58 protein-coding genes and 1 tRNA gene (1 of these 59 running past the window's edge) are annotated in these 54794 nt (G+C 51.0%); 33 read left to right on the top strand and 26 right to left on the bottom strand.

Annotated features, from left to right (window positions below; genetic code table 11):
- Positions 1 to 387, bottom strand: partial view of a DUF515 domain-containing protein gene (locus MV421_RS10530; RefSeq protein WP_297417737.1) — the 5' end (the start) only. It extends 1068 nt beyond the left edge of the window; the window shows 387 of its 1455 coding nt (coding positions 1-387); the start codon lies at positions 385 to 387; its stop codon lies beyond the left edge, outside the window.
- Positions 388 to 658: 271 nt separating this feature from the next.
- On the opposite strand from MV421_RS10530, the gene MV421_RS10535 reads away from it, so the two are divergent.
- The 7 genes from MV421_RS10535 to MV421_RS10565 all read left to right on the top strand — a co-directional run bounded on the left by MV421_RS10535 (position 659) and on the right by MV421_RS10565 (position 7237).
- Complete coding sequence (locus tag MV421_RS10535) at positions 659 to 1732, top strand: GTPase (RefSeq protein WP_297417734.1); 1074 nt, start codon at positions 659 to 661, stop codon at positions 1730 to 1732.
- 5 nt (positions 1733 to 1737) lie between these two features.
- A complete protein-coding gene (gene trm14, locus MV421_RS10540) occupies positions 1738 to 2835 on the top strand; it encodes a tRNA (guanine(6)-N2)-methyltransferase (protein ID WP_297417926.1) in 1098 nt (365 codons plus the stop codon).
- A 125-nt stretch (positions 2836 to 2960) separates the two neighbouring features.
- Positions 2961 to 4082, top strand: a complete 1122-nt coding sequence (pstS, locus tag MV421_RS10545) for a phosphate ABC transporter substrate-binding protein PstS (RefSeq protein WP_297518346.1) — start codon at positions 2961 to 2963, stop codon at positions 4080 to 4082.
- A 49-nt stretch (positions 4083 to 4131) separates the two neighbouring features.
- Positions 4132 to 5052, top strand: a complete 921-nt coding sequence (pstC, locus tag MV421_RS10550) for a phosphate ABC transporter permease subunit PstC (RefSeq protein ID WP_297417920.1) — start codon at positions 4132 to 4134, stop codon at positions 5050 to 5052.
- On the top strand, positions 5039 to 5875 hold the full coding sequence (gene pstA / locus MV421_RS10555) for a phosphate ABC transporter permease PstA (protein ID WP_297417731.1): 837 nt from the start codon (positions 5039 to 5041) through the stop codon (positions 5873 to 5875). The genes pstC and pstA overlap by 14 nt, the downstream gene beginning before the upstream one ends.
- Entirely contained in the window at positions 5872 to 6633 is a 762-nt protein-coding gene (locus tag MV421_RS10560) for a phosphate ABC transporter ATP-binding protein (RefSeq protein ID WP_297417728.1), read from the top strand. The genes pstA and MV421_RS10560 overlap by 4 nt, the downstream gene beginning before the upstream one ends.
- Before the next feature lie 4 nt (positions 6634 to 6637).
- Positions 6638 to 7237, top strand: a complete 600-nt coding sequence (locus tag MV421_RS10565; RefSeq protein ID WP_297417726.1) for a phosphate uptake regulator PhoU — start codon at positions 6638 to 6640, stop codon at positions 7235 to 7237.
- 79 nt (positions 7238 to 7316) lie between these two features.
- Here MV421_RS10565 and MV421_RS10570 read toward each other — a convergent pair whose 3' ends face one another.
- The 4 genes from MV421_RS10570 to MV421_RS10585 form a co-directional block, all read right to left on the bottom strand.
- A complete protein-coding gene (locus tag MV421_RS10570) occupies positions 7317 to 8468 on the bottom strand; it encodes a tryptophan--tRNA ligase (protein WP_297417724.1) in 1152 nt (383 codons plus the stop codon).
- 132 nt (positions 8469 to 8600) lie between these two features.
- The gene (locus MV421_RS10575; protein ID WP_297417721.1) at positions 8601 to 9419 is read right to left on the bottom strand and encodes a hypothetical protein; all 819 of its coding nucleotides are present in this window, start codon (positions 9417 to 9419) and stop codon (positions 8601 to 8603) included.
- Between the two features lie 15 nt (positions 9420 to 9434).
- A complete protein-coding gene (locus MV421_RS10580; RefSeq protein ID WP_297417718.1) occupies positions 9435 to 10202 on the bottom strand; it encodes a hypothetical protein in 768 nt (255 codons plus the stop codon).
- Between the two features lie 118 nt (positions 10203 to 10320).
- Entirely contained in the window at positions 10321 to 11730 is a 1410-nt protein-coding gene (locus tag MV421_RS10585) for a CoA-binding protein (protein ID WP_297417917.1), read from the bottom strand.
- Positions 11731 to 11949: 219 nt separating this feature from the next.
- Between MV421_RS10585 and MV421_RS10590 the strand changes: the two genes are divergently transcribed.
- From MV421_RS10590 to MV421_RS10600, 3 genes are read left to right on the top strand one after another with little or no spacing between them, the layout of a single operon-like run.
- Positions 11950 to 12525 carry a winged helix-turn-helix domain-containing protein gene (locus tag MV421_RS10590; protein WP_297417715.1) on the top strand — a complete coding sequence of 192 codons (576 nt, stop codon included), beginning with the start codon at positions 11950 to 11952 and terminating at the stop codon, positions 12523 to 12525.
- Between the two features lie 12 nt (positions 12526 to 12537).
- Positions 12538 to 12840, top strand: a complete 303-nt coding sequence (locus tag MV421_RS10595) for a DUF211 domain-containing protein (protein WP_297417712.1) — start codon at positions 12538 to 12540, stop codon at positions 12838 to 12840.
- A 2-nt stretch (positions 12841 to 12842) separates the two neighbouring features.
- Complete coding sequence (locus MV421_RS10600) at positions 12843 to 13400, top strand: transcriptional regulator (RefSeq protein ID WP_297417709.1); 558 nt, start codon at positions 12843 to 12845, stop codon at positions 13398 to 13400.
- A gap of 20 nt (positions 13401 to 13420) precedes the next feature.
- Here the strand turns inward: MV421_RS10600 and MV421_RS10605 are convergent, their stop codons facing one another.
- The 7 genes from MV421_RS10605 to MV421_RS10635 form a co-directional block, all read right to left on the bottom strand.
- Complete coding sequence (locus MV421_RS10605) at positions 13421 to 14863, bottom strand: NAD(P)H-hydrate dehydratase (RefSeq protein WP_297518349.1); 1443 nt, start codon at positions 14861 to 14863, stop codon at positions 13421 to 13423.
- 287 nt (positions 14864 to 15150) lie between these two features.
- Positions 15151 to 15603 carry a hypothetical protein gene (locus MV421_RS10610; RefSeq protein ID WP_297417706.1) on the bottom strand — a complete coding sequence of 151 codons (453 nt, stop codon included), beginning with the start codon at positions 15601 to 15603 and terminating at the stop codon, positions 15151 to 15153.
- A 67-nt stretch (positions 15604 to 15670) separates the two neighbouring features.
- Positions 15671 to 16231, bottom strand: a complete 561-nt coding sequence (locus MV421_RS10615) for a [protein ADP-ribosylglutamate] hydrolase (protein ID WP_297417911.1) — start codon at positions 16229 to 16231, stop codon at positions 15671 to 15673.
- On the bottom strand, positions 16231 to 17190 hold the full coding sequence (locus tag MV421_RS10620) for a DUF835 domain-containing protein (protein WP_297417703.1): 960 nt from the start codon (positions 17188 to 17190) through the stop codon (positions 16231 to 16233). Before MV421_RS10620 ends, MV421_RS10615 begins: the two co-directional genes overlap by 1 nt.
- A complete protein-coding gene (locus MV421_RS10625) occupies positions 17187 to 18461 on the bottom strand; it encodes an amidohydrolase family protein (RefSeq protein WP_297417908.1) in 1275 nt (424 codons plus the stop codon). The genes MV421_RS10620 and MV421_RS10625 overlap by 4 nt, the downstream gene beginning before the upstream one ends.
- Before the next feature lie 63 nt (positions 18462 to 18524).
- Positions 18525 to 19298 carry an S-methyl-5'-thioadenosine phosphorylase gene (locus tag MV421_RS10630; protein ID WP_297417905.1) on the bottom strand — a complete coding sequence of 258 codons (774 nt, stop codon included), beginning with the start codon at positions 19296 to 19298 and terminating at the stop codon, positions 18525 to 18527.
- A gap of 198 nt (positions 19299 to 19496) precedes the next feature.
- A complete protein-coding gene (locus tag MV421_RS10635) occupies positions 19497 to 19631 on the bottom strand; it encodes a hypothetical protein (RefSeq protein WP_297503386.1) in 135 nt (44 codons plus the stop codon).
- Positions 19632 to 19860: 229 nt separating this feature from the next.
- Here MV421_RS10635 and MV421_RS10640 point away from each other — a divergent pair, with 229 nt between their 5' ends.
- Entirely contained in the window at positions 19861 to 20589 is a 729-nt protein-coding gene (locus MV421_RS10640) for a proteasome assembly chaperone family protein (RefSeq protein WP_297416922.1), read from the top strand.
- A gap of 9 nt (positions 20590 to 20598) precedes the next feature.
- Positions 20599 to 20982 (top strand): DUF473 family protein, encoded by a 384-nt coding sequence (locus tag MV421_RS10645; RefSeq protein WP_297416919.1) that lies wholly within the window; start codon positions 20599 to 20601, stop codon positions 20980 to 20982.
- On the opposite strand, the gene nucS is transcribed toward MV421_RS10645, so the two are convergent.
- Positions 20979 to 21728: an endonuclease NucS gene (nucS, locus tag MV421_RS10650; protein WP_297416916.1), complete on the bottom strand. Its 750-nt coding sequence runs from the start codon at positions 21726 to 21728 to the stop codon at positions 20979 to 20981. The genes MV421_RS10645 and nucS overlap by 4 nt on opposite strands.
- 36 nt (positions 21729 to 21764) lie before the next feature.
- Positions 21765 to 24275, bottom strand: coding sequence for a DNA repair and recombination protein RadA (gene radA, locus MV421_RS10655; protein ID WP_297503418.1), 2511 nt, complete (start codon positions 24273 to 24275; stop codon positions 21765 to 21767).
- A 1074-nt stretch (positions 24276 to 25349) separates the two neighbouring features.
- Between radA and MV421_RS10660 the strand changes: the two genes are divergently transcribed.
- The 5 genes from MV421_RS10660 to MV421_RS10680 all read left to right on the top strand — a co-directional run bounded on the left by MV421_RS10660 (position 25350) and on the right by MV421_RS10680 (position 33655).
- Positions 25350 to 25979, top strand: coding sequence for a DNA-binding protein (locus tag MV421_RS10660; RefSeq protein ID WP_366938808.1), 630 nt, complete (start codon positions 25350 to 25352; stop codon positions 25977 to 25979).
- A 132-nt stretch (positions 25980 to 26111) separates the two neighbouring features.
- The gene (locus MV421_RS10665; RefSeq protein WP_297416911.1) at positions 26112 to 26255 is read left to right on the top strand and encodes a hypothetical protein; all 144 of its coding nucleotides are present in this window, start codon (positions 26112 to 26114) and stop codon (positions 26253 to 26255) included.
- 5 nt (positions 26256 to 26260) lie between these two features.
- Entirely contained in the window at positions 26261 to 27508 is a 1248-nt protein-coding gene (locus MV421_RS10670; RefSeq protein WP_297416931.1) for an ORC1-type DNA replication protein, read from the top strand.
- Positions 27508 to 29715, top strand: a complete 2208-nt coding sequence (locus tag MV421_RS10675; RefSeq protein ID WP_297416908.1) for a DNA-directed DNA polymerase II small subunit — start codon at positions 27508 to 27510, stop codon at positions 29713 to 29715. Before MV421_RS10670 ends, MV421_RS10675 begins: the two co-directional genes overlap by 1 nt.
- A gap of 1 nt (position 29716) precedes the next feature.
- Positions 29717 to 33655 carry a DNA-directed DNA polymerase II large subunit gene (locus MV421_RS10680; RefSeq protein WP_297518326.1) on the top strand — a complete coding sequence of 1313 codons (3939 nt, stop codon included), beginning with the start codon at positions 29717 to 29719 and terminating at the stop codon, positions 33653 to 33655.
- Between the two features lie 95 nt (positions 33656 to 33750).
- Here MV421_RS10680 and MV421_RS10685 read toward each other — a convergent pair whose 3' ends face one another.
- The 3 genes from MV421_RS10685 to MV421_RS10695 are packed head-to-tail and all read right to left on the bottom strand — an operon-like array spanning position 33751 to position 35245.
- Complete coding sequence (locus MV421_RS10685) at positions 33751 to 34230, bottom strand: hypothetical protein (RefSeq protein WP_297416901.1); 480 nt, start codon at positions 34228 to 34230, stop codon at positions 33751 to 33753.
- A gap of 10 nt (positions 34231 to 34240) precedes the next feature.
- Entirely contained in the window at positions 34241 to 34582 is a 342-nt protein-coding gene (locus MV421_RS10690; protein WP_297503388.1) for a hypothetical protein, read from the bottom strand.
- Between the two features lie 3 nt (positions 34583 to 34585).
- Positions 34586 to 35245 (bottom strand): hypothetical protein, encoded by a 660-nt coding sequence (locus MV421_RS10695; protein WP_297503390.1) that lies wholly within the window; start codon positions 35243 to 35245, stop codon positions 34586 to 34588.
- A 305-nt stretch (positions 35246 to 35550) separates the two neighbouring features.
- Here MV421_RS10695 and MV421_RS10700 point away from each other — a divergent pair, with 305 nt between their 5' ends.
- On the top strand, positions 35551 to 36237 hold the full coding sequence (locus tag MV421_RS10700) for a hypothetical protein (protein WP_297416893.1): 687 nt from the start codon (positions 35551 to 35553) through the stop codon (positions 36235 to 36237).
- A 181-nt stretch (positions 36238 to 36418) separates the two neighbouring features.
- On the opposite strand, the gene MV421_RS10705 is transcribed toward MV421_RS10700, so the two are convergent.
- Positions 36419 to 36769, bottom strand: a complete 351-nt coding sequence (locus MV421_RS10705) for a hypothetical protein (RefSeq protein WP_297416890.1) — start codon at positions 36767 to 36769, stop codon at positions 36419 to 36421.
- Positions 36770 to 36935: 166 nt separating this feature from the next.
- Here MV421_RS10705 and MV421_RS10710 point away from each other — a divergent pair, with 166 nt between their 5' ends.
- A complete protein-coding gene (locus MV421_RS10710) occupies positions 36936 to 37373 on the top strand; it encodes an EVE domain-containing protein (RefSeq protein WP_297416887.1) in 438 nt (145 codons plus the stop codon).
- Between the two features lie 173 nt (positions 37374 to 37546).
- Here the strand turns inward: MV421_RS10710 and MV421_RS10715 are convergent.
- Positions 37547 to 37622, bottom strand: a tRNA-Gln gene (locus MV421_RS10715).
- Positions 37623 to 37777: 155 nt separating this feature from the next.
- Between MV421_RS10715 and MV421_RS10720 the strand changes: the two genes are divergently transcribed.
- Positions 37778 to 38557: an SDR family NAD(P)-dependent oxidoreductase gene (locus MV421_RS10720; protein ID WP_297518327.1), complete on the top strand. Its 780-nt coding sequence runs from the start codon at positions 37778 to 37780 to the stop codon at positions 38555 to 38557.
- A gap of 72 nt (positions 38558 to 38629) precedes the next feature.
- On the opposite strand, the gene tpiA is transcribed toward MV421_RS10720, so the two are convergent.
- Positions 38630 to 39310 carry a triose-phosphate isomerase gene (tpiA, locus tag MV421_RS10725; RefSeq protein ID WP_297416928.1) on the bottom strand — a complete coding sequence of 227 codons (681 nt, stop codon included), beginning with the start codon at positions 39308 to 39310 and terminating at the stop codon, positions 38630 to 38632.
- A gap of 22 nt (positions 39311 to 39332) precedes the next feature.
- Positions 39333 to 39839, bottom strand: coding sequence for a phosphopantetheine adenylyltransferase (coaD, locus tag MV421_RS10730; protein ID WP_297416881.1), 507 nt, complete (start codon positions 39837 to 39839; stop codon positions 39333 to 39335).
- 68 nt (positions 39840 to 39907) lie between these two features.
- Between coaD and MV421_RS10735 the strand changes: the two genes are divergently transcribed.
- The 3 genes from MV421_RS10735 (at position 39908) to MV421_RS10745 (ending at position 43130) form a co-directional block, all read left to right on the top strand.
- Positions 39908 to 41230, top strand: a complete 1323-nt coding sequence (locus MV421_RS10735) for a CoA-binding protein (protein ID WP_297503394.1) — start codon at positions 39908 to 39910, stop codon at positions 41228 to 41230.
- Between the two features lie 134 nt (positions 41231 to 41364).
- Positions 41365 to 42342: a bifunctional N(6)-L-threonylcarbamoyladenine synthase/serine/threonine protein kinase gene (locus MV421_RS10740; protein WP_297416875.1), complete on the top strand. Its 978-nt coding sequence runs from the start codon at positions 41365 to 41367 to the stop codon at positions 42340 to 42342.
- On the top strand, positions 42333 to 43130 hold the full coding sequence (locus tag MV421_RS10745) for a DUF835 domain-containing protein (RefSeq protein ID WP_297518330.1): 798 nt from the start codon (positions 42333 to 42335) through the stop codon (positions 43128 to 43130). Before MV421_RS10740 ends, MV421_RS10745 begins: the two co-directional genes overlap by 10 nt.
- Here the strand turns inward: MV421_RS10745 and MV421_RS10750 are convergent.
- The 5 genes from MV421_RS10750 to MV421_RS10770 all read right to left on the bottom strand — a co-directional run bounded on the left by MV421_RS10750 (position 43127) and on the right by MV421_RS10770 (position 47772).
- Positions 43127 to 43963 (bottom strand): NAD(+) kinase, encoded by an 837-nt coding sequence (locus tag MV421_RS10750; RefSeq protein WP_297416869.1) that lies wholly within the window; start codon positions 43961 to 43963, stop codon positions 43127 to 43129. The two genes, MV421_RS10745 and MV421_RS10750, sit on opposite strands and share 4 nt — an antisense overlap.
- 116 nt (positions 43964 to 44079) lie before the next feature.
- Positions 44080 to 45138 (bottom strand): lysylphosphatidylglycerol synthase transmembrane domain-containing protein, encoded by a 1059-nt coding sequence (locus tag MV421_RS10755; RefSeq protein ID WP_297416866.1) that lies wholly within the window; start codon positions 45136 to 45138, stop codon positions 44080 to 44082.
- Positions 45138 to 46292, bottom strand: coding sequence for an RsmB/NOP family class I SAM-dependent RNA methyltransferase (locus MV421_RS10760; protein WP_297416864.1), 1155 nt, complete (start codon positions 46290 to 46292; stop codon positions 45138 to 45140). The genes MV421_RS10755 and MV421_RS10760 overlap by 1 nt, the downstream gene beginning before the upstream one ends.
- Before the next feature lie 10 nt (positions 46293 to 46302).
- Positions 46303 to 46818: a DUF3201 domain-containing protein gene (locus MV421_RS10765; RefSeq protein ID WP_297416925.1), complete on the bottom strand. Its 516-nt coding sequence runs from the start codon at positions 46816 to 46818 to the stop codon at positions 46303 to 46305.
- 42 nt (positions 46819 to 46860) lie between these two features.
- Positions 46861 to 47772 (bottom strand): LEA type 2 family protein, encoded by a 912-nt coding sequence (locus MV421_RS10770; RefSeq protein WP_297416861.1) that lies wholly within the window; start codon positions 47770 to 47772, stop codon positions 46861 to 46863.
- 93 nt (positions 47773 to 47865) lie between these two features.
- Between MV421_RS10770 and MV421_RS10775 the strand changes: the two genes are divergently transcribed.
- From MV421_RS10775 to MV421_RS10820, 10 genes are all read left to right on the top strand, one after another.
- A complete protein-coding gene (locus MV421_RS10775; RefSeq protein ID WP_297416858.1) occupies positions 47866 to 48381 on the top strand; it encodes a CDP-2,3-bis-(O-geranylgeranyl)-sn-glycerol synthase in 516 nt (171 codons plus the stop codon).
- A gap of 82 nt (positions 48382 to 48463) precedes the next feature.
- Complete coding sequence (locus MV421_RS10780; protein ID WP_297416855.1) at positions 48464 to 49648, top strand: hypothetical protein; 1185 nt, start codon at positions 48464 to 48466, stop codon at positions 49646 to 49648.
- Entirely contained in the window at positions 49609 to 50886 is a 1278-nt protein-coding gene (locus tag MV421_RS10785; RefSeq protein ID WP_297518333.1) for a hypothetical protein, read from the top strand. The genes MV421_RS10780 and MV421_RS10785 overlap by 40 nt, the downstream gene beginning before the upstream one ends.
- Before the next feature lie 27 nt (positions 50887 to 50913).
- On the top strand, positions 50914 to 51405 hold the full coding sequence (locus MV421_RS10790) for a hypothetical protein (RefSeq protein WP_297503401.1): 492 nt from the start codon (positions 50914 to 50916) through the stop codon (positions 51403 to 51405).
- A gap of 147 nt (positions 51406 to 51552) precedes the next feature.
- The gene (locus MV421_RS10795) at positions 51553 to 51783 is read left to right on the top strand and encodes a hypothetical protein (protein ID WP_297518336.1); all 231 of its coding nucleotides are present in this window, start codon (positions 51553 to 51555) and stop codon (positions 51781 to 51783) included.
- Between the two features lie 13 nt (positions 51784 to 51796).
- Positions 51797 to 52618: a hypothetical protein gene (locus MV421_RS10800; protein WP_297503405.1), complete on the top strand. Its 822-nt coding sequence runs from the start codon at positions 51797 to 51799 to the stop codon at positions 52616 to 52618.
- A gap of 6 nt (positions 52619 to 52624) precedes the next feature.
- A complete protein-coding gene (locus MV421_RS10805; RefSeq protein ID WP_297503407.1) occupies positions 52625 to 52987 on the top strand; it encodes a hypothetical protein in 363 nt (120 codons plus the stop codon).
- 34 nt (positions 52988 to 53021) lie between these two features.
- Positions 53022 to 53588 (top strand): hypothetical protein, encoded by a 567-nt coding sequence (locus MV421_RS10810; protein WP_297503409.1) that lies wholly within the window; start codon positions 53022 to 53024, stop codon positions 53586 to 53588.
- 5 nt (positions 53589 to 53593) lie between these two features.
- Entirely contained in the window at positions 53594 to 54175 is a 582-nt protein-coding gene (locus MV421_RS10815) for a hypothetical protein (protein ID WP_297503412.1), read from the top strand.
- A gap of 282 nt (positions 54176 to 54457) precedes the next feature.
- Positions 54458 to 54794, top strand: a 337-nt coding sequence (locus MV421_RS10820; RefSeq protein WP_297518339.1) for a hypothetical protein, incomplete at its 3' end; no start/stop codon positions are given.

Below are 54794 nucleotides of genomic sequence, written 5' to 3' on the forward strand. Positions count from 1 at the left end.
CTGGTTGACGAGCTTCGTCCTTATCACTATAACATCCTTAGTACAGTTTGTGTTATTGAAAACGGAGGACTTGAAATAGGTGTTAACCTCCGCGAGTTTCTTGGCGCGGGCCTTGCTTATCTCGCTTGCAGTGCGGTTCTGAAGGTACATGTAAGCACCAGCGGAGACTGCGAGGATTATTATTAATATTATAGCCGCCCCAAGGATAACCCTCTTCTTCCGCTCCTTGGCGCGTATACTCCCTATGGAACGGGGTCTTCTGGGGGGTTTCTTAGCTGGAGCGGGTTTTGGGGCAATGGGCGGCTCAGGTTCCGCACTGGCTTTACCAAGCTCTCTCAGGCGGCGAATCTTCGCCTCGATATCCTCAGACACGTTGAGCACCACCATCAAAGTTATCGTAAGTTATTCCTCATGCTTGATAGCTTTTTGAACTCCAATCTTTATTTAGATTTCGGTAAAATTGTGGAGAGATTGAAAGTCAAAGTCGTTGAAATACGCGGGAAATGCCCCCGTTTTCGAACTCGAGAGTAGAATAGTAATCAAGGACTAATAATAGCTGACTATGATAACTAATAAAGAGACAGATGTGATATGCATCCATCTTTGCCCCCTTATACGGATGGAGAAATGGTCATATTTGAGATAACGGTGAGGAGAAATGAAGGCGAGAAAAGCTTGGGGGATAACGAGAGAAGCAGTTGAGGAAGGGGACATGGTGGTTGAAGTGATTGACGCCAGAGATCCCCTGGGAACTAGGAACAGGAAGCTTGAGAGGCTTGTCCAAGAGGAAGGGAAACCACTCCTAATAGTAATGAACAAAGCAGATTTGGTTCCAAAGGAGTGGGTCGAGGAGTACAAGAAAAAGAGTGAGATTCCAGTGGTCTTCATCTCCGCCAAGAACAGGAAAGGGACCGGAATCCTGCGAAGAGAGATAAAAAGGCTCGCAAAACCGCTCCTCGAAGAGAAAGAGAGGGTGGAGGTTGCCATAATAGGCTATCCCAACGTTGGAAAGAGCACAATAATCAACACACTCAAGGGAAAAAAGGCAGTTAGAACGGCTCCTATACCCGGTTATACCAAGGGAAAACAACTCATAAGGTTAAGTAAAAGAATATGGCTCCTCGACAGCCCGGGAGTGATCCCAATAGACGACTTCGACGAGTTGGTCATAAAGGGGGGCTTTCCGGCGGACAAGATAGAGGAACCGGTTAAACCCGCTTTAAAGCTAATCTCACGCATTTTGAAAACGAGGAAAGAAGCGATAACCGAGAGGTTTGGAATAGAGGAGTTCGGAAGTGAAGAGGAAATACTAAGGAAGCTCGGCGAGAGACGCGGATTAATAAATGCTGGCAGAGAGGTGGATTTGGAGGAAACCGCTCGTTGGCTCCTCCGCGAGTGGCAGACCGGTCGCTTTACGCTCTTTGGAACGGAGGGGAAGAAAAAGGACAGATTCATCTGGGACTTTGAGGATATCCTAAAAGGTGTTGAGAAGGACATGCTCCTCGATCCGAGGGGAATCCTGTGGAAGTACGGGGATGAATTGAAAAATAGGCTGGACGGCAGAAAGCGCGTCGGGATTATGGAGATAGAAACCCTCACCGTTGGAATAGCGACCGGCTTCAAGAAGTGCGATGGTGGGATAAAACTTTTAGAAGAACTCACCGGGAAGAGCGTCATAGCGAGCGAGTGCTTTGGAAAGAAATGGAAGGGTGTAGTAGCGGTGATGGAGTGAGAACCATGAGGCTCCTTCTAACCACATCTCAGGGAATTGAGGATTTGGCGAGTGCTGAGATACGTTCACTGCTGGACAGAATCGGAATTCCGTTTCAGGTGGAGGAAAGGCCGTTGGGCGTTGAGGGGAGGGTTCTTGCCGAGGTTGGAGAAGCTTTCTACACTGACGAAAAGGGCAGGAGACGGAGGATGAGCATTCCAACCTACCTAAACGAACGTTCAAGGCTCCTCCACAGGGTCATCCTAGAGATAGCAAGCGAGCGCTTTGAAGACATCGGGAACGAGGAGCCGGAGGCAGCCCTCAAAAGGATAGGGGACTTCGTTTCAGGCCTTCCACTGGAAATGCACGTCAAAGTAAGTGAGAGCTTTGCCGTGAGGAGCTTTAGGAAGGGGGAGCATAAAATAACGAGCGTTGATGTAGCAAAAACCGTTGGAAAGGCAATCTTTGACCGCCTTTCCTGCTTCGGCACGCCGAAGGTCAACCTTGACCATCCAGCGGTGATCTTCAGGGCCGAACTGATAGGTGATATCTTCTTCCTCGGGATTGACACTACCGGCGACAGTTCCCTCCACAAGAGACCGTGGAGAGTTTATGACCATCCAGCACACCTCAAGGCCAGCATAGCGAATGCCCTCATAGAGCTGGCCAATCCCGATGGAGGTCCTTTCATTGACCCCTTCTGCGGAAGTGGGACGATTCCAATCGAGCTCGCCCTGAGGGGCTATCCCGGGAGGGTAATCTGCCTTGAGAAATATGGGAAGCATCTCCGCGGGGCGGAGATGAACGCCCTCGCGGCAGGGGTGCACGAGGGGATTGAGTTTATCCTCGGCGACGCGACGAGGCTGAGCGAATACGTTGATAGAGTTGACTTTGCCGTCAGCAATCTTCCCTACGGCCTGAAGATAGGGAGGAAGAGCATGATGCCAAAGTTGTACTCGGAGTTCTTCATGGAGCTGGCAAAAGTCCTTGAAAAGCGCGGTGTCTTCATAACGACAGAGAAGAGGGCAATAGAAACGGCCCTAGAGGAAAACGGCTTCAAAATCAAGCACCACAGGCTCATAGGACACGGCGGGTTGATGGTTCATACATACGTGATTGGGTAGACAACTCTATAGAAACTATAAAAAACATACAGATATTTAGAGTTATATAGAAGCATGATCTAAACTATATTCTATTGCGACAAAATTTATAATTAAGCCGAGGAAGATGCCCACCGGTGGGGCCTATGAAACGGATTATAGCCTTGTCCGCGATTTTCCTACTGGTCGCTACCGTGGCGGCCAGCGGATGCATAGGGCAGAGTAGCACTGCACTCACTTCAAGCAGATCAACTCAAACTATATCCCTCCGCACAACAGGTGCCACATTTCCCATGTACCAAATTCAGAAATGGATTAAGACTTATCAGAGCTCCCATCCCAACATCAAAATTGAATATCAAGGGGGGGGAAGTGGATACGGTCAGGAAACGTTTCTAAAAGGGCTTACCGACATCGGCCGAAGCGACCCTGCTGTCAGCGCCGATATGTGGAAAAAATTCTTATCAACCGGGGATCAGCCCCTCCAGTTCCCGGAAATAGTCGGTGCTGTTGTTGTAGTGTACAACGTGCCTGGAATTGGAACAGGGTTAAGGTTAAGCCGGGCCGTTCTTGCCAAAATATTCCTCGGAGAAATTCAATACTGGGATGACCCGTCCATAAAGAGCCTCAACCCGAACCTAAAGCTCCCCCATAAGAGGATAATAGTCATTCACAGAAGTGATGCCAGCGGGACAACGAAGATATTCACCACATACCTCAGCCTCATAAGTAGCGAATGGGCCAAGAAAGTTGGAGCAGGTCTGGTAGTAAACTGGCCGGTTGACAGGCTCGGAAGGGGATTGGCCGGGAAGGGCAACCCCGGGGTTGTGGCCATACTTAAAAACACCCCGTACAGCATAGCGTACACGGAACTCTCCTATGCTATAAAAGACAACCTGACGGTTGCGGCCCTACAAAACAAGGCGGGAAACTTCGTTCTGCCAACGAACACAACCATAAAATCTGCAGTTTTAGCGATTAAATCTTACATCCCCTCACCAACCGAGGGCTATAAAGAAAACCTCACGCAACTCCTGGATGCACCGGGGAAGAACTCCTACCCGATAGTCGCCTTTACTCACCTCCTCGTGTGGGAAAACAAAGATGGGAAGCACTACAGCAAGGAGAAGGCTGAGGCGATAAAAGCATTTCTAAAGTGGATACTCACCGAAGGACAGAAGCCCCAGAACCTCGCGCCCGGCTACGTCGGCCTACCGAAGGAGGTGGCAGAGATCGGCCTTAAAGCCGTTGACATGATCAAAACTTGAGTTGTCCCTTTTTTATTCTAGAAAATCGGGAAGTGATAGCATGGAAGTAATGAGGAAACTGGATGTGTTTGACATAGTATCCTTCCCCGTAATCCTAGTAATATTCCTGCTCTTTGCTGGAATGCTCTTTGTGTTTTTCAAAAACGCCCTTCCTGCACTGGAACATTTTGGAATAGATTTGTACATCAAGAACATCTGGCAAGCCGCCTCAGTTCCGCAGAAGGAGGTATACGGTATAGCCGCAGCCCTCTGGGGAAGCTTTTACACGTCCCTCATTGCGATCCTGATTTCCCTTCCCATATCAGCCGCGTTTTCTGTCTTTATCGTTGATTACGCTCCCAGGGGACTGAAAAACACCCTCGCGATACTCTCCGACGTGATGGCTGGCCTGCCCACCATAATATACGGTATATGGGGGGCCTTTATCCTAGTGCCGTTCCTGAGGCACTGGGTCATGGAACCCCTCTACAGGTATTTTTCATTTATACCCTTCATCCACTATCCTCCCGTTGGGGGGTACAGTTACTTCTCTGCTGGAGTTCTTCTGGCAATAATGATCACCCCCTTTGTCTCAGCAATTATACGCGAGGCATATCAGATGATCCCATTTACATACAGGGAAGCGGCATACGCCGTTGGGGCCACCAAGTTTGAGGCCACGCGGATACTCCTCGGCTACATCAAGCCAGCGATGGTCTCCGGGATAATCCTGGGGTTTGGAAGGGCAGTTGGGGAGACTATAGCGGTGAGTCTCGTCATAGGCAACACGTTCAACCTGACCTACAAACTCTTCGCACCGGGGTATACCATCTCCTCACTCATAGCCAATCAATTTGGCAACGCTTTTCTCTACACCTACATGACGTCCACCCTGTTTGCCGCTGGCCTAGCGCTCTTCGCCATAGGGCTTACTGTCAACATAATAGGGATTCACATGCTCAGGAGGTGGGAGAAGAATGTTCAGGTTTAATCCCAACCGAAAAGCGGTGGAAAAAGGTTTTCTGTTTACCATCGGCCTCCTTACAGTGGTCGCCGTGCTCCCCCTCTTTTACATACTATACACCGTAACCCTGAAGGGACTGCCGGTGATCCTAAAAAGGGGAACCATATTTTTTACGGGGACGTTCTCGGAGGGGGGTATAGGCCCTGCCATAGCAGGAACCTTCCTTCTGACGTTCCTGTCGAGCTTAATCGGGGTGCCCCTCGCACTGATGGTGGGTATGTACTCCTATGAAAATCCGAGAAGTGTGTTAGGGCGGTGGACTAAGGCCCTTCTCGAAATAATGATGGAGTTTCCCACGATACTGGTGGGAATTTTTGTCATGGCAGTTCTTGTCATTCCTATGGGGACATACTCGGCCATGGCAGGTGCCTTTGCCCTAGTCATAATCCTCCTCCCCTATGTTGCTGTCTACACCCACGAGGCCATGAGGGGGATACCCTTCACATACAAAGAGGCAGGCTACGCCCTCGGCCTTACAAGAATCAAAGTGTTATTCAGAATACTCGCCCCGATGGCAAAGCGGGGGGTGCTGACAGGAGTCCTAATAGGCATTGCAAAGGCCGCGGGAGAGACCGCTCCATTGCTGTTCACTGCAGGGGGGCTCTACGAGAGCTACCCAACATCGATAACCAAACCTGTGGGCACTATCCCCCTCTTAATATATCAACTAATCCAGAGTCCAAGCCCCCAAGATCACGCGACCGCATGGGGTGCCTCCCTTGTCCTAATGGTGATTTTCATCGCCGTTTTCATCCCCCTAAGGATGAGCCTTAAGGAGGTGAAACTGTGAACTTCGCAATAGAAACTGTTGACCTGAATGTTTACTACGGCAAGAACCACGTAATAAAAGATGTCAACCTGCAGATTCCGGAGAAGGGCATTTTCGCCCTTATGGGACCCAGTGGCTGTGGAAAGAGCACGATGCTGAGGACTTTCAACAGGATCCTTGAGTTAAAAGAGGATACCCGGGTTGAGGGGGAGGTTCGTCTCTTTGGAAAAAACGTATACTCCCCAGAGGTTGACCCTATCGAGGTCAGAAGACAGGTGGGTATGGTCTTCCAGTATCCCAACCCCTTTCCCCACATGACGATATACGAAAACGTCGCCATCGGGCTGAAGCTCAACGGGCTTGTAAAGTCAAAAGAAGACTTGGACGAAAGGGTTGAGTGGGCACTCAAAAAAGCGGCTCTATGGGACGAGGTTAAGGATCGCCTGAACGACTACCCCCGCAACCTGAGCGGTGGTCAGAAGCAGAGGCTTGTGATAGCGAGGGCCCTGGCGATGAAGCCAAAAATACTCCTGATGGACGAACCTACTGCCAACATTGACCCAGTCGGGACGGCCAAAATAGAGGAGCTTCTCTTAGAGCTCAAGGAGGATTACACAATAGTTTTAGTTACCCATCTGCCTGCCCAAGCCGCTAGAGCCAGCGATTATGTTGGTTTCCTGTATCTGGGTGAGCTAATAGAAGCGGGCCCAACGAGAAAGGTGTTTGAAAGCCCGGAGCATGAACTAACCGAGAAATACATCACGGGTGCCCTGGGGTGATAGGATGAGAAAACTCCTCGACATGGGAATTGAACAGCTTAAAAAACTCATAAGGGAAATGGGAAATGATGCCCTATCCTCCCTCCAACGGGCGAGTAAAAGCCTTAATGGAGGGGTTGAATCAATAGCGGATATATCAAGTGAACTCCACATCCTCCATGGAGATGTGCTGAACATCGCAACAGAGCTACTCGTCCGCTACTCACCGGTGGCAGGCGACCTGCGCTTCATCCAGAGCGCCATAGACGTCTCCTACGACCTTTACCGGATCTCCCGATACGCTATGGAGATAGAGAGAACGGCCAAAGTTGTAGGGCCTTTTGAGATGACGCCACTCCTGAGCAGGGGCTTTAATCTGACACTAGAAGCACTCAAAACCGCAGTAGAGGCCTTCGAGAACCTCGACGAGGTAGCCACAGGAAGGCTCCTTGAGCTTGACAGGGAGATAGACGATCTTTACATACACTCCTTACAAGGGATAAAGAACCCAGAAACGTGCTCACCGGTGGAGGCACTCATCATGAGGCACCTAGAAAGGATAAGTGACCATGCGAAGGACATAGGAGCACAGGTTATTTACATTAAAGAGGGGAAAAGGGTTTAGTGGAATTTCCAGCCATGAACCCCAGGATAAGGCCGTTTTGGACGCCTCCTCGTTAGGGATGCAATAAAAAGAAAGGGAACTAATGCAACACCTCAGGAACCGCCCTGTCCCACTGCTCTCTGGCGAGTTCACCCGTGTACTTGAACTCCTCGACCTTCTTTTCCGCCTTCTTGCGCTTCTTCTGGTGCTCCCTGAGGAATTCCTGAACCTTCCTGATGAGGTAGCGCTTGCACTCCCCGCAGGTCAGCTCTCCAGCTTTGCACGCCCTATAGCGCTCCATCAGCTTCTCGTCGTCCGGTTCAAAGAATACCTCAAGCCATTTGAAGACGACGCACCTGTCGGGGTTTCCGCCCTTTTCACGTTGCTCCTTAAGCGTTGGCTGGCCACCGGTTAGAGCGAACCTCCATATCTTCTTGCCAGCCTCCTCCGGGTCGTCGGTGAGGTAGACGGCCGTTTCAGGCTTGCTCGCACTCATCTTGCCGCCGAGGCCGGTCAATCCAGGAACAAACTTGGAATGTATAGCGGCGGTCTTGTAGTAGCCAAGACTCTCAGCGAAGTCCCTCTGGAGCCTCCAGTAGGGATCCTGGTCAATCGCCGCCGGAATCAGACAGCGCTTCTTCTCGAAGAAAGTTGGTGCTGCCTGTATGGCCGGGTAGAAAATCATACCAATCTTGCTCTGGTCGGTGAAACCGAAAACAGCTTTGGCCATTGAGAAGTTTATCTTCTTGGCTATTGGAATGGCCATCTCGTAGATCTTCGTGAACTCGCTGTTCTGGAAGATGAAGGTCCTGTCCGGGTCGAAGCCAACGGCGATGATGTCGAGGATGTTATCGTAGGCCCACCTCTTCGTGTCATTAAAGGTGAGCTTCTCTTTGAAAAAGAACTTCTCATCATCGGTTATCTGGATGTAGAGGTTTACACCAAACTTCTCTTGGAGCCACTTGGTCGCGTAGAACGGGATTATGTGGCCAATGTGCATAGGCCCGCTCGGACCCCTCCCGGTGTAGAGGAAGAAGCCTCTCCCATTCTCGTAGTCGGCAAGGATTTTGTCGTAGTCCCTATGGGAGAAGAAAAAGCGCCTCCTGAAGTATATCGGAAGTTCGCTCTTGGTAAGTTCTACCGTCTTCTCAATAAGCTCGTCCGTCAGCGGGCTGGTTCCAAACTGTTCTATCAGCTTCGCGTAGTCCACAACGCCTTCAACGTCCCAGGGGGTAACCTTAAAGTCATCCATTCAAACACCTCCATTTCCACTGGAAACGAAACTCCAGACTAAGGCGGTCGAGAAGAGGGGTTCACCAGGGCCAAAAGCGACCACCGTGCATGGGGTAGAAAGGGAAGGAAGGAGATTTAAAGTTTTTGGATACTATCCATTGTTTTTCATTGTCAGTTTTTTGTATTTCACCACTATGGTATCTCGGCTTGCCCCTTCAATTATTATTTCCTTTGGAAGCCCCCTCGAGTTAACCCAAATTTTGTAATGTGGCAAAGTGCGTGTTTTGGGTGTTAAAACCCGGAGGTCTCCCCTTTTGGAGATATTGAACTGTTCAAGATTGAGAATCACTAACGCGAATGGATCAATGGCATCTGTGTTCGTCCAAGTTACGTTGAATGTAAAAGTACCATTGGTAGTTATGACTTTCTCGATGTTACCGTTAATAACAATTTTCTGAATGAATTTGCCATTTGGCCAATAGTCCGCCCTGCTTATATAATCCGGTTTGGTGAAGTTAACATAGCTCTTAAAAGTATGGTTACCAATTATAACGACCTCTTGAGCTTTAAAGGACGTTATCGATTGCCAGTTAATATCCTGTGCTTGAGTCAAGACATATACGCCGATTAGAATGCCTAAAAAACTAACAAGGGTCAGGATAATTAGATTTCGCCTTTTCACTCCCCGTAAACCAACCAAATACAAATAAGTGACGGCATAAACAACCAGAGAAGATATGTACGCAGGATTTAACCCCCACAGTATAAACACCACGGCAAAGGAAAGCAGCACACCACAGCAAATCCACATGGAATACACCATTGAGGTAAGTCCAATAAACAGTATCAGCGCGATCTGAATGGCACCTATAATATCGTGAAAAACTAAAAAATAGAGTAAAAAGCCGAATACAGGTCCAATTGCGGATAAGATCATTGCCAGCCTGCGGTTTTGGACTATAGTCCCCATATGGAATCACACCCCTCAACACTTGCCTAGGGCATGGCATGCAGTCTTGCTCATATCATAACACGAGTATGCACTGCCCAGAATGACTGCTGTTTCACATATTATAAAGCACAGACCAACGGCAAGTGGACCCAGCACCGAGAACATTGGGCATCCAGTCCAACAGCCCATGCTTCCAGCAAATGCCATGGCACTCCCGCAGACAAAGGTTCCCAGAGCTATACATCTGGCACATGATAACCAGCCGAACAGTCCGAGTACCTTGATGTGCTCACCGTCCTTTATTACTTTGAGTGTTTTAACGGCTGTTCCATTGGTTATGTATATCATTGCTGAGTTGTTTTTGAGAATCACGATGGCCGAGGAGCTACCTCTTTCACTGTTGATATGATAATACCTTCCAATTACCTTTCCCTGGCCGTTAGTGATGGACACAACCAGCGCTCTGGCAGAAAAATTGTTCGCTTTCACAAGAACATCTTTTGCCGTACTGTACTGCGGTACGAGAGTCACGCCGTGGAGCTGACGCCTCAGAAGCCGTGAATCGTCACCATTAAAAGCCAAAGCAGCCTCAAAAGCGGCCACGGGACCTCTCAGTACGGCGGCCTGCCTGCTGTGTATTCCCCCTTCCAATGCAGCACAGGGGGACTTTATCTCCACGGAGGTAGTGGTACCGTTCTGAACTTCAACTGCAGCATTCAACGGGGCGCTAAAAACCAACCCAACAACAAGGATAAAAAACCCAAACGCCAGGAACTTCTTAAACTGAGGTTTTTCTATCATTTTCTCACCCTAAAACAAAAATATCGCTATGCTCAACATAGCCTGTTAAATAAATGGAGTGATATCATCTAAGTGGAGAAACAAAGAGTAAAGATACTATTCGAACTAAAAGTGACTATCAGAGCTTCCCGTTCTCCTTCAACCACTCGCCATACTTAACGAGGGCGTAGACGGCATCAACCGCATCCTCGGTGGTCTCGTAGACCGGGATGCCCCTCTGTTCGATGTTCCTCGCCATCTTGTGCGGGTAGTCTCCACCCGGTGCGATGAAAACTATCGGCTTGCCGTAGGCCTTCATCCTCTCCATGGCACTGACGATTCCCTCATCTATGGCAGGACTCTGGAAGAGCGTTATAACGACGAGAAGGTCGACGTTCGGATCCTCAAGGGCGTAACGCATTGCTATCTCATACCTGCTTGAGGGGGCGTCACCTATGACGTCAATCGGGTTCTTGTAGCTCATGTGGCGCGGGAGCTTGCCCTCCTCGATGTCCTTCCTAAAGCGCCCGTTGGTCTCGTCGCTGAGGCTGGCCAGCTTCATTCCGCGCTCAAGTAAGCCGTCACTCATCATGACGCCGGCGCCGCCACCGTTCGTGACTATGGCAACGCGGTCACCCTTTGCAGGATTCTGCATCGCCAAAGCTTTGGCGTAGTTGAAGAGCTGGCGCATAGTTTTGGCCTCTAAAACGCCGGCCTGCTCAAACGCCGCCTGATATATCTTGTATGCACCGGCGAGGGAACCAGTGTGTGAAGCGGCGGCCTTTGCTCCCGCCTCCGTCCTGCCGCTCTTGAGTACCACGACGGGCTTCTTCAGAGTGACCTCTTTGGCGGCCTTGAAGAACTTCCGCCCGTCCTTAACTCCCTCAATATAGCCGGTTATGACGCCGGTCTTCGGATCGTCACCCAGGTAGGCCATGAAGTCGCTCTCGTCGAGGTCGGCCATGTTGCCGAGGCTGATAAACTTGCTCATTCCAATCTTCTCGCGCGCTGCCCAGTCAAGGATTGCCGCTCCGAAGGCACCGCTCTGGCTCATGAATGCAACCTTTCCAAAGGGCGGTCTGGCCTGCCTCTCCGGTGGGTTGAAGTTGCAGTCAAAGCCGTTCTCAAGGTTTGTGACACCGAGGCAGTTCGGGCCGACAACCCGTATGCCCCACTTCTTGGCCCTCTTAACAAGTTCATCCTCGAGGTCGGTCCTTCCTGCCTCCTTGAAGCCGGCGCTTATGACAACCGCGGCCTTAACACTCTTCTTACCGCAGTCGTCTATAACGTCGGGGACGAACCTGGCAGGAACCGCTACGACGGCAACATCTATCTCATCTTGGATATCATGGATGCTCTTGTAAACGGGAAACCTCTTTCCATTGACCTCTATATCACCGCCCCTGACATTGACGGCGTAGACCTTTCCGTCGTAACGGAGCGTTATGGAGTGCATTATGGCGTTTCCAACCTTTCCAGGCACGTTTGATGCACCTATAACAGCCACACTCTTTGGGTAAAACAAGAAGTCAAGATTTGGAGTCTCCATGGCAACCACCTCCGAAGGTTTTTCGGGAGCGCTTATTTAAGCCTTCCTCCCCCTAGCGGGCAACATCGGAAATGGATATTGTATCGTCCACGGGGAAATCGTTTGGAACACTACCTTTACATATATAAACCTACCGGGGTTCGCGAGACGCACCAGGGCAAAAGAGTTAAATTCCCGAACGTTCAAAGAATGGTTAAAACGTTAAAATGGGTGAGTGCCATGTCAAAGGTTAAGGTCGTCACCGACCCCGAAGTTATAAAACTGATGCTCGAGGACACGCGGAGGAAAATACTCAGCCTGCTCCGCAACAGGGAGATGACCATCTCCCAGCTCAGCGAAATCCTTGGGAAGACGCCCCAGACAATATACCACCACATCGAGAAGCTCAAGGAAGCGGGTTTAGTCGAGGTCAAGAGGACGGAGATGAAGGGCAACCTCGTGGAGAAGTACTACGGTAGGACGGCGGATGCATTCTACATCAACCTCTACCTCGGGGACGAGGAGCTTCGCTACTTCGCCCGCTCAAGGTTGAAGACAAAGCTGGAGATATTCAAAGCCCTCGGCTACGAGTTCAACGACGAAGAGCTACTAAACGTCATGGACGAACTTCTAAAGAAGGAGTATGAATGTAAAACGAACATCTCAGAGGAGATAGAAGCTAAGGAAGAGGAACTCAAGGACTTCTCCAACGAGGACATAATCCACGCGATAGAGTGGCTCGCTATGGCCAGGATGGGCCGCGACGGGGAGACAATGGAACTGCTGAAGAAACTGGGAGAGGTACTGAAGAAGTGAGCCGGTGGGAGCATGGCAAGGGGTATAAGGCTTCTCGTTCTGGACGTTCTGAAACCGCACCAGCCAATAGTGACGGAGCTGGCCCTGGGACTGAGCGAGCTCGGCGGGGTTGATGGAGTTAACATAACCCTCGTGGAGATAGACAAGGAGACCGAAAACGTCAAGATAACAGTGATGGGCGATGACTTGGACTACGATGAGATAACCCGGACAATAGAAGAGTTTGGCGGCGTGGTGCACAGTATAGATATGGTCGCGGCCGGAAAGAAAATTGTGGAAGAAGGTGAAACACCGCAGGACAAGCTGGAGGAGTAGGTGTGAAGGAAGTTATTATAATCACAAAACCAGAAACCGTCAAAGTTCTCTCAGAGGAAACACGCTTTAAAATTCTCCAGTTCCTGCGAGAGAGGCCCATGAGCATCAACGAGCTGAGTGAGAGACTGGAGAGAGACAGGACGACGGTTTACAGGCACATCAAGGTCCTCCAGAAAGTGGGGCTCGTTGAGGAATTTGAGAGTCATGGAAACGAGAAGGTCTACTCAAGGAGCGCCCGCCTCTTCCTCATAAAGGCCGACCCCGACGAGAGCATAGAGCAGTTTCGACAGGCATACATTCAGGTGGAGGCCGAGAAGCTCGTGGACATACTTGAGAAAGCGGGGTTCAAGATAAAAGATCGTTCTGAGCTGATAAAACTAGCAAGGGAGGTCCTCGACGAGATCGAGGTACGCTCCCAACCGGTTCTTAAGAGAATATCTCAGGCGGATATAGAACTCACAGAGATCGAGCTGTTCCACCTCCTCAACATGCTGGTCTTCATTCAAAGTCCAGAACTTCAAGAAAAGGCCAAAAAGGCCAGGGAACTGATGAAGCTCTGAGAGGGAAAATCAAATGAACCTCAAAACTCATCCACCCATTTCACAGCCTCCTGGACTTTTTTAGCCACCTCAAGCGCGGTAAAGTTCTCTCCCAGCTCTTCCTTTGCCATGTCACCGGCGAGGCCGTTCAGGAACGCACCAACCGAAGCGGCCCTCAGCGGCTCATTGCCGAGGGCGAGGAGAGCGCCGACGAGGCCTGCCAGAACGTCTCCAGTTCCGCCGGTTGTCATGCCCCTGTTTCCGGTTTTATTGTACTTCCAGGTTTTCTCGTCGCTGATGATGTCGTATGCTCCCTTAAGCAGGACAACACCCCCAACCTCACTGGCCTTTTCCTCAACAACCTTAACCATGTCCACGAACGAACCTTCGGGCTTCACGCCAAAGAGAAGCTTGAATTCACCGGTGTGCGGCGTCAGGACGAAGGTCTTACCCTTGAGAACGCTTAAGTCCTCAGCGAGGGCCTTCAGCCCGTCCGCATCAATCACCATCGGCTTCTCACATCTCTTGATAAGCTCCCGTACAAAGACCTTTGTTTCCTCTGTGAGGCCTATTCCTGGACCAATAACGACCGCATTGACCTTCTCGGCGAGTTCGATTAGATTACCAGCGTGCTCCGGCTTGAAATTCCTCCCCTCGACCGGACGGAGAATTAAATCGGGGTCGCCTATTCTCCTCGCCGAATATTCGGGCATCGTGAGGTAAACCAAGTCAACCAGGTACGAAGCGGCCTTCGATGCTAAATAGGGTGCCCCAAAGTAGTCCTCGCTTCCGCCTATTACGAGCAGCTTTCCGTTCTGCCCCTTGTGCTCGCCCGTCTTTCTCAGTGCGAACTTTGCATCACCCGGCCCGACGAGGTGGTGAAGCTCCCTTGGATAGCCTATCTTGGTTATTACCCTTTCGAAGTCCCCGTAGTCCTCCTTGTCCCACTGGAACGTCACCGCGAAGTCGGCCCTAACGCGGATTTTTGAAGGATAGCCACTCGGAAGGTCGATGCTGACGATTTTAACCCTCCCAGAGTACTCGTTTATCTTTTCAATCGCCGAGCGTATCGGTTCGCGGGGTTCTCCCCTCGTTCCGGCCCCGAGGAGGGCGTCGACTATAACGTCGTAACCGCTCAGGTCAAGGGGCTTTATCTGTGAGGAGTCCTTAAGAACAGTTATTTTCACAAAGTCCAGCCCCTTCAGTGTCTCCCAGTTGTGCCTCGCCTCCTCACTCCTTATCTTCGTCCCGTCGCCAACGAGGAAGAGGGTAACCTTGTTGTCAAAGCTGAGATGCCTCGCGGCAACAAAGCCGTCGCCACCGTTGTTGCCCGTTCCTGAGAAGACTGCTATCCTGAGGCCTTTTCCGAATTTTTCTTCTATCGTCCGTGCAATGCCCGCTCCGGCGTTCTCCATGAGCTGAAGTGGAGAAATCCCAAGCCATTTGGCATTGATATCCCAGATGTAAACATCCTCTATGCGCATGAGCACCACCGGTTGAAATTCCAGTGGAAAGGATAAAAGACTATCCTTCTCCGCGGGAGGAGTATTAGAGAAACACGATGAAAGGGCCTAGAAGAAGACAACGCTGGCCTCTTCCAGCCTTAAAGGCAAGGCTTTCAGAAGAAAAATGTAAGCATATCAACGGCTGTAGAATACTAACATCCGCGGGCAAGGTACGTTCAAATATGATCCTTATAAGCGACCGTCCGAGTGGCGCAAAGCCCTAGAATAAGAGGACAATCGAGGAAGCGATCTTCTTTACGAATTCCTCAGGCTCTCTCCAAGAGATGACATAGCTCTCCTCTTTCAGTTTTTACGACCAAAAATGCCATAATCACTAGAGAGCCATACCATAGCAAAGCCCAAAGCAGAAAAGATAAGAGAGTGGAAAAATCTGCCTCCCAGATGGCGGAGGGAAACTCAAGGAAGAGGGCTAAAACAACGTAGGCCTTCAGGAGGATCTTTGAAAAGGGTCTACCCGCAAACAGTCCGAGGGCGAGCTCAAAGATGACCATAAGGGCCACATAACCAATCCAGAGGGCCATGGGTAATCTTCCGAAGACCCAGAAGTTGTACATTACTGTAAGGGAAAGGGGATACGAAAAGGCAAAAAGCCTCAGGAAGAACCTCAGAAAGAGCAGAAGCCGAAGGGAGTACCTCCTACCCCCTAGGGGAAGAGGCCTACCGTTCTCTGCATGTTCATCTGCCATTCCCCAAGCCATGGACGGCACCGAACGGGGTCTAAATACCTATGAGGTTTGATTGTAAACATTATAAGGCTTTTGGCAGTTAGAGGTTAGGGCCGCGAAGCGCCTTTAGCGCTCTCCCATAATCCCTTTCCGAGTACAGCACGAGGTAAACCCGCTCAACGCTCTTCGCTTTCCCTGAGAACTCCCCAACGACCTCCTCGAAAGTTTTAACGACCGCCTCAAGAGGACAGCCGTAGATGCCGGCGCTTACCGCAGGAAAGGCTATGCTCCTAACACCAAGCTCCTCTGCTTTCCACAGCGCCCCCAGAATGGCTTTTTTCAGCTTTTCCTTCTTGTCCCCGTCCCAAACTCCACCGCAGCAAGGTCCAACCGTGTGGATGACGTAGCGGATTCCGTATCTCTCAAGCCTCAGTGCGGGAGTTACAACGACCTCGCCGTGGTTGATGGAGGTTTTTCCAAGCTGTTCGCGCATGGCTTTCTTGCTTATCCTGATGTACTCCATTGCATCTCCAGCCGCAGCCTTGGCTATCGCATAGGCAACACCGCCGCCGTGCTCCAAATAGCGGTTTGCAGCGTTCACTATCGCCTCAGCCGGGAATCTCGTTATATCTCCTTTAACAACCTCGAACTCCACAGGGATCACCCCATGAGCCTCTTCAATAGAGTGCGCTCCTTCCCATCCAAGAAGGAATCATCACCAACCAGAATAACAGTGCCGCCGTGGAGGTGGGCGTAGTCGCGGAGAGTGGTGAGAAACTTCAGAACGGGGATGAAGCCGTTCTCTAACATGAGGTATTCGAGGCCGTCTATAACGACCACAGGCCTTACGCCTTTCTCCTCCGCCCGGGCCATGAACTTGACGGCCATGTCAAGCATCCTAGCGAGGTTCGTGGGACTAACAGACCTCTCTCCGGAAACTTTGGTTATCCAGAAGCGGTTGGGGCCGTCACCGCGGGAGCGGGAGAAGACCAGGGCGCCGTCGAGAACCCCCTCTGGGACGGAAGACATCATCAGGAGACCGGTCTTCACATCCAGGCGGGAATCAGTGAACTCGAAGTCCTCAAATAAGGACGCACCCATGAAAACATCGAGGACAACGTAGGCCATCAAGAACGCCCCCAAAGCCGCCGAGAGTTCGGCGTAGACGCTGGAAAAGAGAAACCCCCACACGGTCGCCGTACTGGAGAAAATCAACTCTGTGAGGCCCACACGGCGGAGGTCATTGCTTTTGACAAACATGAGGTAGAACCCAGCCCCAGCAATGCTCCCGACGAGGATGAAGAGGGTCACGGTCGGATGTCCCGGAAAGAGGAATATGAGGCCCGCGAGGGGAACGAGGGCCAGGTAGCGGAACTCCCTGGCGTTTGGCAGGGGTTTGAAAAGCTCGTCGGCGGCCTCGATGTTGGCCAGCCACAGAAAGGCTGCTGAGAATGCAAGGGATGCAGAATAAACACTGGCGTCCCTCACGAAGAAGGGGACCGCGAGGGCGAAGAGGGCGAGGGAGTAGTAGGCCAAGGAGCGGCGGTTGGTGAAGTGATACCTGTAGAAGAGAAGAACATAGGCAACGAGCAGGGCCACCCCAAAGGCGAACTCAATCATGCCAGCTCACCGATGACCCTTTCCGCATCGCTGAGAATTTTCTCCTCGTCCAGTGTCAGTACTTCCCCGTCGAGCATTAAAACCCTTCCGTCCACTATCGTAGTCTCGACGTCGTTTCCGTTGGCGGAATAGACAAGGTGGCTTATCACGTTGTTCACCGGCCTGAGGTGTGGCCTGGTGAAGTTGATTACCGCCAGATCGGCCAGATAACCCTCCCTTATTACTCCAGCCTCGATTCCGAGTGCCTTCGCACCGTTGGCAGTCGCCATCCTAAAGACGGTTTTGGCATCGGCAACGGTCGGATCGAGGTTGTGAACCTTGTGAAGAAGCGCTGCCAACTTCATCTCCTCAAGCATGTCTAGGTTGTTGTTGCTTGCCGCTCCGTCGGTACCGAGGGCGACGTTGACACCAGCGTTGAGCAACTTTTGAATGGGCATGACACCGCTCGCCAGCTTCATGTTACTCCCTGGGTTGTGGACGACGGTAACCCCGTCCCTCGCGAGTATCTGGATGTCTCTGCTGTCGAGCCAGACACCGTGGGCGATGATGACGTCCCTTCCAAAAAAGCCGATTTCGTCGAGCAGAACAACGGGACTTTTGCCATAGCGCTCGGTTATCTGGCCTATCTCCGCCATCGTCTCACTTACGTGGATGGTTATCATCTTGCCGTGTTCGCTCGCGAGCCTTCTGACCTCTCCCAGCAGTGCTATCGAGCAGGTGTAGGGCGCGTGCGGTCCGAAGACAAAGTTAACCCTGTCAGAGTTGAGCCTCTCCATGAACTCCATCGTGCGAAGGGCTTCCTTGATTTCCTTCTCGGTTCTCTCCGGGTCGCCGAGGTCTATCATGCCATAGGAGAGGTAACCGCGGAGACCGCTCTCGAGCGTCACCTCAGCTACGGCATCCATGTTGAAGTACATGTCGAGGAAGGTTCCGGTTCCCGACGTTATCATCTCAAGCGCGCCGAGATATGCCCCGACTTTCGTGTATTCCCGCGTCAGCTTTGCCTCGCGTGGCCAGATGTAGTTCTGGAGCCAGTCCATAAGAGGCAGGTCATCGGCCAAACCCCTGAAAAGGCCCATCGGCGAGTGGGTGTGGAGGTTAATGAAGGCAGGAGAAACGATTCTTCCTTTGGCGTCTATGACGGTATCGGTGCTTTCGTTTATGCCCTTCGCGACCTTTGCTATCCTGTTTCCCTCGATTAAAACGTCGGCCTCAACGACCTCAAAGTTCCTCCCGTAGATGACCTTACCATTCTTGATGAGAATGCTCATGAGCATCACCCCTTTTGAAGAGGTGTGTTTCCAGTGGAAGTTAAAAAGGTTGGGGAGAAGAGGTCAGACGAACATGCTCTTCAGCACATCAGCGCAACCGCAGTGCCTCTCCTCTGGGATTTTTGGAACGGCCTTCTTAAGAAGCTCCTGGACCTTGGCGTTGTTCTCGGCCATGACCCTGATGACCTCCTGCGCATCCACGGGCTTGTCGGCCCAGACGTCGTAGTCGGTGACGGTTGCGAGGTTCGCGTAGCACATTCCGAGCTCGCGCGCGAGATTTATCTCCGGGACGAGCGTCATCCCAATGATATGGGCATATTGCTTGAACATCATCGACTCGGCGCGAGTTGAGAAGCGCGGGCCTTCAATGCAGACGTAGGTGCCCTTCTCGTGGACGGGGAAGCCGAGTTCTTTAGCCGTCTCGTAAAATATCCTCCTCAGCTCGGGGCAGAAGGGGTCAGCCATCGAGACGTGGGCCACCTTAGGTCCGTTGTAGAAGGTGTAGTCGCGCTTTTTGGTAAAGTCTATGAACTGATCCGTTATGACTATGTCCCCCGGTTTATACCCCTCCCTGAGGGAGCCAACGGCGGTAACGCCTATAACGCGCTCGATGCCAAGCTCGTGAAGCGCCCAAATGTTCGCCCGGTATGGAACCTCATGCGGCGGGAATTCATGGTGCTTGCCGTGCCGTGGGATGAATGCGACCTCAACACCCTCAATCTCCCCGATTTGCACCGGAGCCGACGGCCTGCCGTAGGGGGTGTGCATTTTTACCGTCTCTTTTGGCTCAAAGACACCATAGACGCCGGAGCCGCCGATGATACCGATTTTCACCATAGACATCACCCCCTGACCTCCTCTCCGCCGTGAATGGCGAGGGTTCGGCTTAATCCCTCGCTAATGGCGGTTCGGTTTACGGGCCCATCACCTACTCCCGTTGCCGGTTTCGGCTCAGCCCGAAGGCCGGGTCTTCGGCCCGTTACCCCTACCGCTGAACGGTTTGGGGTTATCGCTCCAAAGGCCACTAATCGAGTTTCAGACTGCCTCAACGGGCAGTCTTTCGAAGACGCTTAACAGCGTCAAACCCCCCAATGCTGGAGGGTAACGTGAAACCCCTCGTCTCATCGGGTTGTCCTTGAGTGGCCTCTCCGAGGCCTTATCACACTCCAAAGTTTAAAAGGGTTTTGACTGCTTAAAGACCGAATCCTAGATTACTACATCCCCAACCCTAAAGGACGAGGCTTTCGAGAAGAAAAACTCAAAAATATCGCCCGAGTTATTTAAGGGTTGCTACCGCTTTAAGATTGTGTGCGTAGGCGGTCTCTCCAGTGGAGATAAACCTCCAGAGTTTCCGAAAATTTAATAACCATTTGGAATTAAACATAGGTGGGGTGAGAGAATGGAGAACGGAAAGCCGGTCAGCATAGTCCTGCCAGATATTGAGAATCCTTTACTGATAGAGGGATATCCTGGAGTTGGATTGGTCGGCCATATAGCGGCGAACTTTCTCGTCAGGGAGCTTGGAATGGAGATGGTAGGCTACGTCGAAAGCCCCTTCATCCCCCCGATGGCGCTCATCCTTGATGGAAAGCCAAACCCACCACTGCGCTTCTATGGAAAGGACAACGTAATCATCGCAGTTGCGGACGTATACGTGGCTCCAACGCTCGTCAACGAGATAGTGAGGGAGCTGACAACTTACCTGAAGAAGAGAAACGCGGAGAAGGTGATATCCCTAGGAGGCATTGGTATTGGGTTCTTTAAGGAGCAGATGGACGTTTGGGGTGTTGGAGCGCGGGAGGAACTCAACAAAGAGCTAGAAGGAAACGGGGTCAAGCTCCTCCAGTACGGCTCGATAATGGGAATGAGCGGCAGGCTTCTCCTTGAGGCGAGTAGGAACAAGCTGGATGCCTACGTCATTCTTGGGGAAACTTTTGGAGACAGACCGGATCCAAAGGCCGCCGCCAACGTCATCGAGGCGCTCAAGAGGCTCGTTCCGCTGGAGGTCTCAACAGAGCCGCTTCTGCAGGAGGCAAAAGCGATAGAGGAGCAGCTCAGGAAAATGCACGAACAGATGGAGCAGGCCAGGAAAAAGGCTCAACAGCATTACGAAAGTATCTACCTGTGAGGTGAGACTATGGAAGCGATGGTCTTAGCCGGCATCTCGCGGCGTGTGCTGGATGAACTGATGAGGAATCCCCACAGGACGATAGAACTGAGAAGCGCCAAGAACGTTCTGGCAGTGGAAGAGGCGTTGGAAAAGACAATGAAGCTCTTTTTGACCCACGATCCTCTCACGGATATTGACATTGGAACGGAGGGCATCTTAGCGGAACTCCTAAGCATGGAGGAACTTGAGACTAGAATACCCTGGGAGGAGAGCGACGAGAGGGAAGTAACGGTCTGCAGAGCTAGGGTAAAGCTGGTCGGCCTCGGGAGGGTTGTCGAAATCGAGAGAAAGCACCACATGATGACCGTGAGCATTCGCGAACTGATGCCCCACGAGATGGGAATGAGTTAAACGAGCGTCGTCTGCCTGCCTTGGAACTTTCCTGAACGTTTTGGAGGCTCAACACGCCGAAATTCAAGCCCCTCAACTTCAAGGAGCTTTTTCGCTCCTGAGGTGAGGGAAGGAGCAACGAGAATTCCCCTCACGTTCGGGTGCTCTTTTTTAAGGGTCTCAACATAGCGCTTAAGCTGGCTGACAGCATGGAGTTCGGCCCTCCGCCGCTTCAGTTCCAAGACGACTAAGTTCCCGCCGGAATCCCTGCCCAGGATGTCAACTATACCGTGTCCTATGTCCTTCTCACGAAAGAGGGGCTTGAATCCGGGTTCTATGAGTTCAGGGTTCTCAAATATCATCCCGGCCATCTCGGCCTCACTCCCTGTCAAGGCCAGTTCCTCGTAGTCCTCAGCTTTGAAGAGGGAAACCAGGTAAACTTCCTCAAGCTCGACCTCAAGAACCTCCTTCGGCTTTCTCCTGACGGAGCGGAGAACTGGGGGGTCACGCTCTTCAAGGGAAACGAGGCTCCCGGGCGGCTGCCAGTTTACTGGCTCCCTCTTTCGGTTCTGATGGATGAGGAATGCCCCGTCGGGCTTGACGATTATGACCCTGTCGCCGGAACCAAGCTCGCTCTTTGCCCTACCGTCGTAGTAGACCCTGCAACGCGCGAAAATAGTTAAGAGGGCCTCGTTTGATAGTGCAGAATCAATGAGATGCTTGAGTTCCTCCCGTGACGGATTGATAGTTGCCCGAACCTTTGACATGAAACCGAGTAAAAAAAGAAGGGTTAAAAAGCTAACTCAGTCCTCGGCACCCTTCTCGGTTATTCTGAATATCGCCTCACCCTCTGGCAGGTGCGGGCTGTCTATCAACCTTGCCACCCTCTTCCCGGCTTTCCCCTTACGGAGATAGATTCTGAGCGTGGCACTGTGCGCTAAGATGTGCCCTCCAACGGGCCTCGTCGGGTCGCCAAAGAACGCATCGGGTTTGGCCTGAACCTGGTTGGTGACGAAGACCGCTATGTCATAGAGGTCCGCAAGGCGGTGCAAGTCGGAGAGGTGCTTTGCCAGCTTCTGCTGCCTCTCCGCTAGCGTTCCCCTGCCAACGTACTCGCTCCTGAAGTGGGCCATGAGAGAGTCAACTATGAGGAGCTTAACCGGCCTGTCGGTCTCGGCCTTCTTTTTGATGATCTCCTCGGCTCTCTCTATGAGTAACATCTGGTGGTTGCTGTTGAAGGCCCTCGCGACGTATATGTTCTTAAGGACTTCGTCGGGGTCAAGGCCACGATTTTCTGCGATCTGCCTTATCCTCTCAGGCCTGAAGGTATTCTCGGTGTCTATCCAAATGATGGAACCGTTAAGGCCGCCATCCTCGCGCGGCAGCTGGGTCATGACGGCCAGAGTGTGAGCGAGTTGGGTGTTGTGAAGCACTAGACCATTGGGTGCGATGAAGTTGTGTGTCCATGGTATAACTAGGTCATAAACCCAATCCTTGTACTCAACTGGCTCACTGGAGCGAACCTCATAGAACTCCAGCTTCCTCACAAGACTTATCGTGTCAATGGCGAGGGTGGCCACCTGCCTAAAGCGACCAATCTCCGCGAGGATCGCCGAGACCACCCGTTCTCTAAGGTCTTTCCTCCTCGGAAGCCCCCTTGTGCGGTAGTTGGACACCTGCCCCGCAGTGAACCCATATTTAATGAGGGACGTCCAAGCAAACGGAAGGTCGGGCTTTTCTCCGGATAAAACTGCCTTCTCCGCTTCATTGAGTCTCTCCAAGGCTTCCTTAAAGTAATCTTCAATGCGCGAAAGTGTCTCCTCCGTGAACCAGACTTCCCGGTTCCTCGTTAGTATGTGATAAGCGGTCTCATGATCCCTCTTTGGAAGGCGGAACTTGGAGTAGAGCTTTCCAAGGAACTTGGCAAGTGCCGGGGGATACCTCCCAACACCGCCACCGTTCATGTTCACTGACTTGAGGAGGGTTCTTCTGAGAACGGCTTCGAAGTCCTTCCTACCTTCCCCCGTGATGTAAATGCGGTGATAAACCTCATCCTCAATGTTTTTAGTGGAAACATTTGGAGTTATTCCAAGTTTCTTAAGGAGGAAAACCAGACCCTCGGATAGGTCAGCGCTCTTTGTAGTCATTTCCACTAGTGACTCCCGAACGTAGCCGTTCCCATCCACGTAACCAGCCAGAAACGCCACTATTGCTGAATCGTCGGCGTTCATTATCTCCTCTGGCACGGCCTTGGTTGATGCGCTTGAGCTGGCCAGGGGGCCAAGCCACTCTGCAGTCTTTTTTCTGAGCAGTATCCTATAAAGGCTACGCCTCACTTCAACGGTCGGTCTGTAGCCGTCATGCTCCTCGATAAAGTTTACCACGAAGTCCTTAATCTCCTCTGAACCCGTGGTTATCGAGAGCGGGTTCGACGTGCCTTCTGCTACAAAGAGTCCCAGGAAGTACGCCCGAGCTTCCCCAACGGGAATTCTGTTCGCTGGAACGCGCTTAACACCAACCACTATGTCTCCAACGTTTAACCGAGCCGCTGGGATCCACTGGAGGCCGTCCCTGAAGACAAGAACCGGGTGGGGGAACGTGGTTCGAAGTGAGTAACCTTTGGATAGAGTTATCTCCGCAAGCTTCTCGACGCGCTCGCGGTAGAGGTAGGAAGCCTTTGTCCTTATTATTTCGCCAGATTTAGGATCAAAAGTGTATACCGAGACGGTCTCCAGGGGGACCGCATAGCCACCATCGAAGGGAATCTCTCCAGAGGTCTCGGCATATTTCCGATACATCCCCTCAATGGTTTCAAAGTGGACCAGTGTGTCGTTCTCGTAGTAAACCTTTGTGTCCTTGGCAAAGCACTTTCCACTCCCAAACTCTCCAAAGACCTCAGTTATAGCCTGAGTCTCGACGCCGCCGCCTATGAGTTTATCAAGGCTCTTGCTTCCAGTTGAGATCTTACCGACGGCGCTCCTCTTTTCCATATACTCATCGGCACGCATGAAGGTCCCTATGTTCGCCGCTTCCCTTGCTGCCTGAATTATCTTGAGCGCGGCACCCTCACTTATCCCAGCTATCTCCTTAAGCTCCATCGGAGAGGCAACTGCTATGGCCTCGATGCTGTCGTAGCCAGCCTCGCGGAGCTTCTCGGCAGTTGCAGGACCAACGCCCGGCAGATCCTCAAGGGTTTTTATATCCTTCTCCTTCTTTTTTGAGGTTGAGCTTGAAGGAGGCTTCTCAACGACTTCCAGTTCCTCGAACTCCTCGAGTTCTTTTATTTCATCCTCCGCCATCTTTTTCTTCGGCATGAGCATCACCCTAAGTCTCTACCTTTTATAGGGGTAAAAAGTGCAAGGGTTATATACTTTTCTTCCCATATCCGTGGGACACCAGTACACAAACATGCGCACAATGTCCCGATAAAAACCTAACATCTCCTTGAAAATTCTAAGAAAACAAATAAACCCCTTAGTTTCCAGTGGAAACCGCAGGCTTAACCATCATGATAAGCTTCGAGTTTTATGGGATAACATCCCGGAGGGCAGGGGCAAGGCAGCCCATTGAGGTAGTTGCCGGGGGAAAGAAACCGCATTCGTTCTGACACTGTTACCCCGTAGAAGCCTGCATCACTTTGGCCACCTCACCTTTGATTTTTTACCCAAACAGACATCTATAGCATATAACTTAAAAAGTTACCACCCTTGCACTTTAGAGTCCACCAATGAAGAAATTTTTCCAGTGGAAACAGAGGCCCTTTTCGATGAATATCTGAAAGACCCCCCAGAGTTCTATTTCCACTGGAGCTGGGTTTGGGTAAAGGATGGATCTGAGTAGGGGTAAAAGAGAAAGGAATGTTCACAAGCCACTTTTCCAATGCCAAATAACCAGCCTTAAAAGATACCGTACGAATTTATGGTCAAACGTTTATTATATTGTCTAAAATCTATTTATAGATGAACATTGTATATAGAAATAAATAAATATTATCCCTCGATAAGAGACGGGGGAGTTTTACCGGTTTTCAAAAGGATAAATGGAGTAACCGGAAACCTGATTCCACTGGAAATGGAACCCCCTGGGGGGTACAATTGTGTTTTCTTTTATTAAAAATGAAAACAATGTTATTTTACTTAATTGACTTAATCGTACGTATATGTTCGTTGGAGTACCGCTTTTGATGTATCCTCATGTGCATCCATCTCCCAGTGGAAATGACTAGATGGATTCATCAATACCTTTATATATCTAAAATTTTAGTTGACATAGATGTTCTATCAATCCGTCTGTTTCCTGTGGAGGCTCTCCCATTCCCTTGGAGTTCTTCGTCTTCCCGTCCCCTTTCCACTGCAAAGTTAATTAACCCCCAAGTCGTAGCGTCTTAGGTGATTTCAGTGGACAACGTTGAGTCAAATGTTATAGAATGGCTTAAGAGCGGTGCCGATTCCGCCCGGGATATTGTGGATCTCCCTTGGTCCCTAAAAGAATTGCAACCTGGGGTTTACCTGGCAGAGCATCCGCGGATGCCGTTTTCGCTCATGGTGGCTTTTTCTGGGGATTTTGTTCGTCTGATAGTCCCCTTAGGTCTTGAGACCCTTTCAATGTCGACAGAGGAGCGCCTCAAAGTGTATCATACTCTCCTGAGGCTCAATGATGATGTACACCTGATGAAGTTTGCTCTCTCGGGAATGAACGATGACGTTTACCTTCGCGCTGATCTTGACAAAAAGACACTCGGAAAGGATGAGTTCAACGACGCCCTTGCCGCCCTGCTAATCGGTCTTCTCTCCGCGGTTTCTGCACTTGGCCTTGAGAAGGAGTTCGAGGACGAGATATTCGACCGTATAGTGGGTATGGTCGTGGAGAGAATTCAGAGAGGGGCCAGCAGGGAGGAGCTTATGCGGTTCCTCACCGTCAAGGTTGGAATGCCAGAGGGCGATGCTAAGGCGCTCCTGACCCAGATCTTTAATGCCGTAGAGAACAGTGATGAAGATGTGGAAATGGGTTATTTCTAGTTGTGCACTAGACTAGTTTTAGTGCCTCTTTCGATGGGATTTTCCCCGATTTTTTACACCCTTTTGTTCAACAACGCATATAAACCTCTGCTCCTACCAACCCAATGCTTTCCACTGTATCCGGTGCGTCCGGTGGAGTGGCTGGAGATACTCCCATTACCCTGTAAAAAATGGAATGAATTACAAAAAATTTACATAATGCAGGATAATATCCATATTATGTGGGATTTCACAGACGTTTTATACAGCACCGGCGGTGTTTCCTGTGGAGCGTGAGGGGAATGGCCAACGACTACCTCGATTCAATCTTTGAGAAGTACCTCCATGCTAAAAAAATATTCAAGAACAAGGAGGTTCTTAGACACAGTTACACCCCAAGGGAACTTCCCCACAGGCGTGAGCAGATAGAGGAACTAGCACACATCCTTGTTCCGGTTCTCAGGGGTGAAACACCATCTAACGTCTTTGTCTATGGCAAGACTGGCACAGGTAAAACCGTCACCATCAAGTTTGTTACGGAAGAGCTGAGGAAGATATCGGACAAGTACGATATTCCCGTTGAGGTCATCTACATCAACTGTGAGATAGTTGATACCCAGTACCGCGTTCTGGCCAACATAGTGAATTACTTCAAAGTGGAGAGCGGTGTTGAGGTTCCCCTCGTGGGATGGCCGACTGATGAGGTTTATTCCCGGCTCAAGGGGGTTATAGATGCCCGTGAGCGCTTCGTTATAATCGTCCTCGACGAGATAGACAAACTCATCAAGAAGAGCGGTGACGATATCCTCTATTCCCTCACGAGGATAAACACCGAACTGCGCCTCGCCAAGGTCAGCATAATCGGAATATCCAACGACCTTAAGTTCAAGGAATACCTAGATGCACGCGTTTTATCGAGCCTTAGTGAGGAGGAGGTTGTATTCCCACCTTACGATGCCAATCAGCTCCGTGATATTCTAATGCAGCGTGCTAAGGATGCCTTCAACGAAGGTGTATTGGACGGGGGCGTCGTCCCCCTCTGTGCGGCCTTAGCGGCGAGGGAACACGGCGACGCGAGGAGGGCTTTGGATTTGCTCCGCGTCGCCGGTGAGATAGCCGAGCGCGAAGGGGCCAGCAAGGTCATGGAGAGGCACGTCTGGAAGGCCCAGGAGAAGATAGAGCAGGATACTATGGAAGAGGTCATAAAGACCCTTCCCCTTCACTCTAAAGTCCTCCTCTACGCGATAGTCCTCCTCGATGAAAACGGCGAGCTTCCGGCCAACACAGGTGACGTTTATTCGGTTTACAAATCCCTGTGTGACCACATTGATTTGGAGCCCCTCACCCAGAGGCGCGTCAGCGATTTGATCAACGAGCTTGACATGCTCGGTATCATAAACGCCAAAGTCGTGAGCAAGGGCCGCTACGGCAGAACCAAAGAGATTCGCCTGAATGTGACGCCTTACAAGGTCAAGAACATATACCGCCAGGACCCCCAGCTTCAGACCGTCCTGACCATTAGCATGTCAAACCAGAGGAGGCTGCTCTGATGGGACTTGTTGAGGATCTGCTGGGCAATAAGTATCTTATAACCCCTCCCGCTTACTACCTCCTGGCTGACCATTACATGGAAGCCTTCACGCTCGCGGAGCTTGTTAAGTTCGCCAAATCTCGGGGCACCTTTGTCATTGACTCCTCCATAGCCAGCGATTTTCTTCGTGAGAAGGGCATTTTTTCCAGTGCACCACTGGAGACTCCACCCGAAGAGATCCATGAGGAATCAGAAATATTTGGGGGCAATGAGGTTTCTCTTTCTGGGGATAATGGGTCTGAACTTACTGCTTCCGTAGAAACATCTGGTTATGATATAGTTCCTGCCGAAAGCTTGGATGAAAATCCCGATCTTGAACGCACCCCCCAGACATCCATTTCCACTGGAGAACCTCCTGAAACGGCCGTTGAATCTGTCTCTTCTATGGAATTAAAGCCTGAAAAGACCGCATTTTCAGAGGGGGAGAGTTTTGTTTCCACTGGAACTACCGATACCAAGGGGGGGTTAAATGTTCCCGCTGACCTGGGGGAGACAGTCCGGAACCCATCAAAGGCTGAATCTGATGAGATCCTTCCACTGGAAAGCGGATCTTCCCTCCGGACTTCCGCCGCGGAGTCATCGGAAGCATCAGCCAGTGAGTCCTCCGCACTTCCCGTTGATGGTTTCTCCGAGGTTCCCTCTGGGACTTCTCTCAACGGCGATTACTCTAATGGCTATTCGAATGGAAACGGCTATGCCGACTCAGAAGAGTACTACGAGGAGAACGGTGAGGTGAAGCCCAAGATAGTCTACGGCGACTACGGCGTTCCGATTGCTTACGTTGAGGAAGTACCAGAAGGCGAGAAGAGCTACTCCGTTTACCGTGACCTCATCATAACCCCCAAAGAGGGCTTCCACTACCGCGCGAAGGAGATACCCGACGACTGGGAGATGGTCTTTGATGTCAAGAACGTCAAGTTCGAGGCCCCCAAGGTGAAGAATGCGGCCAGCAAGGAGGGTGAGATAATAATTAAATCTTACACCGACTACTTCAAGAGCAGGCTGAGAAAGATGCGCAGGATCCTCCGCGAGAACCCTGAACTCGGGAGCGTCATCGACATCGGAAAGCTCGGCTACGTTGGGGGGGATGAAGAGGTTACGATAATCGGGCTGATCAACAGCAAGCGAGAGACCGCTAAGGGCTACATGTTCGAGGTCGAGGACAACACCGGACTCATCAAGGTCTTCATAAACCGCAACAACGAGGAGAGCAAGAAGTTCTTCCAGATAATGCCTGACTCTGTGATAGGCTTCCGTGGCCACTACTCTGGCAGGAACATCTTCTTCGCCAACAAGATCTTCCTCCCCGACGTTCCGAGGTACAAGCGTGAGAAGCCGCCCCTGGAGGAGAAGGTCTATGCGGTCCTGCTGAGCGACATCCACGTCGGTTCCAACAAATTCTGTGAGAGGGCATTCGAGAAGTTCTTGGAGTGGCTCAACGGTGAGGTCAATAACCGGAAAGAGGAGGAACTTGTGAGCAGGATCAAGTACATGATACTCGCAGGAGACGTTGTCGACGGCGTCGGCATCTACCCTGGCCAATACAACGAGCTTGAGATCCCTGACATCTTCGACCAGTATGAGGCCCTTTACAACCTCCTGCGGAACGTTCCCGAGCACATAACCATGTTCATCGGCCCAGGAAATCATGACGCTGCAAGGACGGCCCTTCCGCAGCCGGGCTTTTACGAGGAGTACGCTAGACCCCTCTTCAAGCTCAAGAACGCGGTGATGATAAGCAACCCCGCCGTTGTGAGGCTCCACGGGAGGGACTTTCTCATCTTCCACGGCAGGGGAATCGAGGATGTCGTCAATGTGATCCCAAACCGGAGCCATCACAGGCCGGCAGAGGCTTCCGTTGACCTTTTGAAGCTCCGCCACCTTGCCCCGACATTCGGCGAGAAGGTTCCCATCGCCCCCGATCCTGAGGATACACTGGTCATAGAGTCCGTCCCGGATCTCTTCCAGACGGGCCATGTTCACGTTATGGAGTACAAGATCTACAACGGAGTCTTCGTGATAAACGCGGGCACCTGGCAGGCCCAGACCGAGTTCCAGAAGATGGTGAACATCGTCCCGACTCCGGCGCGCGTGCCGATAATAGACGTCGAAACCGCCCGTCTTAGGGCAGTTGTAAGCTTCGACCGCTTCTGTGAGGGTGTGTGAAATGTCTGAGGAACTGTATTCTCCGGAGATGAAGGCCTACTTCGAGTCACTTCAACGCGAGATAGACCGGGCCTACGAGATAGCGAGAAAGGCCCGCGCCCAGGGCAAGGACCCCAGCTTAGAGGTAGAGGTTCCTCAAGCCACAGATATGGCCGGCCGTGTTGAGAGCCTCGTCGGGCCCAAGGGCGTTGCTCCCCGTATAAGGGAGCTTGTCAAGGAGTACGGCAAGGAGATTGCTTCTCTCAAGATAGTTGACGAAATAATAGACGGGAAGTTCGGTGACCTCGGGAGCAAGGAGCGTTATGCGGAACAGGCCGTTAGAACCGCCCTGGCGATCCTTACAGAGGGAATCGTTTCCGCCCCGCTTGAGGGGATAGCGGATGTTAAAATAAAGCGCAACACTTGGGCAGATAACAGTGAATATTTGGCCCTCTACTACGCCGGGCCGATAAGAAGCTCCGGCGGAACCGCTCAGGCATTGAGCGTCCTTGTCGGAGATTACGTCCGCAAAAAGCTCGGTCTTAACCGCTTCAAGCCTAGCGAGGAGCATATAGAAAGGATGGTTGAGGAGGTTGACCTCTATCACCGCGCGGTTACGAGACTGCAGTATCATCCGGAGGTTGATGAAGTTAGTCTTGCCATGAAGAACATCCCCATCGAGATAACCGGGGAAGAGACCGACAAGGTGGAAGTGAGTCACAGGGACGTTCCCGGCGTTGAGACGAACCACATCCGTGGCGGTGCAATCCTGGTCATGGCGGAGGGCGTCCTCCAGAAGGCGAAGAAGCTCATCAAGTACATCGATAAAATGGGCATTGACGGCTGGGACTGGATAAAGGAGTTTGTTGATGCCAAGGAGAAGGGTAAATCCGCCGAGGAGAAACCATTGACTGATTCCAAGACCAAAAAGGCCGAAAAAGACGAGGTCAAGGAGAAAGTTGAGAAGGGTTTCTACTATGAGATTTACGAGAAGTTCAGGGCCAATATTGCGCCTAATAAAAAGTATATAAAAGAGATAATCGGTGGCAGGCCCCTCTTCGCCGAACCTTCAGCCAACGGCGGCTTCCGTTTGCGTTACGGCCGTTCCCGCGTTAGCGGTTTCGCGACGTGGAGTGTCAACCCCGCAACCATGCTGATTTTAGATGAGTTCATAGCCATCGGAACGCAGATGAAGACTGAGAGACCCGGAAAAGGCTGCATCACAACGCCGGTAACCACGGTTGAAGGGCCGGTAGTTAAGCTCAAGAACGACTCTGTAATTAAGGTGGATGACTACGAGACTGCCCTGCGGGTGAAGAATGAGCTTGACGAGATTCTCTACGTTGGGGACGCGCTGGTTAACTTCGGCGACTTCGTCGAGAACAACCAGACGCTATCGCCTGCGAACTACGCTGAGGAATGGTGGATCCAGGAGCTTCTCAAAGCGATAGCCGACACCTACGAGGTCGAGCTTGAACCCTTCGCAGAGAACCCTCGCGAGGCCGTTGAGGAAGCGGCAGAATACATCGAGGCCGACCCGGAGTTCCTCTGGAAGCTCCTCCGCGACCCCCTGCGCGTCAGGCCGGATGTTGAGATGGCCATACATCTCTCAAAGGTTTTGGAGATTCCGTTTCACCCCTACTACACTCTCTACTGGAATACCCTTCAACCAGAAGAAGTTGAGGAACTCCAGAGGACTCTGGCGAACGCTCAAATCGAGTGGGACGAGTTCAGGAAGAACAAGTTCGCGAGAAAGGTTGTCCTCGACAGCGATCCCAAAATCAAGCGCTACCTTGAACTCCTGGGCCTTCCCCACAGACTCGAGCGGACCGAAAACAGGAGGAAGGCCATCGTAATCGACTACCCCTGGGCCTCGGCCCTCCTCACGCCGCTTGGCAACCTCGAATGGGAGTTCAAGGCCAAGCCTTTCCACACCGTCATCGACATAATCAACGAGAACAACCGGATAAAGCTTAGGGATAAGGGGATAAGCTGGATTGGGGCAAGAATGGGGAGGCCTGAGAAGGCCAAAGAGAGGAAAATGAAGCCTCCTGTTCAGGTTCTCTTCCCCATCGGCTTGGCTGGAGGTTCGAGTAGAGACATAAAGAAGGTCGCCGAGGCAGGAAAGGTTTCGAGCGTTGAGATAGCCTTCTTCAAGTGTCCCAACTGTGGTCACGTCGGACCGGAGCACCTCTGCCCGCGCTGTGGAACGAGGAAGGAACTCCTCTGGCACTGTCCCAGGTGTAACGTTGACTACACGGAGAGCGAGGCCAAAAATTTCGACTTCCGCTGTCCCAAATGTGGTGTTGAACTTTCTCCCTACGTCAGGAGGACGATAAAGCCCTCAGAACTTCTCAAGCAAGCGATGGAGAACGTTAAAGTCTACGGCATCGACAGGCTCAAAGGAGTCATGGGTATGACCTCCGGCTACAAAATGGCCGAGCCTCTGGAAAAGGGCCTCCTCAGAGTGAAGAACGACGTTTACGTCTTCAAAGACGGTACGATCCGCTTTGATGCCACCGATGCCCCGATAACACACTTCAAGCCGAGGGAGATAGGCACGAGCGTTGAAAAGCTCCGCGAACTTGGCTACACCCACGACTTTGAGGGCAAGCCCCTTGAGAGGGACGATCAGATACTGGAACTCAAAGTTCAGGATGTAATCCTCCCCCATGAGGCCGGCCGTTACCTCCTTAAGGTGGCGCACTTCATAGACGACCTCCTTGAGAAGTTCTATGGTCTCCCGCGTTTCTACAACGCGGAGAATATGGAAGATCTGGTCGGTCACCTCGTGATAGGCCTTGCCCCGCACACCTCTGCCGGAATCATCGGCAGGATAATAGGCTTCTCCGACGTTCTTGTAAGCTACGCGCACCCGTATTATCATGCGGCAAAGAGGAGAAACTGCGACGGAGATGAGGACAGTGTGATGTTACTTATGGATGCACTTTTAAACTTTTCTCGTTACTATTTGCCCGAAAAGCGCGGCGGCAAGATGGACGCGCCCCTGGTCGTTACCACGAGGTTGGACCCGCGCGAGGTCGATAGTGAGGTCCACAACATGGATGTCGTCCGGTACTACCCCCTCGAATTCTACGCGGCAACCTACGAGCTGAAGTCGCCGAAGTCGATAAAGTTCATCGAGCGCGTCGAGGACAGGCTCGGCAAGCCAGAGATGTACGAGGGCATAAAGTTCACCCACGATACCGACGATATCGGTCTCGGCCCGAAGATGAGCCTGTACAAGCAGCTCGGTGATATGGTGGAGAAGGTTGAACGACAGCTGACCCTTGCCGAGCGCATCCGCGCAGTGGACGAGAACCACGTTGCTGAAACCATCATTAACTCTCATCTCGTTCCTGATCTGAGGGGTAACCTCAGGAGCTTCACAAGGCAGGAGTTCCGGTGTGTGAAGTGCAACACCAAGTACAGGAGGCCTCCCCTCGGGGGAAAGTGCCCCAAGTGCGGCGGCAAAATCGTTCTGACGGTCAGCAAGGGCGCCATCGAGAAGTACCTGCCGACGGCCAAGATGCTTGTCACGAAGTACAACGTCCTCGACTACACGAGGCAGAGAATATGCATAACCGAGAAGGACATAAAGACACTCTTTGAGAACGTTCTTCCCGAGAGGCAGAGAACCCTGATGGGCTTTTCGGCCGATATCTGTGAGAAGATGGTGAAGGAGAGAACCGGCAAGTCCAACGGGAAGAACGGCTACCTCGACGAGCTGAAGGCCAACGGAAACGGAAAGAAGAACCGAGTGGAGAGAGCTAAGAAAACTCCTCCAAAAGAAGTCGGGAAGCCCAAACGCTCCGAGAAGAAGACAAAGCCCACTACTGGGCTTGAAAAGGCAGCCCTCAAAAGGTACCTTGCGGATGAAAAGGGAAAAGAGGAAGAGCGCAAGGCGAAGGACAAGAAGAAAAAGAAGGGTGTAAGCCTCGACGAGTTCTTCGGGGGATGAGTTTTTCAGAACCTTCCAGAGAGTCCTTGGGGAGGTCGCCCCCGTTTGCACTTTTATCCCTGTAATATCTCGGGCGGTAACTCTTGATTTGGGAATCAGATGGGTGGTGGTAATAAGAAAAACAACAGAACGGCGATTAAAAGTGCTACCACCACTGGTCGCGTTGTGGACTTATTTTCTTTAAACAGCTTACCCAGCGTATAGTATGAGAGGAACCATGCTGTGAGCAGGGATATTTGCTCCACGAGTATCCTGACCTGTAGAATTTGGGGGGCCATCCAATTTACAGTCCTCAACAGCAGGGATAAAATTCCCCACCCGGATAACGGCAGGAAATAGTCGAAAGCGTCCAGCGAGGGCTTCTTTTGAAATAAAACGCACATAATCCCCACAGAAATTCCCATCATAATCAATGCTCTGACGGTGTATCCGATACTTGCTGTGAGGAATACAATCAAGAATCCGTAGATACCCGCCAAGCTACCTATCATTGAGAGGGTTATTATCTGAGGCAGATAAAACGTCCACCCATAAACTGAAATTTTAAGAAGTTTCACGGGTGTTTCTGCCTTCATGCTCAGCACCTCAATTCCCTGTGATCACTTGATTTATCCAGCTGAGTGCAATTGAAAGGGCAACGATTCCCAAAAACGCTGGGAGGGATGTTTCATGGATCAGCAACAAAGTGCTTATGAAACCAAATAGCCCCGCGCTGATTACTCTAGCAAACGCCCGTTTTGAATTTCTACCTCTTTTCGGGTCTGTAAGTTCCCAGAAGTTGTGTATAAATGAACTAAAAGCCATGATACCTGCTAGGAAGATTGCCTCTTGAAATCCTGGCTCAGTAGTGTGGGTAATGTAGTATTTTGCAAAAAAATAGAAGAAGGTAGCCCCCAGGGCAGAAAGGATAATTTTGGTGGTTTTCATTCTTCACACCTCGTTAAATACTAGGACGTCGACATTGGCCCCTGATGCCAATGCGAATGCCACTATGCTAATGACGTTGCTCTTGGTAATCTGGCCGCTTAATAGGCCTTTTAGCGCTGTAAAGAGCTTTGGTTTTTCCCCATTTACGAGGGATGCCACCGGGCCACCAATAAGAACTTCTGGGCTCCCACCGACAGAGATCACTGCGTGGTGCCCCCTTCCTGCAGTGAATTTAACGGGAAGCTTTAGCTGGATCTTCCATACAAACCAACCGCTCTTCCTAAAATGATATGCTATTCCAACCTTTCCTTCGTACTTCATGCCTGATGCTTTGTTTGTGTATACTTTCATGCCATCTGGGAATGCTATCAAAGTGTCATAGCCAAAAACGGGGATTCTGTATACTGTCAGCTTGAAGTATCCTTCTGAACCATGTCTCACCTTCTGGTATACGAGCCATCTCTGGAGTTGGGGGAGGTATATTGGATACGTTGATGTGGAGATGACACCATTACCTTCGAATCTGGTGTCTATCACCGAACCTGCACCAACACCGCCCTGTGGGGCCGGCTGGTTGTGTATAGGTGCTGCCGCCGCGCTTCCTGCCGTCACTCCGATCATCAGCAGTCCCAATAGGACTGCGAACAATAACTTCAACTTCACGAGGTTCACCTCTTTGAGGTTTTTGCATTATGCTCTAATCAACTTATCCTTATAAATTTTTCCTTTTACTTAGCGTAAAAATTCTTCCTTTTTTTTCGAGTATGAATTTATCCTAACTTAAATTTTCCACTTGGAATGAGTCAAAAGAAGCTCAAGTAAAAGAGTTGCATGATCATGTAATACTTCCTAAAAATCTCCTGTACTACTGATAAAGGGTGGGATAAAGAGGTTTGGAGATGTCTTGGGCCTTATTTTCCCTCCGATAAAGGGTTAGGTATTTATAGTCCTTTGTGTTATTACCTTTGATGTCCAGCCAGTTCAAATTAGTGCCTACCATCGCCTACCTGCGCGTTCAAAAGCAGGCCTTCATCGGCTACTCCATGCCCCTTGCTGGCTGGATAGGGGAATACATGGTGAACTACGGAAAACTCCCCAGACCGAACTTTCTCTCCAGGACCTTCGGCAAGCTGGGCTTTTCCTTAGCTGGAGAGGAGCGTGACGACCGCTATATAACCCAGTTCTTCACGAGGGGCGGGGTTTCGATAAGCGCGAGCTGGGATGTTGAGCGGGAGAGCCTCTTCCTCCAGATGATCCCACTCCGCTCAAAGCTCTCCCGAGGTCTTACGATAAGGGCAGAGAACATAGAGTTCTACGGCCAGTACGTTGTCTCGATTGAACCGACGAATAAGCTCCCACCGGGGGTCAGGGGCATAGGAATAAACGCCCTGGTTCTTGAGGATTTCTATCCGGTCGAGACGCCCTACTGGGGCATGCTCCATGAGGATTGGGAGACAGAGCTTAACCTGGTTGTCATGAAGGATGAGATCTACGACAAGTTGAAGCGCGAGGAGTATCGCTGTCCGGTCTGCTTCTCCCCGCTGAGTGAGGAAAACGGTGTTCTGAAGTGTCCCAACTGCGGCTTCACCTACGCCCCGGAGACGGACTTCGAGAGGGTCATGGAGACGTTTACTGTTGAGGAGTTCAGCTTTTGATACTCGCCTTTACAGGGTTCTGGTATCCGTTTTTGAGTATCTGACTCCTCTCCGCCGTGAAGGGCGAGGCTTTCAGAAGAAAAATGTAAGTTGATTCGTCGGTATATGGCACCCCCCATCTCCGAAACACTGTAAAACGTGAGGGTATCTGCCTGGAAGTGAGTTTTCCGGTAGCCGCCCCTTAAAAGCAGATTCTCGGCGACATATGAGAATTTTGCCTGACCATAGGTTCATCGAACTCTCGCTCTGGCTTTAAGAACAGCCTGAATGGGAAGTAATAAGTCTTTCCTGATCTGAATGTTATCGAAGGCCACGGAGGGAGCTTCTCGGCGTTCCTGTATGCAGCTTTTCCCACAACCTTATACAGATTCCTCACCCGGGCCCCGTACAGAAATGAGATGTGATCCCCAACGTCTATATCAAAAAACGTCCAGAGGCCGTTTATACTGCTTGTAAACCCCGCAAGGTTGTGTTTCATACAGAGTTCCAGGTTCTCCCTGTTTGAAAGGGATACCAAAAAGTAATCCGGCACTTCTAATCGCCTCCAAACCCGTTCTTGACTATTCCATTAAACTCCATGTTCTACCATCGATCGCATCCCCTAATCTTATATTCGCCTTAATAAGGTGTTCGACAAATGTAGTTAGATATATTCAACTCATCCTCCTCTAATGCTTAATAAAAATCGGTGAAAGCCCATGACCTACTGGCTCTGCATCACCACCCGGGAGAACTGGAAAGTAATTAAGGAGAGAAACGTCTGGGGAGTCGCGAAGAGACATAAAAACACCATTGCTAAGGTTAAACCGGGCGACAGGCTCGTTTTTTACGTCAAGCAGGAGCGGAAGGACAAAGAAATTTTAGAACCAAAGATCGTGGGCATCTTTGAGGTTGTGAGTGAGCATTACACAGACTCAAGCAGAATCTTCAAGAGTCCACCTCACATTAACGAGACTTACCCGCTCAGGGTTAAGATCAAGCCCATAAAGCTCGGCGAGCTTGAGTTCAAGCCGCTCATTCCAGAGCTGAAGTTCGTCACGAACAAGAAGAAGTGGAGCGGGCATTTAATGGGCAAGGCGATGAGAGAAATCCCAGAAGAGGATTACAGCTTCACCAAAAGGATCCCTTTCTGCTGAACTGACAGAGAATCAAGCGTGCACTCTAAACTTGCCTACAAAAACGGGTTTAACGGGCCAATTTAAAAGTTCTCAAGTTCAAAACGGCAATTAAACGAAAACCCGCTCAAAAGTTTAGCCTGTCAAAAAGGAGCTACAAACCTTGATGAAACTTTGTGAAGGCAAAGTTTCTATGGTAGCCCGGCGGGGATTCGAACCCCGGTCCCCGGATCCAAAGTCCGGGATGATTGTCCGCTACACCACCGGGCTGTCCATTCAGTTGAACTTCTTCAGGGCTTATAAACCTTAAGCCGATCCGGCCCCCTCCCGATGATAACTCTGGAAGAGTGGTAATAGGAAAAATTTAAAATCTGTGGCTCGTAATTAAATATACCTTTTTGGCTGTTCAATGAACACTTGGGGGCATGAAAATGGGAAGGGTCGAAGGGAAGGCCGCCATTGTCACCGGTGCCACCTCCGGAATCGGAAGGGCCATAGCAGAGCTTTTAGCGAAGGAGGGTGCGAAGGTTGCCGTTACCGGAAGGAACGTTGAGAGAGGCATGGAAGTCGTTGAGAGCATTAGAAAGGCCGGCGGAACCGCTAAGTTTTGGAAGCTCGACGTCAGTAGCGAGGAAGAAGTTGAGAGAGTCTTCGCCGAGATAGCGCGCGAGTTCGGGAAGATCGACATCCTGGTGAACAACGCGGGTGTTACGGGCGTTGACAAGCCCACCCACGAGCTTACCGAGGAGGAGTGGGATCAGGTGATGAACGTCAACGTCAAGGGCGTCTTCTTCTGCACGAAGCACGTCATTCCCTACATGAAGAAGACCGGCGGCGGGAGCATCGTCAACATCTCATCCATCTATGGCATCGTTGGCTCTCCGGGCATTCCGCCCTACCACGCCTCCAAGGGGGCCATACGGCTGATGACGAAGACCGACGCCCTCATCTACGCGAAGGACAACATCAGGGTTAACTCGGTGTATCCGGGTAGCATCTGGACGCCTATGCTCAAGAAGGCCTGCAGGAAAATGGGAATCTTAGATGAGGAGGGGTGCAGGAAGGCCTTCGCCAGGATGAATCCAGTTGGGTGGGTTGGCGAGCCTATAGACGTTGCCTACGCCGTTCTCTACCTTGCATCCGACGAGTCAATGTTCGTGACGGGGACGGAACTCGTCGTCGACGGTGGCTACACCGCCATGTGAGTTTTTTTCCATCCGTTCTCTTTTGTCTAGGGATTTAGTCAGAACAGCCAGAAAGGGGAGAAGGTAGAAACCTCAGATTATCAATGAGACCAGGTTCCTTATCGCCTTCTCAGGATCCTTCGCCTTCGTGACGCCACTCGCAAGGAGGACGCCGACGCTCCCCAGCTCAAGGGCCTTCTTGACGTCCTCCCCTGTGGAGATGCCCGCCCCTGTGAGGACTTTAACGTCGGGGTTGACCTTCCTGACGAGTGCCACCGTGTCGGTTATCACTTCGGGCTTGGCTTTACTGACGGGTATCCCTGTTCCGATGAGTTCTGGAGGCTCAACCGCTACGTAGTCTGGACCGAGGGCGGCAACGGCGGCTGAAACGGCAGGGTTGTTGGAACAGACCATCGTCATCAGTCCGACTTCTTCGGCCCTTCTGATGCTCGCCTCGAGGTCCGCTAAAACCATCCTGTTTTCCGAGTGGTTGAGGAGCGTTCCTACGGCACCGGCCTCCTTTACCGCCTCGGGCAGAACGTGACCCGTGTGACTTCCGGGCTTTATTGGGTCGATGTGCTGGGCAAATACGGGAATCTCAACGCTCTCGGCTATCATCCTGAGGTCGGCCAGCTGTGGGGCGACGACCATGGTTACCCCCGTCTCTTTCCAGACTTTTTCCGCGGCCTTGGCTATCTCCAATGCCCTCTTCCCGGTTGCCTCAATGTAGGTCTTGAAGTTTATCGCTATAATCGGCTCATTAAGCTTCTCCATGGGTATCACCGGAAGTGTTATTTTATTTCCCCTTAAACGTCTTTCGGGAGTTTCGTTTCCACTGGAGGGGTCTCCCGAAGGGGTCTATCAATCCGGCCCGTATGAGGGAGGAACTTATCTTCGGCCCGAGGGAGCTTTTGATTAGTCCAATCACAACAATGTCAAGCGGTTTAAGCCCGTTCTCCTCCCTGGCGCGGTTGACGACCAGCGCTCCTTTGTAGGTCTCCTCGCTGACGACTATTGCTTCCAGGCTTTTCATCCTGTCAGCAAAGCCTATCGCCGTGTGAATCTTGATAACGCGGTAGTTGGAGTAGCCGTTGACCTCGAAGAACTTGAGCAGATCCCGCAGGCGAAGCTCGTATGGGAGTATCTTTTCGGCGTAGGGCTTCTCTTTTATCATCTCGTCCGAGGTTAACCCGACGTAGATGTATTCACCGACTTCGAAGGCTTTTCTGAGGAGTGCTTTATGGCCTAAGTGGAGCCTGTCGAAGGTTCCGCCGACGACGACCTTGAGGTACTTTTTCCTCATGTTCCCCCGTTGGAATGTCCAACCAATAAGCTTTTTTGTTCATCTGCCAATCCGCTCTGGGTGGTGGAATGAGTCTCGATGCGTTTTTCTATCCAGAGGGCGTTGCTGTCTTCGGATCATTCAAGGAGGGCGCGATAGCGAGGGAAATCCTCAGGAACATCGTGGAGGGTGGTTTTGAGGGAAAGGTCATCCCGGTAAATCCAAAGGGCGGGATGGTTGAGGTCGCAGGAAAAACCTTTGAAATCAGGAGACGGCTTGATGAACCTACTGATACAGCCATCATTGCGGTTCCGGCCAAAATCGTTCCCGCTCTGATCGATGAAATCGGCCCGCTCATTAAGGGTGCCGTCGTTATAAGCGCGGGCTTCTCTGAGGTTGGGAACGATGAACTCGAGCGTGAGCTGGTTGAGAAGGCTAAAAAGCACGGTGTTCGCTTGATAGGTCCCAACTGCGCCGGTATCTTCGGGGTTTACGGTAAGTTCTTTGGCTCCTTTGAGATTCGCGTAAAGCTCGGAGGTCTTGCCTTAATCAGTCAGAGCGGGGCCTTCGGCGGTGCGGCCCTAGCCATGGGGAACGACGAGGGGATAGGCTTCTCGGCCTTCGTTTCCTACGGGAACGCCGCTGACCTGAACGAGAGCGACTTTTTGGAATACTTCGCTGACGATGAGAACACGAAAGCGATAGCCCTTTACATCGAGGGTGTTAAGGACGGAAGGAGGTTTCTCAAAGCACTTCGCTATGCCTCAAGCAAAAAGCCCGTCATAATCCTCAAGGCCGGAAAGAGCGTGAGCGGTGCTAAGGCGGCCGCCTCCCACACGGGTTCTCTCGCCGGAAGCTACGAGATTTATAGAGCTGCCTTCAAGCAGGCCGGTGCCATTGAGGTTGAGGAGATGGAGGAACTCTTTGATGCCGCTAAGGCCTTTGAGACCTACTCAAAGGCAGGGAAGCGGGTTGCGGTAATCACGAATTCCGGCGGGCCGGGTGTTCTGGCGACTGACAAGCTGGAAAGGCTTGGCCTTAAGATTGCGAAGCTGAGCGAAGAAACGGTCAGAGAACTCCTCTCTTTCCTCCCGCCCCAGTGTTCCGTGAAGAACCCCATTGACCTCATAGCCGATGCAGACTACGGGCGCTATAAGAGAACGATTGAGACCGTTTGTAAAGACGGGAACGTTGATTCTCTTCTCATCATCTGCGTTCCTCCGATATTCATCCCGAGCGAGGAGATAGCGAGGGCTGTAATCGAGGCTTCCTGCAATAAACCGCTCATCGTCAACTTCATGGCTGGGGAGCTGGTTGGGAGAGGTGTTGAGGTCCTGGAAGAGGCCGGGATTAAGAACTTCCCCACCCCTGAGAGGGTCGCGAAAGCCCTGTTCTGGCTCTCAGAGCGGTGAACTTTCTCTTTAATTTCACAACTGACGCGTTTTTATCGGAATGTAAAAAACCGTTCTCGTCTAAAATTTCAGTTTTAGTTGTCGGTGTTAATGTTTCAACAACCTTTTTATACCCTTCTTGGGAGTTCACTAACATGATTGCCCTCGGAATAGAAGGCACGGCCCACACCGTTGGAATCGGAATCGTAACTGAGGAGAGGGTTTTGGCGAACGTATTCCACACTCTCACCACCGAGAAGGGGGGAATACACCCCAAGGAGGCGGCCGAGCACCACGCGCGCCTTTTCAAGCCCCTTCTAGTGAAAGCCCTTCAAGAGGCCGGAATAACGATTGAGGACGTTGACGTTATAGCATTCTCCCAGGGGCCTGGACTCGGGCCGTGCCTCAGGGTCGTCGCCACTGCCGCGAGGGCGCTGGCGATAAAGCACAACAAGCCCATCATTGGGGTAAACCACTGTATCGCGCACGTCGAGATTACCAAGATGTTCGGGGTTAAAGACCCCGTCGGTTTGTACGTAAGCGGGGGCAACACGCAGGTTCTCGCTCTGGAGGGCGGCCGCTACCGCGTCTTCGGCGAGACTTTAGACATAGGCATAGGCAACGCAATAGATACCTTCGCGCGTGAATTGGGTATAGGTTTCCCCGGCGGGCCAAAGATAGAGAGACTCGCTCAAAAGGGCGAGAAGTACATTGAGCTTCCCTACGCGGTTAAAGGCATGGATTTGAGCTTCTCTGGTGTCCTGACGGAAGCGGTCAGGAAATACCGGACGGGCAATTACCGCATTGAGGACCTTGCCTATTCCTTCCAAGAAACCGCTTTTGCCTCCCTCGTTGAGGTCACCGAGAGGGCAGTGGCCCATACAGGTAAGGGGGAAGTTGTCCTCGTCGGAGGAGTTGCGGCAAACAACAGGCTCCGTGAGATGTTGGAGGTCATGACTGAGGACAGGGGAGTATACTTCTTTGTTCCCCCCTACGACCTTTGCAGGGATAACGGGGCCATGATAGCCTACACCGGACTGAGGATGTACCGTGGCGGCGTAAGATTTAAAATAGAAGATACCGTTGTGAGGCAGAAGTTCCGCACGGATGAGGTGAAAGTGACATGGGTTTAATAGTCCCGCTCTATGTTTTTATTCTGGATCTTATCCTGGCCCTCGCCATAGGCTACGCCATCTTCTTTCTCTACATGAGGCTCGATAAATACGACGTTGAACTCAACATCCTGATAAAGTACTCTTTCGTCTTCCTCCTGCTGGCCGAGATCGGCAGGATCCTTGATTTGGTGGACAACTTCTGTTGCGGGACCGACTTTGCCCTGGTGGAGGAAATTCTCTACTTCATTTCAATCCTTGGTGTTATATACACCGTTCTGAGGTATATCATGCTCGTGGAACTCAGGTACATGCCGTCGGTGGTGGTAAACGCCGGGACGGGGGTTAAATCCCGCCCGAGGGTGCCACGTGGGGACTCTCCCTTCTCCGTGGGTGTTTACATTATACTCTCCCGGTACAGGCTCTCAGATGTTCTCGAGCTTCTCAAGGATGCAGATTTCCCAATAATGGCCATTACGCGTTCCCCGTCGATATACGAGAGCTTTGATAGGGGCAACATCGAGGTCCTGTGGGTGACTCAGGTTCCTGGGGGGATTCAGCCGACGGCCCTTCATGTTATCCAGGACAAGGTAATCCGCTTTGTCCAGGAGAACCCAGAGGCAGTGGTCATAGTTGATTCCGTCGAGTACCTCCTCCTTTACAACGACTTCAGGATCGTCTTCAAGTTCCTTGTCAACCTCAAGGACTACCTGCTGGCCCTCAAGGGCACCCTGATGATATTCGTGGACGATACTGTGGTAACCCCCCAGGAGAAGTCCTTCCTCCTGAAGGAGTTTGAGCCCCTCTAAAACCTCCCCTTAAGCCTAATCGTGTACTTGGGATATATCTCGTCAGTAAAGCGGACAAACTTTGCCTTTCTGGGGGATTTCCGCACTTCTATCTCCGTCTCCGGGTCGAGCTGGGTGTAGAACTGGCCGTCTATGGCTAGGATAAGCTCCCTGCCCTTGGCCAGGTTCTTGATCTTTACGGTGCTCCCAGCTGGAACCACCATGGGTCTTGCGCTCAGCGCTATTGGGGCTAAAGGGGCTATAACGACCGCTTCAAGCCTGGGGTCTAAGAACGGCCCCCCTGCACTCATGGCGTAGCCGGTTGAACCCGTCGGGGTGGAGACTATTAAGCCGTCGGCCCTTATCTCATCGGCAAGGCCCCCGTCCACATAGTACTTCAGGTGAATGATCTTACCTGGAATCCCTGTCAGTATTGACGCCTCGTTCAGAGCGTCCGGCACGCCCTTCTCGCCGTTGATATAAGTTCTTAGCTTTAGGCGCTCGTCTATATGGTAGTCCCCCTCCATGAGTTTGCTCAACGCAAAGAACGCCTCGTGGGGTTCGACCTCCGTGAGAAAGCCCAGAGTGCCCATGTTTATTCCCAGGATGGGTATCTCCTTTTTAGTCCTGTGCTCAACGCGTAGTATTGTTCCGTCGCCACCTATTGCTATCATGAAGTCGACGTTGAACTCCTCCAGTGGGATGATATCTTCCTCAGCGAACTCAGGCAGGTGCTGATACGTTTCCAAGTCCACAAAGACCTCGTACCCGCTGACCTTGAGGAAGTCGTAAACCCTGTAAGCTAACTTCAGTGCCGCGGGTCTGTCGCGCCTTGCCACCACCCCAAACCTCAAGCTTCCACCTCCAGGAACCTGCGATCCCGGCGACTCCCTCGGAACCGGCCCACTTTATCGGGTGCCTGTGATGAGCAGGCCACGGGGAGAACTTTTTTGCCCATGGCATGGCACCGTTAAGTCTTATTTTCATCTTCCACGTTTATATCGTTGTCGCCGGCTTTCCTCTTAAGTTTCTTCACCATAGCTCCAAAGCGTGTTGTAAGCCCTGCTCCTATGATTGTGGGTGCCCAGTATGAGATTAACCTCTCCAGAAGCGTCGCTGTAACCGCTATCTCCTTGTTTATCCCCAGGAGGACGTAAACTGCCGAGTTCACAGCCGCGATAAGACCTGCCCCACCCGGAACCACCGCGAACATCCCCACCGCTATGCCGACCATCTGCACGACCATAATGTCGAGGAGTCGTATCGGACTGTTTATGCTGTAGAAAATGTAGTACGAGCGCAGGATTATCAGCGTCCAGGTTATGAACGACCAGGACACCGAGAGGGCGAAGGCTTTTTTGTGGGTTAATAAAATCCTGAGGTTGTCTTGGAACTGGGGCACGCTCACCTCAACGGTCTTTACGAACTTCTCTTCGTAGTTCATAGCTTTTTTGGGCATTATCCTACCAAACTGGCGGTATAACCAGTAAAGAATGCTCTTCGTCTTTCGTTCGCTCAGTATTATACCAGCCGAGACCAAGGTCATCCCCACAAAGAACGCGTCGAGGACGAGGAGGGTCACCATCAACGTCATTGAGCCCAGACCGTAGACGTAAACTGTGCTGAGGATGAGCATTATCATAACAGGAATAACGTCGGTGAGCCTGTCTATCATCACCGTTGCGAAAATCGGACCGTAGGGGTCTCCGGTCTTTTTGTGGATGTAATATGCCCTCACAGGTTCCCCACCGCCTCTAGCGCCGGGGGTTATGTTGTTGATGAAGATGCCCACGAGAAGTCCCTCGAGTATGGTTGCAAAGTTTGCCTTCACCCCAAGGCTCTTGAGGAGGACCCGCCAACGGAGCGCCCACGTAATCAGTGAGGCAATGTAAACGACGATCGCCATGAGGAAGTAGTCGGGTCTGGCTGTTTCCAGTATCTCGAGGACGTCCTCTATCCCAGCCCACCAGAGGAGCAGGACTATGACGAGCAGTGCGGCCCCTATGAGGGTGTACTTTCTCCTGCCCATTACCCCACCTTCCTGAACTTCGCTATGAAGAAGCCCTGCGTGAGGTGTCTGTTGGGGTAGAACCTTTGGACATCATCAAGCCCCATCCCTTGGGAGCCTATGAAATGACTCTGCTCCTCTAACTTTAGGCCTTTCTCAATGATATATCTCACGTTCGCCTCATTCTCCTCAAGTGAGAGCGTGCAGGTCGAGTAAACCAAAACGCCATCCTTCCTGAGCGACTTCACCGCCGCCCGGATGAAGGCTCTCTGGTAGCGTGCGGTAGCCTCGATGTCTTTTGGTGTCCTTCCCTCCCATAGCTTTGGCCTTATGCCAAGGGCGGTGCAGGGGGCATCGAGGAGTATCTTGTCGGCCTCGATTCCAAGCTCCGGTAATTTCCTCGCGTCCATCCTGATCAGCTTAACGTTCTTCACGCCGAGCCTGTCCAGCTCTTCTTTGGTCTTCCTCAACCTGTTCTTTGACTTATCCATCGCTACTATTTCGCCCATGTTCTCCATCAGCTGGGCGATGTGGCTCGTCTTTCCGCCTGGGGCGGCGGCCATGTCGATTATCAGTTCCTCCTCGCTCGGCTCCAGAACGTGGGCAACAACCATTGAGGGCAGACTCTGGGCGTAGAAGAGACCTTCCTTAAAGGATTCCAGCTCGTTCAGACTGGGGAGCTTGAACTTCGGCAGGGTTACCTCGACGGCCAGGCCCCGTGTTGAAGTCATCATCTCCTTCGCGCCCATTCTGGCTATTCCAACGCCGACGAGCAAACCTTTTGGGTCGCGGATTTCAACCTCGTCGCCCGGTTTTATCTTCCTGTTTGCTTGGAGGACGCCGGGGGCGTAGAGATTGGCCCCCTGGTAGATGCTCTCGGCCGCGAACTTATTGGCCATCGCCACCGGGAGGTCGGGATTGTACTCGTCAGGGAAGTTTGGTCCCCCACGCTTGAAGTATATCCCCTTCTTGAGGTGGGGGCTTCGCTTCGGCTTGAGACCTTCCTTCCTTAGGATGCTCATTAGCTTTGAGCGGCTCGTCTTGAGCGTGTTGACCCGGAGGTAGTACTTCTCCACCGGCGTCCTAAGGGAGGCCATTATCTCCTCCGCTTCGCGCCCGAAGAGTTTCCTGTAATATCTCCTCAGCTCGGGTGGAAACGCCTCCTGGTAGCTCATTGCCACAACCTCAGAACTCGAAGATTTCAAAGCGCCTTCCGAGGTCAATCACCCGTCTTATTCCCTGCCTTAAAGCGCTGACGCTTCCGAAGTTGGCCTCGAACTGGAAGATCCCCTCGTTGCTCTCGGAAATCCTCTCGAGAATCTCCGTTGGGGAAACCTTCCCATCACGCCTCCAGTTGTAGACGTCGTTGAGAAAGTCCTCACTACCGTAGATGAAGCCCCTTGGGAAGACCTCCAAGAAGAGGCCGACGAAGTTCTCGCTTATCCTCTCCCTCGGGACTGCGACGACGAGGTAATGGCTCTCCGGTGTCGCCCCCACTTCAATTTGTGGCTTTATCTCAAAGGCCGGGTGGGGGTAACTCATCCGTCTCCACTCACCGTCTAGGAAGATGTAGGCATTAAAGACCTCCTCTACAGGCTCTACTTGGAAGCCCTCTGGTAGCTCCGTCCTGAGTTCTTCGTTGAGCCCGAATATCCCCCCCCACATTCTGTTCAGAAAATCGTGGATCTCCCTTACATTCATCTCACACACCCAAAATGGAAAGGAAAAGGACCTTAAAAACCTTCATTTCAGACTGCCGAGGTTGCTCAGCATCTCGTTAAGCTGTCCCATGATGTTGCTCTTCACGGTCTCCTCGTAGCTTCCTAGCTTTATCGTGTACTCGTTGTTGAGCACATTGATCGTCATGAACACGTCTGCCTTAATCCTGCTTTCCTCCCCGTTCTTCACGTGGAGCTCCCATACCTTTGGCAGGGCAGACTCAATGATATACATCTTGAGTATCATATTCCCGTATCCTCTTGCGGGCAGGACGACGCCGTTTTCCGACGAACCATAAGCGGCTTTTATCCCGTTGGCGTAGACGTCATAGCTCACGTTTCCAATCGGAATTGGGAAGGAGTTGGGGTTGTAGAACTTCATGTGTGCCAGCAGGATTGCCTTTCCGTTCCGCTCGCCTGCCCAGTCGAACTTCGTCTCAACGAGGGCCGGGCTTTTGAGTATTCCGCCGAAGTACTCTTTACTCTCCGCCGTGAAGTTCAGGCGGGAGAGTATGTTCTCACTTATGCTTCGCTTGAGGTCGAGGTTAACCGGCACCACCCCGAGGAGCTTGCCCCGTACAATAACGTTGACGTTGCCCTTCTGCCCATTGTTGAGGTAATTAACCAGCGCCCTAACGAGGTTGTGGTTGTCGACGGCCAGTAGGATTCCTATCTCCCTTCCCGTCGGGCTGTAATTGAACTCCTTGATTCTCGCCACTGGAATACCAGCGAACTCTATCGTTAGGTTCTCTATCGAGGCCGGAACCATCAGGGGCCTGGCCAACGTTCCGTCTATGATTATGTCCGTTTTTGCCTCGCTGACATCTCCCCAGTGGGCTTTAAGCTCTGGATGTGCGGTTATTGCCGCGTAGCCGACGTAGCCTATCCAGACCAGAAAAACCAGCGCCAGGCCGGCTAACAGGAGCTTCCACCTCATTCTTTCACCTTCTTATATTTCGCTCCTCATGGTTTAAACGTTTCCGTCCCGGTAGCTTTAAAACTCCGAATTCCAATTTCAACCGGTGGAATAATGGGCTGGTTGTCATCAATCCTCTGGGCGTTCTGGTACATCCTTCCGGCCTACTTTGCCAACGCTTCCCCCGTCCTTGTGGGAGGGGGCAGGCCTATAGACGGTGGGAGGAAGTGGGGAGATGGCAGGAGGATTCTTGGGGACGGAAAAACCTGGAGGGGCTTTATTGGTGGCGTTTCAATTGGAACTCTCATTGGCCTAATTCAGTACTTCATAACCCCCGGCTTCTACGGTGACTTTAAGACGGCGTTCCTCCTCGCTTTCCTCCTATCGTTCGGCGCGCTCCTGGGTGACCTAGTTGGAAGTTTCCTCAAGAGGAGAGCGGATCTCCCACGCGGTGCCCCTGCGATAGGCCTCGATCAGCTCGGCTTCCTTATAGCGGCCCTTGCCCTCGCTTATCCTGTAAAAACCCTTTCCAGCGGCCAGATCATCCTCCTCCTCGTTATCTCGCCCTTCATTCACTGGGGGGCGAACTACTTTGCCTATAAGATGGGCTGGAAGAGCGTGCCGTGGTAGTCACTTTCCACTTTCTACTAACTCTTTAAAATGGTATGTAATTTTTGAATAGAAAAAGTTTTTAATAACATTCTAAGTTTTAATGTCTGGTGATGCTATGAGGAAGGTGGCTGGAATACTGATGGTAGTGCTGGTGCTGGGTTTGGCGGTTAGTTCTGCGGTTTCTTCGGGTGCGTTTGTATCTGCCTCCAAGGTGGTGGATTCAAATTCTGCCTACAATGAGTTCTGGGATATACTGGAGAACGAGTCCTATCTTGTGTATACTCTCAACGTCACTCACAACCTCTCCGTTGCGCCTGCCCTCGTCAAGAACTCGCGCAGGGGCGAGGAGAACGCGGCGGAGATATCTGCCCTGATATGGGTGGCGAGGAACGAACTCAAGGCCTCGGGTGTTAAAACATACTACACGGCGGACGAGCTGAGGGCGATGGCCCAGAACATCAGCAAAAACGGCCTTCCTGAGGATACTGTTAAATCCCTCAAGGAGCAGGGCTGGACCGACGATGAGATCAAAGCCCTTGAGGACTACATCCGCAAGAACGCGGACAGCATAACAAGCGGCTTTGATATGCTCGAGTTCCTTAAGAACTTTTCCAATGCATTTGTGAGGGTAGGATTTAATTACGCCAACTATGAAACATGGGCACTTGAGAAGTGGAAATGGTTTGATTCTGAGAATTTTAATGGTGCCCTTCCATCAAATGTAAGCATCAATCCCTTACTTGCCGACGAGTGGATAGACCTCTACGAAGCATACAGTGAGGGTAATACAACAAAGCTCTTGGATGCCGTTAACGCATTGTCCTCAAAGATGTATGGTCTTTTAACATCCCCGTCCTCTTTCAAGGGCCTTTCTGAGGACCTGACGGGAGGAAACATAATGTTATACTACACCACAGTAACCAGCGCCGTATTCTACAGGGGAGGTTTTGTTGTTATCAAGACTTCTTCGACGCGGTACGACTGGAATGACCTCAAGAGGATCACCTCTACAACCACGTATTACTGGCCCGCGGCCCTTAGGGCATACAACCTTACGAGACAGATTTACACAGTTGCACAGGCTATTGAACTGGGGAACGGCAACCCCGAGCTCCGCTGGATTCTGAACGAGAAGATGGATGAACTCAAAGACTCCCTCAAGGTCTATGTCTCTGAAAGTACGACTGAAACACCCATCAAACGTGCTCCTCCAGTTTACATTGAACCACCCACCAGCCCATTGGGATGCAGTCCAGGGGCGGAAGCTCATCCTCCCTCCAAGTGACGGGAACAAAGACCTCCGTGGGGTATACACCCACCTCGCGCACTCCAACCGAGATTGAGCTTGAGGCGCTTACACCCGATAACAATGAAGGTAAACTTACAGTGAGCGACGTTTCCGTCATCGTTGACAGTAAATCTTCCAACTCCGTCCGCTACCGCATTAAAGTAACGGTGGAGGCAGAGAACAACGCTGTAAGCGACGTCAGTGTACACCTCACTGACGACACCACGGGGGGCAGTGATAGCGGGAGCCTTGGGAATATATACGGGGGTTCCTCCACATCATGGACGTCCCGCGAGTTCACCGCATCAGTCACCGGTGACAGCATTAACATTCACGGGAGCGTTTCAATCACTTATACTCCAAGCTGTGGTCCTGCTCCGACAGCCACTCGCGGGGGAACTGTTCCTGCGACGTGCAATGTGCCTCACACCATAATAGAGTTGTACTCCAAGACTGTAAGGATAAACACTCCAATCGACCCCTCCAAGGTCCACTTCACTATCCAACACTCAAAGACTCATGTTACCGCCGGCGAAAGCGTTGACTTCAGCATTATAATCACAAATGACAACAATAAGGGCATCAGCGGGAGCTACTCCCTCCAGATCAGCGTTCCCCAGCCGAACGGTGATTATGAGTGGGCATCCTACAATGACCACGTGTCAGTTCCAGCCCATAAGACCAAAACGCTTCATGTTACCACCATCAACTACGGCTCCCCGGGCACATCAGAGTACCACGGCACCTTTGATTTTGGTGTTTCCTCTAAGGGGGATCAGGGGTACATCACTGTAACTTCAAGTGGAAGTTCTGGGAGTTTGAGGATTGAGAGTGTTACGTATAAGCCGTCGGTTCCAAGGGACGGCAGTCTGGTGAATTTCACGGTTAAGGTTAAGAGTTCTTACTCTTTAAGTCGGAGTGTGGGATTGGAACTCTACGTTGATGGGAAGGAGGTTTACCTGGTGAACGGCAGCATCGGTGCAAACTCTGAGAAGAGCTTCACTCTCCGCTGGCTTGCTCAGGCTGGAGAGCATTCTTACACGGTTAAACTGTATTCTGTTAGCAACGGGCGGAAGAATGAGGAGGACGAGGAAAGCGGGAGTGTGAGTGTTGCCAAGGATCTAAGTAGCAAGATAAACATGGAAGTAAAGTGTCCTTCAAGAGTTGGTCTGGGGGATTCTTTAGAATGTCTTTTACAGGTTAAGAATAACAATTCAGAAACAATTGAAGTATAATTAAACAACATTACCTTCTGGAGCGAAGTGAAGTATGAGGAGGCTGATATTAATTACGTGCGTTTCCAGTGGGTAGAGGGAACCTTCTATCTAAGTGCATTTAAAGAAGTGCCTCCACACTCGTCCCGGAGCATTCCAATTGACCTTGGCAGGGTGGATGATGAGTTTGCTTCTCATTTTGGTCTCTCCGACAATCATCGTTTGTTGTCCTCAACTGTCCAAGGTGACGTGAATCCAAACACAATATACCAAGTAGCATACTGGGACACAGAATACCACCTCACTCTTAGGCTGGACGTTTTCGATAAAAATGGCAATGTCCTGCTTAAGGACAAAGCTCTAACAGCCTCCACAACTTTATTCTATCAGGGTAGCACTCAGGCAAAAATTGACCGTGATATGAGGATTCAGAGATTAAAAGAGTTCGGCGAAAATGCGATAAAGATAATAGTACTCATAGTCACCATATCCTACTCAAAAGACAAATTATGGGAGTTTGTAAAGGGCTTTTGGGGGTGATGCAGGATAGGTAACTTCACGTTTAAATTGCTTCTTTCTCTTCCTCTTTTATTACTGTTATGGGAGACTTTTGTTAATATCTACTATTGGTATTTAGATTTTTCTCTTGTTGTTCAGGTTTTGCTGCTTCTGCTCTGGGGTGTGGAAGTGTGGTGGATACTCGAGAATGGTACTATGCCCCTCCCGGTGTTTCTGGTGAGCGCCTTCGTCGTTATCTACCTCGGATTCGCGGTTGATAATCCTCCCAAGCTTAGCGCTTATTTTAGTGATGCTCTATGGGCGGCGCTCTACACTTACCTTCTCAGGGGCTACTATTTAAGGTCATTAAACAATACTTCTGCCAATACGCAAGAAACAAGTTTTCCCGAGGGAGCTTGATGGTGGAGGTACCGTGTGGTTTACGGTTCATGTTAAGAACTTTGAAAATACTGCTTTATCGCTCAGTGGTTTCGTTGAGGATGGGAATGGGACAGTGATAAAGAGAATTGACGGTTTTGAGGGCAGGATTCCGGCTAATGGTGAGAAGAACATCAGCTTCTCCTACAAGGTTTACGGCGTGGGGAACCACACGTTTAAACTCTTCCTCGACAATTATGATGGGAAACCCAATGGCGCGGGAGAGGAGCACTGGGATGAGGTGAGGGTTGAGGTGAAGCCAGTGAACGGGACGGAACTGAAGCAGGTGGGGTTTGAGTGTGATGACCCAGAATTCAACTGGAACCGTGGTGAGTACACCGCTACATTAGTGTGCAAGGCGTTTGTTTACAATCCCGCTCAAAATAGCGTCGGAATAAGCATTGTAAGCGTCAAAGAATGGTCAGTGAATAATCGCGACCTAAAAGATGCTCTAGAGCATGCCTGGGTAGTAAAATACCCAGAGGCTATAAACGCGTCAAAGATTGGAGTGATAACGTTCGAGAATACAGCGCACACAGGACTCATAACCCTTGAAAAAGACTTATTTGGAGCTTATATCTCAGTATCACTTAAATACACAATATCCCCCAAAAGTGGAGATGATGTCACATTCGTAGGCACAGGTATAGTAAACATAAAGCAGGATAACAGTGACGTGATGGGTGATATTGGGGTTAATGTGGGTGTGACAATTGTGCTTGGAGAATTAGTGGAGCTTCCGAGGACAGCAAAGATAGCATGGGACTTCATTGGACCTATAGTAATAGGGAAAATCAAAAATAAAGTTTTGGGGTGATATAATATGGCAACCGCAAGTTCATTAAAAAGAAAAAGAGAAGTATTTACTTATTCCTTTCTTTCCTTGATTTTGGTGTTTTTTGCTATTTTCATGACGTACAAAGTTGTTAATTCAATTGAAGTTATTAAGTTTCAGATTTTCTTGGGCGTTTTAATACTGTTGGCATCATACTTCAGAAAATACAGAAGTCCAGAAATTTCGGGGGAGAAAATGACAGTATTGGGATTAATTATAGTAACCTGCGACATTCTTGGGATTTATCAGATTACAGACAATGGAATTTTATCGATTTCCCTTGGGATAATATGGGGAGTTATAATAACAGTTTCGGGTTATGTTATCATTCTCTACAATAAACCCAAATAATTTACAAAACTCTGAGTGGCAGGGGGTGGAGTCCTTGACCGGGAAAGAACTAAAACAAATAGGCTTTGAATGCGATGACCTGTATCTGTCCACGGGACTAGATAGGGAACATCATTTGTTATATAAAGGAACGCTAACATGCAGGGCGATTCTCTATAATCCTGCCCAGTACTATCTACGGGGCAGCATAACTGATGTGTATGCAGTCGAGATTACTCCAGAAGTGCTTGATAACGACCTAGTTGGGGAATGGGGGTATACACCAACCATCAACATTGCCCCCAATGGCTATTATACCGTGTTGTTCTACAGAAACACTACAAGCATTGACGTCTATCACTTAGAACATGACCTGTATGGACTCCCCTTTACTGTGAAATTGCACTATGAATTTAACTCCACCAATGGATTGTTCAGTGAAGAGTTCATCGGAATTGGCAGTGCCTGGATAACTCAGGACTCGACGCAAGCGGCAATAAGTTCCACTATATTCATTGGGGGAACTGCGGCCACACTAGTTGGACTCGTTGTTTCAGCCCCGGCATTAACTGCTATGGGTGCACTGTCTTTCTTTGTGGGGTTATATCAAACAGCAGGGTGATCCAAATGAACTTTCAGATATGTGGGTGGTGGATGTTGTCCCTCCAGGTTTTCCTTTTTCTGGTTCTGTTCAGTAAGACACGGAGCCTGAGAAAATCCGTTCAAAGTTACATCATTCTCTCCATTCCTATCTTGGAAATTATAATATTTTTCGCAAATCCCCCAGACTCTGTAGTCATTTTCTTCATAATCTGGCTGGTCTTCGTGGTTTTCCCAACTTCAAGGAATTACATAGCCTACGAAAAATGGGCGCGGATTCCAATGTACGATGACTTAACGAAAGATGGCATCAGGCGTAAAGACGTCCCCCGACCCATTGTGGTAGTTATAGGAGGATCCATACTCATCGAAGTGGCCTGGTTCCTCCATCCCAGATGGGGCTTGATAGTCTTATGGATTTGGGCTATGCTCCACTTCACTGCCCTGTTAAACCGGAGGCTCAGGCCCCTGGCGGTTTTCACACTTGAGTACCTCCCCCCTGTTTTGGCAATTTCACTGGTGTTGCAGTGTCCGTCATGGTTTGCTATCATTTACGTGGGAAGCTTTTTGATACCCTGGGTCTGGATAATGAAACAAGGTTATGGGTGATACTATCGAAGTTAGGGGAGAGTAAGGTGTTAGAGTGTTACATAAGCCACGACTCCGCAATTGCCTCATTAAATTGTCAACTGTGTTTCACGGTGCACGAAAAGCTTGGATGGCCACAAGGAGACGGTACTATGAGAAAGCACACGAAGCTATCAATCTCGGGAATCATTCTCGTTTTTGTTTCATCTATTTTTGTTTCTCGCCTTGAAATTACTAAAGGGCTTTATTCTCTATCCATAAACTTCTCCATCTTTCCCTGAGGAGCTTGAGGGTGGTGGGACGGTGTGGTTCACGGTTCATGTTGAGAACTTTGAAAATGGGGCTCTTCCGCTCAGTGGTTTCGTCGAGGATGAGGAAGGGGCTGTCATCAAGAGAATTGACGGTTTTGAGGGTAGGATTCCGGCTAATGGTGAGAAGAATATCACCTTCTCTTACACGGTTTACGGTGTGGGGAACCACACGTTTAAAGTCTTCCTCGACAATTACGACAGCAAACCCAACGAGTACGGGGCTAAGAACTGGGAGGAAGTGAAGGTGGAAGTGAACCCAGTAAACGGGACGGAACTGCAACAGGCAGGCTTTAAATGCAGTGATCAGAGGGGTATGATGGTAGACTATA

The sequence above is a fragment of the Thermococcus sp. genome (assembly GCF_027023865.1).
GTDB lineage: Archaea > Methanobacteriota_B > Thermococci > Thermococcales > Thermococcaceae > Thermococcus.

What these genes read in the sequence shown, in the direction of transcription:
- MV421_RS10535 (WP_297417734.1), top strand. Translation starts at nt 659, where the DNA reads ATGAAGGCGAGAAAAGCTTGGGGGATAACGAGAGAAGCAGTTGAGGAA.
- trm14 (WP_297417926.1), top strand. Translation starts at nt 1,738, where the DNA reads ATGAGGCTCCTTCTAACCACATCTCAGGGAATTGAGGATTTGGCGAGT.
- pstS (WP_297518346.1), top strand. Translation starts at nt 2,961, where the DNA reads ATGAAACGGATTATAGCCTTGTCCGCGATTTTCCTACTGGTCGCTACC.
- pstC (WP_297417920.1), top strand. Translation starts at nt 4,132, where the DNA reads ATGAGGAAACTGGATGTGTTTGACATAGTATCCTTCCCCGTAATCCTA.
- pstA (WP_297417731.1), top strand. Translation starts at nt 5,039, where the DNA reads ATGTTCAGGTTTAATCCCAACCGAAAAGCGGTGGAAAAAGGTTTTCTG.
- MV421_RS10565 (WP_297417726.1), top strand. Translation starts at nt 6,638, where the DNA reads ATGAGAAAACTCCTCGACATGGGAATTGAACAGCTTAAAAAACTCATA.
- MV421_RS10570 (WP_297417724.1), bottom strand. Translation starts at nt 8,468, where the DNA reads ATGGATGACTTTAAGGTTACCCCCTGGGACGTTGAAGGCGTTGTGGAC.
- MV421_RS10575 (WP_297417721.1), bottom strand. Translation starts at nt 9,419, where the DNA reads ATGGGGACTATAGTCCAAAACCGCAGGCTGGCAATGATCTTATCCGCA.
- MV421_RS10580 (WP_297417718.1), bottom strand. Translation starts at nt 10,202, where the DNA reads ATGATAGAAAAACCTCAGTTTAAGAAGTTCCTGGCGTTTGGGTTTTTT.
- MV421_RS10585 (WP_297417917.1), bottom strand. Translation starts at nt 11,730, where the DNA reads ATGGAGACTCCAAATCTTGACTTCTTGTTTTACCCAAAGAGTGTGGCT.
- MV421_RS10590 (WP_297417715.1), top strand. Translation starts at nt 11,950, where the DNA reads ATGTCAAAGGTTAAGGTCGTCACCGACCCCGAAGTTATAAAACTGATG.
- MV421_RS10595 (WP_297417712.1), top strand. Translation starts at nt 12,538, where the DNA reads ATGGCAAGGGGTATAAGGCTTCTCGTTCTGGACGTTCTGAAACCGCAC.
- MV421_RS10605 (WP_297518349.1), bottom strand. Translation starts at nt 14,863, where the DNA reads ATGCGCATAGAGGATGTTTACATCTGGGATATCAATGCCAAATGGCTT.
- MV421_RS10610 (WP_297417706.1), bottom strand. Translation starts at nt 15,603, where the DNA reads ATGGCTTGGGGAATGGCAGATGAACATGCAGAGAACGGTAGGCCTCTT.
- MV421_RS10620 (WP_297417703.1), bottom strand. Translation starts at nt 17,190, where the DNA reads ATGATTGAGTTCGCCTTTGGGGTGGCCCTGCTCGTTGCCTATGTTCTT.
- MV421_RS10625 (WP_297417908.1), bottom strand. Translation starts at nt 18,461, where the DNA reads ATGAGCATTCTCATCAAGAATGGTAAGGTCATCTACGGGAGGAACTTT.
- MV421_RS10630 (WP_297417905.1), bottom strand. Translation starts at nt 19,298, where the DNA reads ATGGTGAAAATCGGTATCATCGGCGGCTCCGGCGTCTATGGTGTCTTT.
- MV421_RS10640 (WP_297416922.1), top strand. Translation starts at nt 19,861, where the DNA reads ATGGAGAACGGAAAGCCGGTCAGCATAGTCCTGCCAGATATTGAGAAT.
- MV421_RS10645 (WP_297416919.1), top strand. Translation starts at nt 20,599, where the DNA reads ATGGAAGCGATGGTCTTAGCCGGCATCTCGCGGCGTGTGCTGGATGAA.
- nucS (WP_297416916.1), bottom strand. Translation starts at nt 21,728, where the DNA reads ATGTCAAAGGTTCGGGCAACTATCAATCCGTCACGGGAGGAACTCAAG.
- radA (WP_297503418.1), bottom strand. Translation starts at nt 24,275, where the DNA reads ATGCCGAAGAAAAAGATGGCGGAGGATGAAATAAAAGAACTCGAGGAG.
- MV421_RS10670 (WP_297416931.1), top strand. Translation starts at nt 26,261, where the DNA reads ATGGCCAACGACTACCTCGATTCAATCTTTGAGAAGTACCTCCATGCT.
- MV421_RS10675 (WP_297416908.1), top strand. Translation starts at nt 27,508, where the DNA reads ATGGGACTTGTTGAGGATCTGCTGGGCAATAAGTATCTTATAACCCCT.
- MV421_RS10680 (WP_297518326.1), top strand. Translation starts at nt 29,717, where the DNA reads ATGTCTGAGGAACTGTATTCTCCGGAGATGAAGGCCTACTTCGAGTCA.
- MV421_RS10685 (WP_297416901.1), bottom strand. Translation starts at nt 34,230, where the DNA reads ATGAAGGCAGAAACACCCGTGAAACTTCTTAAAATTTCAGTTTATGGG.
- MV421_RS10690 (WP_297503388.1), bottom strand. Translation starts at nt 34,582, where the DNA reads ATGAAAACCACCAAAATTATCCTTTCTGCCCTGGGGGCTACCTTCTTC.
- MV421_RS10700 (WP_297416893.1), top strand. Translation starts at nt 35,551, where the DNA reads ATGTCCAGCCAGTTCAAATTAGTGCCTACCATCGCCTACCTGCGCGTT.
- MV421_RS10710 (WP_297416887.1), top strand. Translation starts at nt 36,936, where the DNA reads ATGACCTACTGGCTCTGCATCACCACCCGGGAGAACTGGAAAGTAATT.
- MV421_RS10720 (WP_297518327.1), top strand. Translation starts at nt 37,778, where the DNA reads ATGAAAATGGGAAGGGTCGAAGGGAAGGCCGCCATTGTCACCGGTGCC.
- tpiA (WP_297416928.1), bottom strand. Translation starts at nt 39,310, where the DNA reads ATGGAGAAGCTTAATGAGCCGATTATAGCGATAAACTTCAAGACCTAC.
- coaD (WP_297416881.1), bottom strand. Translation starts at nt 39,839, where the DNA reads ATGAGGAAAAAGTACCTCAAGGTCGTCGTCGGCGGAACCTTCGACAGG.
- MV421_RS10735 (WP_297503394.1), top strand. Translation starts at nt 39,908, where the DNA reads ATGAGTCTCGATGCGTTTTTCTATCCAGAGGGCGTTGCTGTCTTCGGA.
- MV421_RS10740 (WP_297416875.1), top strand. Translation starts at nt 41,365, where the DNA reads ATGATTGCCCTCGGAATAGAAGGCACGGCCCACACCGTTGGAATCGGA.
- MV421_RS10745 (WP_297518330.1), top strand. Translation starts at nt 42,333, where the DNA reads ATGGGTTTAATAGTCCCGCTCTATGTTTTTATTCTGGATCTTATCCTG.
- MV421_RS10755 (WP_297416866.1), bottom strand. Translation starts at nt 45,138, where the DNA reads ATGGGCAGGAGAAAGTACACCCTCATAGGGGCCGCACTGCTCGTCATA.
- MV421_RS10760 (WP_297416864.1), bottom strand. Translation starts at nt 46,292, where the DNA reads ATGAGCTACCAGGAGGCGTTTCCACCCGAGCTGAGGAGATATTACAGG.
- MV421_RS10765 (WP_297416925.1), bottom strand. Translation starts at nt 46,818, where the DNA reads ATGAATGTAAGGGAGATCCACGATTTTCTGAACAGAATGTGGGGGGGG.
- MV421_RS10770 (WP_297416861.1), bottom strand. Translation starts at nt 47,772, where the DNA reads ATGAGGTGGAAGCTCCTGTTAGCCGGCCTGGCGCTGGTTTTTCTGGTC.
- MV421_RS10775 (WP_297416858.1), top strand. Translation starts at nt 47,866, where the DNA reads ATGGGCTGGTTGTCATCAATCCTCTGGGCGTTCTGGTACATCCTTCCG.
- MV421_RS10780 (WP_297416855.1), top strand. Translation starts at nt 48,464, where the DNA reads ATGTCTGGTGATGCTATGAGGAAGGTGGCTGGAATACTGATGGTAGTG.
- MV421_RS10785 (WP_297518333.1), top strand. Translation starts at nt 49,609, where the DNA reads ATGCAGTCCAGGGGCGGAAGCTCATCCTCCCTCCAAGTGACGGGAACA.
- MV421_RS10805 (WP_297503407.1), top strand. Translation starts at nt 52,625, where the DNA reads ATGGCAACCGCAAGTTCATTAAAAAGAAAAAGAGAAGTATTTACTTAT.
- MV421_RS10815 (WP_297503412.1), top strand. Translation starts at nt 53,594, where the DNA reads ATGAACTTTCAGATATGTGGGTGGTGGATGTTGTCCCTCCAGGTTTTC.